We start from the raw sequence: 50,937 nt of genomic DNA, 5'->3' as shown, positions 1-50,937 counted from the left end.
CGCGGGAGCCGCAGTGAATCAGGACGACGACCTGGTTCTCGTCGAGGCCGAACGCGTCGGCCGTGTCGTCGTCGTAGATGTCGGTGACGCGCTGGACTTCGAGGAAGTGGTTGCCCGAGCCCAGCGACCCCATCTGGTTGGCGCCGCGGTCCTTGGCCTTCTTCGAGACGGCCGAGAGGTCGGCGTCCGGGCGCCGGCCCTCGTCCTCGCAGTGCCGGAGGTCGTCGCGGACGGCGTACCCCTCCTCGACGCACCAGTCGACGCCGCGTTCGAGCGCGGCTTCGAGGTCCGTGTGGGAGACATCGTGGACGCCGCCGCCGCCGAGTCCGCAGGGAACGGCGTCGAACAGCGCGTCCACGAGCTCCTCCTCGCGGCCGCGGATGTCCTCGTACGTGAGGTTCGTCTTCACCATCCGGACGCCGCAGTTCGAGACGACAAATCCGTTCGCGACGAACGCATGTGCGTCGTGTGTCACGCCAATGTCGTAGACTGTTTTCTCGCCCTGCTCGGTGATGTCGGCAATCTCGACGGGGACGGTGAAGTCGTTCCGAACCGGCGTCGACTCGCAGAACTCCTCGAATCCAGGGAAGTCCGCCGGTGGCCGCGGTCGACCGTCGCGTTGGTCGTAGAGGCTGCGCTCGATGAATCGCTCGTTGACTTCATCGAACGCCGCTTTCACCTCGCTCGTGCTCGTACCGCCGTCCGCCATCGCTCGTGCTTCGGATGCGATTCGTGCGCGGCGCTGCACGGCGGTCTCTTTGCGTTTCAGGTACGTCGCTGCGAGGGCGGCCCGGCGTCGTTTTTCTCGGTTGTACCGATATCCGACGGTGGTAAAGAACCGAATTAGATTCCGTTCGGCGGTCTTGATACCGAACCGGAATCGAACCGTTTCACCCGCCGTGCTCTCGCCGCGTTCGACGACTTCCAGGTTGTTCGTCTTGATGCCGAGGTCGTTCAGATGTCGCATCAGGTCTCGCATGAACTGCTCGCCCGCTTGCTCGTGTTTCACGAGCCGATTGTGCGACACTGCCGGGGCGTAGAGGTTCGTTCGCGCGACGCTGTCCGGGGCGCTCATCTCCGCGCCGAAGAACGCCGAGAGGTACAGCGCCTTCTGCCAGTCCGCGAGACGGTCGAGGTAGTCGGGTACAGTGAACGACGAGTCGGTCTTCCGTCCGTCGGGAGCGCCGAGACGGATCAGCAACTGCTTGAACGCGTTCGACGTGGATCGAGTGCTGTACTCGGTTCGTTCGAAGGAGTTCCCTCGAACCTCGTGCTCGCGTTCGCGTTCGTAGATTTTCGACGGCTTGAATCCGACCGCTTCGATGTCGTCACGAATCGTCTCCAGGTCTTCGGGATCGCCGTAGAACCACGACCGCTCTCTGTTGAACGCTCCGTCGCCGGTGTGGAAGCCGACGAGCTTCAAGAGATGGTTGAACGCTTTGTCGGTGGATTTCAACGGGAGGATATCACGCTCTTTCAGTACACTGACGAGCTGCGGGTCTTCGTCCTCGAAGTCAGATTCGTCGAGCACGACGAACTCGGGCGGTCGTTTGTCGGAGAGCCCCTCGAACGGTGAGACGAACACCTGGTCTCCGGGCTCGAGGTCGCGGAGCGGTCTCATCCCGTCAGGAGTCCGGAATTCGTGGTCTGCCGTCGATTCGAGACGGTCTCCGACCGCCGTCCGAATCTCGTGAACGGTCCGACTCCGCGTCTCTGTCGCGAGACGAACCTCGGAGTCGTATTCGTCGTCCGTTGCTGGAACGACTGCTTCGCTGCCCTCGAAGTCGTCGAGGAACTCGCGGATGGGCTTCGTTCGCCCGAAGGGCAGACGTACTTCGCTGTCCCCCGCGATGCAGTTGATGTCGAATCCCACGGCCCCGGGTGAGATGTAGCCGTCCTCGGCGTCGAAGGCGGCGACGCCGCCGACCGGGAAGCCGTAGCCCTGGTGGCCGTCGGGCATGCAGAGCGCGGGCGCGACCACGCCCGGCATGCAGGCGACGTTCCGGAGTTGCTCGAGGGTCTTGTCGTTCTGGATGTCTTCGAGCAGCGTCTCGTTGGCGAAGATGCGCGCGGGCACCCGCATCTCGTCGTCGCGTTCGAGTTCCCAGACGTCGTCCTCGACTTCTCGGAGCGTGACGCCGTCGGCGTCGAACGTGTTCATACTCGGCGATGGGCGCGGAGCCCGGGAATACGTTTCGTCTGGGCGCTACTCCGTCGACGCGGCCAGCGGCGAGTACTCGCGGACTGCGGCGAGCCGTTCGTCCAGCGAGAGCGGGCCGGCGCCCGTGACGAACAGCGCCGACGACAGCCCGAAGAGCGTGATGTGCGCGAGCACGGGGTCGTCGGGCAGGCCGAACAGCGTCGTCGTCAACACGACGAACGCGACGGCGGCGGTCGCACGAGTGAACAGGCCGACGAACAGGAGCACGCCGACCGCGAGTTCGGTGAGGCCGGCACCCATCACCCACAGCCCGGGGTCGACCGGGACGACCGACGTGAGGCTGTACTTCTCGACGACGGCCAGCGCCATCCCGGGGTTCGCGAGCTTCTCCCAGAACCCAAGCAGCGCGAAGTTGAATCCGACGCCGAGTCGGAGCGCGGTCGGTGCGTACTGCTCGTAGGGGCCGACGACGTCGTTGAACTTCGCGACCAACGGGTGCAGCGGGTCGAAGCGGCCGTAGATGCTCCCCCTCGCCCCCGCGACCTGCTGAAGGAGGTGGTCGGCGCTCGGCTTCCCCGAACCCAGCAGGAGGATGCCGAGGAACCCGCCGACGTACTCGCTGGCGAGCACGAGTTCGGGACGGACCGCCAGCCCCGCCAAGTACGCCAGCAGGCCGACGAGCGCGACTGCGCGGGTCGCCAGCCCGAACAGGAGGCAGAATCCGAGCAGGACTTGGAAGATGCGCGTCGGCGCGACGACGGACGGCGAGAAGAAGTAGCCCGCGAACCCCGCGCCGACCAGCGGCAGGCCGACCGCGAGGCGGAGCATCCACGGCAGGAACACGTGGTAGTCTTCGAGCGTACCCCTGAGCGCGCGAACGTCCGCGGCCGCCGGCTGGAACTTGAGGTACGCGACGACGCCGGCGAGGACGCCGAACGCACCGCCGAACAGGAGCACGGCGTTCAGTGGGTTCGACAGCACCTCAACGACGAACTCCATCGCGCGGACCGTCGGCGCGCCGTCGACGACGTAGTCGACGTGACCAAGCCCTGTGCCCGTGAACATACCCCGTCAACGGACCGCGAACGCAAAAAAGTCGGGCAGGCGCGGTGTCAGACGTCGAAGACGACGTACGCGTGCCACCCGCTGCCGGACCCGCCCTCCGACGACCCGTCGTGCCGCTCGGAGAGGTCCATCTCGGAGTACGTGACGGCTTTCAGGTCGCGGGCGTGGACCTCGTTCAACGGGACGGCGCGCGCGCTCGCCTCGACGACCCACTCGCCGGCTTCCTCGCGGACCGTCGCGTCGTGGTCGACGGGGAGGATGTTCCGGACGTCGCGCTCGTAGATGAGGCGGTCGAGGTAGTCGAACAGCAGCGCCTCCCGGCTCTCGGCGCGCTCCTCGAACGTGAACCGGCTCCCCGACGCTGGCGTCGCCTCGGTCATCGCGGCGGCCATGCCGTCTGCGACCGCCGCGAACACGCCACCGAGACTGTCGGCAGTCGCTTCCACAGCGATGTCGGCGGTGTGTTCTCTGAGGTCGTAGCTCATTGTCCGTCCTCGGGCGGTTTGTTCGGCGAGATTTCCTCGCCGGTCAGGCGTTCGAGGCGCTCCTGAGAGAGCCCGTCAGTAGCGCCGTTGTCGGAGGACACCGCGACGCCCATCGTCACCACCGCGCGCATCCCCTCCTCGACGCTCATGTCGACGTCCATCACGCGGTCCGCGGGGACGTGCGTGAGGTGGCCGCCCATCACGGGGTTCGGCGCCAGCGGCAAGAACAGCGTCAGCATCTCCTCGTGGCCGGCGGCGTCCTCGACGACGGTCGGCGTCTCCGTCGTCAGGAAGCCGAGCGTGTACGCGTCCTGGTGGGGAAACTCCACGAGTTTCACGGACTGGAAGTTGTCCGCGTCGCTGTCGACCATCACGTCGCTCATCTGCCGGAAACTCTTGTAGACGGCGCCCACGCCCGGGATGCGTTCGAGCACCGCGTCGAAGTACGCGAGCACGCGCTCCCCGGAGCGGAACGACGCTGCGAAGCCGACGAGCAGCGTGATTGCGACGACCACGAGCACGCCGACGATGTCGACGATAGCCTCGGAGGCGTTCGGCGCGACGTTGGTGCTCGCGAGCACCTGCGCGAGCGGGTCGAGGAGGTCCTCGACCACGCCGACGGCGATAGACAGCACGTACAGCGTCACGAGCAACGGGACGACCACCGTGACGCCCGTGACTGCGGCTTCACGGACGCGGTCGTACGCGGACTCGCTGGCTCGCTGCATCGTCTCGCCGTCGGGACGGCTTCCCCCTAGCATCGTTTGCAGGCACGCCGAGGACGCGTGAAAGCGTTACGGCGTCGGGCGACGGTGGAATTATATTCACTGGCCTGCTACCCCCTCTCAGTGAGCGTCACAGTCGACGAGCGCGTGGTCCCACCGGGGAGCGACGAGTACCTCGACGAAGCGTGGGACCTCAAGGAGCGAATCCGCGACGACGAGGACCTCCTCAAGCAGCGACGCGGGTTCTTCGCGAACGCGTACCGACGCTCGACGGTCTACTGCTTCCTCGACGGCGACGACGTGGTCGGCTTCGCGGCGGCGCGCTCGGACGGCTACATTCTGTTTCTGGCTGTCGACCCCGACTACCGCGGCGAGGGCTACGGCGAGCGCCTCGTCGCGCGCGTCACCGAGGACGCCGGAAAGGCGTCGTGTCACGCCCGACAGAGCAACGAGAGCGCCGTGTCCTTCTACGAACACCTCGGCTTCAGCGTCGAACGCGACATCGACAACTACTACGAGGACGGCGAGGGCGCCTACTACCTCCGGCTCGGCGACCGCGCCCGGATTCGGGACCGGATTTCCGAACTGCTGCGTGGACGGTAGTTCTCGCGTCTGGCTGTGTAGTCCGCTTTTCGCGTAGCTACGGCTTCGACAGCGATGTCGAAGTCTCCTCGAAAGCCCCGGTGCTGTCGCGGTCGCTCGCGAACATATCCGCTCGCTACGCTCGCAGATAGTGGTCCGCGAGACGACCAGGCAAGCGCGACAGCACCGCCCCTTTCAGTCCACCCGTTGCCGGTTGGTCAGCCGGTAATTGGGCGGATTGAAAGGGGCGAGGCTCGCGTGGCGGCTTCGCCGCCACGGTATGAGGCGGTCGGCAAAGCCGACCGCCAAGTAGACGAAGGCGCGCGACGCAAGCACCGCAGGCCGAAGGCCGAGGAGCACAGCGAGCGCGAGGCCGACCAACGGGAGGCCTCGAACTGCTCGAACGGGGAACGTAGTGACCCGTGAGAGCGCACCGAGTCTACAGTCTCGGGGCTTTCGGGGCGTCGAAAACAACGTCCGCTCTACGTCCTGCATCATCACACAGACGAGAGAGACGACACGCATTTACCCGCGGTCGGCGTACGCGTTTCCCGCTATGGAGGAACGGACCCGCGCGTATCTCCGGGGGCGCTTCGGCGACTTCTACCGCCGCTCGGAGGTACAGCTCCCGCCGCGCGCCGACGACCGCGAGTGGGGGTACATCCCGTGGACCTCGGGACCGGACACGACGATGGTCCGGCACAAGTCCACGCTCGACTTGGGGAACACGTCGGCGTTCCTCGAACGACAGCGACCCCGCCACGTCTACTTCTCGGCGGGGTTCTACGAGACGCCGGGCGCGTCGACGATGGAGCAGAAGAACTGGCTGGGCTCGGACTTGGTGTTCGACCTGGACGCCGACCACCTCCCGAGCGTGACGCTCGGCGAGGACACGTACGCGCAGATGCTCGCGAAGTGCAAGGACGCCCTCTACCGCCTGCTGGACTTCCTCGAACGCGACTTCGGGTTCGAGGACCTGACGGTGACGTTCTCCGGGGGTCGCGGCTACCACGTGCACGTCCGCGACGAGGGCGTCCACGACCTCGAACGCGAGCAGCGCCGGGAAATCGTCGACTACGTGCGCGGGAACGAACTCGAACTCGACTCGCTCGTGCGCGAGGAGACCGTCGAAGGACTCGGGCTGAAGAATCCGACGAACAAGCGCGTGCTCCCCGCCGACGGCGGCTGGGGGCGTCGGGTCACCGAGCGCCTCGGCGAGTTCGCCGACGACCTACTGGAGCGCGGCGAGGACGACGCCGTCGAGTACCTCTCGGAGATGGAGGGAATCGGCGAGAAGTCCGCGCGCGCCATCTACAACGCCGTCGCGAACAACACGGAGGCGGTCAAACGCGGGAACGTCGACGTGCATCCGGCATTCCTGAAGGTCGCGCGGAAGTACGTCGCGGAGACCGTCGAGGCCGAGAACGCGCCCATCGACGAACCCGTGACGACGGACACGAACCGCCTGATTCGACTGCCCGGGACGCTGCACGGCGGCAGCGGCTTCGAAGTCCAGCGACTCACCCGCGAGCAACTCGACGACTTCGACCCGCTGGTGGACGCCGTCCCGGAGACGTTCGTCGGCCACGACATCACCGTCGACGTCAAGGAGGAGCGCACGCTGGAGCTGCGCGGGGAAACGCTTACGGTGCGACCGGGCGTCGTCTCGGTCCCAGAGTACGCGGGCGTCTTCCTGATGGCCCGCGGCACCGCGGAGAAAGCCAAGCAATGAACCTCGAAGACTTACGGGCGGCCCAGACCCGCGAGCGCGCCACGGACGGCCTCCAGGAGCTTCGGGACTCGTTCTACGGCGATGTCGCTTCGTACATCGCGGACCTCAAGGACCGCCGAGAAGCCGCCGCGAACGCGGCTGACGACCCGTTCGGTGACCCCGAGGTGCAGGAGCTGACGGACAAAATCGAGACCGCCGAGCAGGTCGCGGAAGCCATCTACGAGCGCCGCATGGGCAAGCTCGTCAAGCAGGCGAGCCTCGCGGCCGCCGGGATGCCCGACGACGCCGACGGCCTCACCGAGGAGGAGCGCGCGCTCTACGGCGACCTCGTCGACCGCATCGAGTCCAACAAGAACCACGTCCTCGACGTCATCTCCGGGGACGCCGAACCGTCGAGCGCCGACCCGGACGACGCGGAGTCCGGCCCGCTCGGCGACGCGACCGACCGGACGCCGACGGATCCGACGCCCGAGCCCGACAGCGAACCCGCCGCGGACTCCTCGGCCGCGGCCGCGATGGGCGGCGGGCTGGACGACGCGGACGCGGAGCCGGCCCCCGAGCCGGACGCCGACGAGGCAGATTCCGAGACCGACCGCGTGCCCGCCGACCCCGAACCCCCCGAAGCCGTCGCCGAGGACCTCGAACGCGTCGCCGGCGACGAACGAGCGAGCGAGGACGCCGAAGCCGACGGGGACGTCGCGCGGACGAAGGTGCGCGTCACCGACGACGTCGGCGAGATTTTCGGCGTGGACGAGCGCCCGTACACGCTCGAAGCCGAGGACATCGTGACGCTGCCCGAGGAGAACGCGAAGCCGCTCGTCGAGAAGGATGCCGCCGAGAAGCTGGACTGACTGCGGTTCGGCGCTCACTGTCCGGCCACTCGACCGGAGTGCCGAAGCACGCACTGACTCGCGGGAGCGGCGACGTCCCCCGCCGCCGGCGGCTACCGCGGTCGTCGAATCGTCACTCCGGCTGGTACTGCTCGTCCGTGACCTGCTCTAGCCACTCGACGGCTTCGCCGTCCTGTTGCTCTTGAATCGCGATGTGGGTCATCGCTTTCTCCGGCGTCGCGCCGTGCCAGTGCTTCTCACCGGGCGGGAACCAGACGACGTCGCCCGCACGCACGCTCTCTGTCGGCCCGCCCTCGCGTTGGACGAGGCCGCAGCCGGAGGTCACGACGAGAGTCTGCCCGAGGGGGTGTGTGTGCCACGCGGTGCGAGCGCTGGGCTCGAACGTGACGCTCGCTCCGACCGCCCGGGCCGGGTCGCGTGCGTCGAACAGGGGGTCGATTCGGACGTCGCCAGTGAAGTGTTCGTCGGGGCCGTCGGCGGAGGGCAGCGAACAGCCGCGTTGAATGTCCATCTGTAGTCACCTCCCGGGAGCTTAGGGCTGCACTTGGTCGGTCGGCCGGACGAGGACTTCGTTGATGTCCACGTGCTCGGGCTGGGAGACGACGAATGCGATCGTTCGCGCGACGTCGGCCGGTCGGAGCGGGCGCATCGAGTCTTCGAGCGCCTCGATTTGTGCTTTGATTTCTTCGTCGGCGATGGACTCCGGGAGCTCCGTGGCGACCGAACCCGGTTCGATGGTCGCCACGCGAATCCCTTCCTCCGCGACGTCCAACCGGAGCGAATCACCGAACATCTTCACGCCGGCCTTCGTCGCGTTGTAGTGGGCGCCGTTCTCCATCAGGAACCGCCCGACGACCGACGAGAGGTTGACGACGTGGCCGCGCTCCTGTTCGATCATCGTCGGAATCACGGCGTGCGTGAGCTTGACGAGGCCGCTGAGGTTGACGTCGATGGTCGTTTGCAGGGTCTCGCGGTCTACGTCCGCGATGTGACTGAGCGGCATCACGCCGGCGTTGTTCACCAGAATGTCGATGCGACCGTACTCATCGAGTGTGGCGTCGACGAGTGCGTCGATGTCGTCGTCGTTCGTAATGTCCGTCGGGACGACGAGCGCTTCCCCGTCGTCGGCGGTAATCTGCTCGCGGAGGTCCTGTAGTTCGTCCTCTCGGCGGGCGGCGACGACGACGCGCGCGCCGCGGGACGCGAGGGCTTTCGCGGTCGCTTCGCCGATTCCGGACGACGCACCGGTGACGATCGCGACCTGTTCGTCCAGTTCGGATCCGAAATCCACTGACATCACTACATCGAACGTCCACGACGGGGGAGACGATGACGCTATCTGTAAAGGGTATTTACGTCGGTGGGTCGTCGAGGGAGGCGGTGAGCACCTCGCGCTCGCCGCGGCGGAGAAGCGCGGACAGCGAGGGCTGTGAGATGTCCAGTTCTGCGGCGAGTTCCGCGGCAGTGACCTGCCGCGGGCTCTCGTAGTACCCGCGGGAGACGGCCAGCGACAGGGCTTCGCGCTGGCGTTCGGTCAATCCGTTCCGCAAGAAGTCTTCGTCCTCGGGAGCGTTCGGCGTGATGGACACGAGGTCGAGTGGAATTCCGTTGTCGGCCATCGTCGCGCGGAACTCCTCGAACGTCTGGTGGTCTTTGAACACCTTCGTCTCGCGCCAGCCGTCCGGCGTCACTGTCGTCGACTTCATCTTCGCCACGCCAGAGCGGCCGTCGTCGAGGGACGCGAACGGCGTGTCCGCGAGGTCGACGTCGACCTCGAAGACGGCTCGGTCGTCCGTCTCACCGAGTGCAGTGGCGGCTTCGATCTCGTCGAGAGACTCGAGATTCGACTCGGACACGCCACCGGTGGGGTCGACTTCGACGACGAAGGTTCGGACGTCGGGTTGGAGGCAGAGCGCGTGCCTGCAGGTGATTTCGTCCGGTGGGAGGTCCGTCGTGACGCTGACGAGCGGGAGCGACGACGACCGGAGAACGAACTCCGCTGTGACGGTCATACTGGACAGCTACGAGCTGCGACGAATTAACAGTCCGGGTCGGCCACAGCGGACCGACGCGTGACCACCGCGCGCCTCCCGCGCGACGGGAGCGGGGAGCGCTTTTTAGCGCAGCAAGAAGGTACTATTGGAACGCCCCGGGGGCGGAGGGTTCTTCCTCGTCGGGGGTGGCTGCTTTCTCGAATTTCTGTTCGAGTTCTTCGTACTGTTCGCGGACGTCTTCGTCGACGCTCGGCGTGATGTCTTCGAGGGCTTCCTCGAAGTGGTCGGCGGTGATGCGGACGTTGCCGACGGATTCGGCGGCGTCCTCGGGGTTGACGGAGTTGATGAACTCGCGGGTGGCGTTCATCGTGGCTTCGCGGACGAGCGCTTCGATGTCGGCGCCGACGAAGTCCTGGGTCTTCGCGGCGAGGTGGTCGAGGTCGACGTCGTCGGCCAGCGGCTTGTTGCGCGTGTGGACGTCGAGGATGGCGCGGCGCGCTTCCTCGTCGGGCACGGGCACGTGGATGTGGCGGTCGAGGCGACCCGGGCGCAGCAGCGCGCTGTCGATGAGGTCGGGCCGGTTCGTGGTCGCGACGACCACGACGTCTTCGAGCTCCTCGATGCCGTCCAGTTCCGTGAGCAGTTGGCTGACGACGCGTTCGCCGACGCCGGAGTCGCCCATGTTGGAGCCGCGTTCGCCGGCGATGGAGTCGATTTCGTCGAAGAACACCACCGTCGGGGCGTTCGCGCGCGCCTTCTCGAAGACCTCGCGGACGCCCTTCTCGGACTCCCCGACGTACTTGTTGAGGAGTTCGGGGCCCTTCACGGAGATGAAGTTCGAGTTGGCCTCGTTTGCGACGGCTTTCGCCATGAGCGTCTTCCCGGTTCCGGGCGGGCCGTACAGCAGCACGCCCTTCGCGGACTGGAGGTCCATGGACTCGAAGACGTCCGGGTAGTCGAGGGGCCACTGGATGGTCTCGCGGAGGCGTTCTTTGGTGCCTTCGAGGCCGCCGACTTGGTCCCACGTGATGTCCGGGACTTCCACGAAGACTTCGCGGAGCGCGGAGGGCTCGATGCCCTTCAGCGCGTTCTTGAAGTCCTTCTCGGTGACGCGGATGGACTCCAGTAGCTCGGCGTCGATCTCGTCGGATTCGAGGTCGATGTCCGGGCGGATGCGCCGGAGCGCGTTCATCGCGGCTTCCTTCGCGAGGCTCTCGATGTCGGCGCCGACGAAGCCGTGCGTGGACTCCGCGAACGCCTCGATGTCGACGCCGTCGGCCAGCGGCATGCCGCGGGTGTGGACTTGCAGAATCTCACGGCGGCCGTCCTGGTCGGGGACGCCGATTTCGATTTCGCGGTCGAAGCGACCGCCGCGGCGGAGCGCGGGGTCGATGGCGTCGACGCGGTTCGTCGCCGCGATGACGGTGACGTCACCGCGCTCTTCGAGGCCGTCCATAAGGCTCAACAGCTGCGCGACGACGCGGCGCTCGACGTCGCCCTGCGTTTCGCCGCGCTTGGGCGCGATGGAGTCGATTTCGTCGATGAAGACGATTGCGGGCGCGTTCTCCTCGGCCTCGTCGAAGACTTCGCGGAGCTTCTCCTCGCTCTCCCCGTAGTACTTCGACATGATTTCGGGGCCGGAGATGGTCTGGAAGTGCGCGTCGATTTCGTTGGCGACGGCCTTCGCGATGAGCGTCTTCCCGGTTCCGGGCGGGCCGTGCAGGAGCACGCCTTTCGGCGGCTCGATGCCGAGCTGCTGGAACAGTTCGGGGTGGCGCATCGGGAGTTCTATCATCTCCCGGACCTGTTCGAGTTCGCGGTCGAGGCCGCCGATGTCCTCGTAGGCGACGTTCGGCGTGCTGTCACCGCCTTCGCCGGCGGGCCCGCCCGAGGCGATTTCCTCGGCGGGCTGCTCGGACACCTGGATGTCGGTGTCGTTGCTCACGACGACCGTTCCCTCGGGGTCCGTGTCGGCGATTTTGACGGGAATCTGCTGGCCGGAGACCGTGCTCATCCCGCCGAAGCCGAAGGAGATGGGGATGGTCTGGCCGGTCGTGACGGGGCGGCCGCTCAGGCGGTCGCGCACCATCGGCGTGATGTCACCGCGAACGCGGAGGTTCTGTGGGAGCGCGACTGTGACGGCGGTCGCGGGTTTGATGTCCGCAGGTTCGACGGCGACGGCGTCGTCGATGCCGACGTCGGCCTGCTGGCGGAGCCGGCCGTCGATGCGGACGATGCCCTCGCCCTCGTCCTCGGGGTAGCCGGGCCAGACTCGCGCGACGGCACGGCCTTGGTCGCTGTTGAGGACGACGTAGTCGCCGTTCTCGAGGTCGAGTTCCTCCATCGCCGCGCGGTCGATGGCGGCCAATCCGCGGCCTGCGTCCTTCTGCTTGAGCGGCTTGACCGTGAGTTTCATTGTTGCACCTCGACAGTGACGACGCCGTTGTTGATAAGCGCTTTCGCGACCGCGCCCTCCGGAACGTCGAATTCGTGTTGGGCGGGTTCGTCGCCGTCCACGACGACGAGCACCGTGTCGTCGACGACGTCCACGGAGACGCCGTCGTCCTCGCCGGGGCCGAGGTCAGCGACGAGTACCGTCTCGTCGCCGTAGTCGAACCGCCGGGCCGGAGCGCCGAGTTGCTCGGTGATGGTGTTCGGATTCATTTGACTAACCTATAGTTATCCTTCCTAGCTTATAAGTGTTTCTACGGTTGGTGGGGGACGGTGGGCGAATTCTGCTTCAGGTGGAATTGCGGTTCACACCGCCGTAGGTGTTTTGGCGCTGGTCGACCTCGCCGCAACCATGCAGACGGTCACCCACGACGGCCGCGCGACCGCCTACCGCCTCGAGGACCGCGGGGGCGACGGCGCGCCGCTGCTCTGCGTCCACGGCAGCGGCGGCACACACGCGGTCTGGAAGTCACAGCTAGCCCGCCTCTCGCGCGAGCGCCCCGTCGCTGCCGTCGACCTCGGCGGCCACGGCGAGAGCGACGACGTTGACACCGACCCTGGCCCCGACACGCTCGAAGCCTACGTCGCGGACGTGCGAGCGGTCGCCGACGAGGTTGGCGCAGGCGTGCTCGCTGGGAACAGCCTCGGGGGTGCAGTCGCGCTCACCGCCGTCCTCGGGGATTTCGACGCCGACGCGCTCGTGCTCGCTGGCTCCGGCGCGAAGCTCTCCGTGCTGGACGAACTCCGCGACTGGCTGGCCGGCGAAGACGGCGGCTTCGACCGGGCCGTCGAGTTCCTCCACCGCGACGACATGCTCTTCGACGACCCCGACGAGCGCGAAGTCGAGGTGTCCAAGGCCGCGATGCGCGCGGCCGGCCGGGAAGTGGTCGAACGCGACTTCCTATCCTGTCACACATTCGACGTTCGCGACCGCCTCGACGAAATCGCTACGCCGGTGCTCGCGCTCACCGGAGAGAACGACCGGCTCACGCCGCCACAGTACCACGAGTACGTCGCAGAACACGTGCAAGACGGGGCGTGGACAACCGTCCCGGAGGCCGCCCACCTCTCGATGCTGGAAGCGGCCGAGGCGTTCGACGACGAACTCTCCGCGTTCCTCGACGACCGCGGCCTCTAGTACAACGAGTCCACGTCGTCTTCGACGTGACTGTGCTCGTCGGCCGGGAACTCCCCGCTCTCCACGGCGTCGACGTACGCCTCGACGGCGGACTCCATTTCGGCTCTGACGTCTCCGAACTGCTCGGCGAACGGCGGACTGCGCTCGGAGAGCCCGATTGCGTCGTCGGCGACGAGCACCTGTCCGTCGGTGTCCGGGCCGGCGCCGATGCCGATGGTCGGCACGTCGAGCGACTCCGTGATGTCGCCGGCGACGTTCGCCGGGACGTGTTCGAGTACGAGCGAGAATGCGCCCGCGTCCTCGTGCTCGCGCGCGAGGTCGAGCATTCGCTCGGCGGCGCTCTGGTCGGTGCCCTGCCGGAAGTACCCGCCCAGTTGGTTCACGTGCTGGGGGGTCAGCCCGAGGTGGGCCATCACGGGAATCCCGAGGTCCGTCAGGCGGTCGGTGAGTTCGACCGTGTGCGGGCCGCTCTCCAGTTTCACGGCGTCGGCGTTCGCCTCCTTGAGCATCCGGCCGCAGTGCTCGATGCTCTCGCTGTCGTCGACCCCGAAGCTCAGGAACGGCATGTCCGCGACGACGACGGCGTCCTCGGTGACTCGCGACACCGCGCCGGTCGCGCTCGCGACCTCGTCGACAGTCACGGGGAGCGTGGTGTCGTAGCCGAGTTTCGCGTTGCCCATGCTGTCGCCGACGAGAATCACGTCGACGCCCGCGTCGTCGACGACGCTGGCGGTCGGGGCGTCGTACGCGGTCAACATCGTTATCGGCTCGTCGCCCGCGTTCCGGCGGACGTCTCGGACGGTCGGCATACTTCGTGGTCGCGTCGGCGTCGTGATAAACGTACGCGAACCGGGCCGCACAACGGGGAAGTTATGCCGGGGGCCACCGTGCTCTCGCGTGTGCCGGAGCTACAGGAGGAGACCGACCCCGAGGGCGTCGACTACGGCTGGGTGATGCAGACGACGTTCGTGCTCACTATCGTCGTCGGCGCGCCCACCGTCGTCGCCCTCTCGCTGTTCTACACGCTGCCGTCGTGGGCGTCACGCGTCTCGTTCGCGGTGCGCGTCGGCGCGGTCGTCTGGCTGCTCACCGCGCTGGCGACGTACTGGTACGCGCGCCGGAACGCCGACGAGTAGCTACACCCAGCGGAACGCCGCGCCCGCGCGCTCGGCAGTCACTTCGTCCGAGGCCGAGTCGCCGACGAACAGCGCGTCTTCGGGCGCGACGCCGAGTTCGTCCAGCACCCACGTCAGCGCCCGTGGGTCGGGTTTTCGTGCGGGCACCGTGTCGCGGCCCGCGACCACGCGGAACGAATCGAGGAGGTCGTGGCGCCCGAGCGCGGTCCGGCAGGCGGCCTCGCAGTTCAGCGAGCAGACTGCCGTCGGCACGTCGAGGCCCGCGAGTTCGTCCGCGCTCGACAGCCGCTCCGCGCGGGTCGCGCCGTCGCGTTCGTGGCTCGCAATGAGTTCGTCGACGTCGGCCCCGACGCCCGCGTCTTCGGCGGCGTCCAGCATCTCCCACATGTCGTACGCGCTGGGGTCGACGCCAGCCTCGCGCAGTCGGTCGGCGACCTCGCGCTCGACGACCGCCCAGTCGACGGCGAGTCGGACGAGCGTCCCGTCGAGGTCGTAGACCACTGCCTCGTAGTCAGTCACGGCGAAACGTTGACCGCGCCGGGTGTTAGGAACTTCGGTGGTCGGGGCTCAGTCCAGCAGGTCGCGCGCGATGACTTCCTTCTGAATCTCGGAAGTACCCTCGTAGATGGTCGTGATCTTCGAGTCCCGGTAGAACCGCTCCACGTCGAAGTCCGTGGTGTAGCCGTAGCCGCCGTGAATCTGGACGGCCTCGTTGGTGACGTCGACGGCTGCCTCGCTCGCGAAGTACTTCGCTTTCGCCGCCGCGCCGCGGTGGTCCTCGCCGTCGTCGACCCGCCGAGCGGCGTCGCGAGCGAGCAGCCGCGCGGCCTGCGTCTGCGTCTCCATGTCCGCGAGCTTGTGCCGAATCGTCTGGATGTCCGAGAGCGGCTTGTCGAACTGCTCGCGCTCGTCGGCGTACGACAGCGCCGCGTCGAGGCCGGCCTGCGCGAGTCCGACTGCCTGCGACGCGATGCCGATGCGTCCGCCGGTCAGGATGTGCAGCGCCGCCGACATCCCTCGTCCCTCCTCGGTGAGTCGGTACTCCGCGGGAATCCGGCAGTCGTCGAACAGCAACGCGGTGGTGTCGCTGGCGCGCAGCCCGAGTTTGTCCTCTTTCTTCCCAACCTCGACGCCGTCGGTGTCCTTGGGCACGAGGAACTGGGTTATCTTGTCGTCGTCGCCGTCCACCTTCGCGAACACGATGGCGACGCCCGACCGCTGCCCGTTCGTAATCCACTGCTTCTTCCCGTTCAGCACGTACTCGTCGCCGTCGCGGACGGCTTCGGTAGTCATCTGCGCGGGGTTCGACCCGGCCTCGGGTTCCGAGAGCGCGAACGCGCCCACGGGCCGGCCGTCGGCCATCTCCGGCAGCCACTCGGACTTGAGGTCGTCGCCGCCGAACTCCGCGATGCACGACGTGGCCAGGCAGTGTACGGAGAGCGCGGTCGCGACCGACAGCGCGCCGTACGCGACCTCCTCGTTGACCACGCTGTACGTGAGGCTGTCCACGTCGAGGCCGCCGTACGCCTCCGGGACGGTCATCGCGGTCATCCCCATCTCGCCGAGGCCGTCCCAGACATCCTCGGGGAATTCCTGCTCGCGGTCGGCGTCGGCCGCAGTCGGGCGAATTTCCTCGGTCGCGAACTCCCGGACGGCGTCCCGAATCTGGCGCTGCTCGGCGGAGAGGTCCATACGCTACCAACGCGTCTCACCTGAAAAAAGATGACTGATTCCCGGCCGCGGCTCCGACCGGAGACGCTACTCGTCGCTGAGCTCCACGTCGAGGCGCTCCTCCAGCGCCGCGACGACCGACCCGCCGACGCTCGCCTGCGTCGCGCGACCCTGCTCGACGGCCAGCAAGTCCGACTCCTCGATGTCGAGTTCCTCCGCGAGTTCCTCGCGCTGGAGGCCGGCCTCCTGTCGCGCGCGAACGACGCGCTCGCCGTAGTCCGAGACGAGGTACGGGAGCTGGTCGCGGTCGTAGTCCGTCCCGTTCTCCTCCCAGTGACTGGAGTCGCCGGTCGCCTGGTCGAGCGCGCGCGCCGTGTTCTGCGCGGCCTGCTTCTTGCGTTCCTGGTCCTCGTCGGGACTCCGGTCGGGGCTCTCGTCGTGGCTGCTCGCGCAGTCGGGGCAGACGGTGAGCTCCGCCCCCGCGACGTCTGCCGTGCGGAGGGAGTCGGACATCGACCCGCAGAGCTCGCAGGTCTGTCCGCCCCCGCCGCCGCTGGCGCCGCCGGTCGAATACTTCGGCATACCCTGCCGTATGGAGGTGCCACCATTTTAATACCCCGCTTGCCGGCCGGAAACGCGGAGAATCCCGCGGGGGACAGTATAAGTAGCCGGGGCGTTAGCGCTCCCGTATGCCAGCCGACTTCGCCGACAGCGTCTACCTCGCCTCCCTGCACAGCGAGGACCTCACCGACGCCTTCGGGGAGGGGTACGCGACCGCCGCGGAGCCGCCGGCGGTCTCGGACCTCCTCCGCAGCCTCGCCGACACGCGGGCGTGGGCGACCCGCGACACGGACGTCCTCGCCGACCTCGACCGCGGCGACTACGTCTTCTTCCACCGCGAGTTCGGCCTGCGCTGCGTCGGCCAAGTCTGGTCGACCACCGCGGACAGCAGCGAGGTCGCCCGGTACACGGACATCGAATCGCCCGCCGGCGAGTGGGGCCTCGTCACGCTCACGAACGTCCAGCCCGCCCTCGACCACGTGTCGCTGCTCTCGCTGGGGATGGACGACGCGCGCCGCGACGACTCGCTGTACCGGCTGCCAGAAGGGGTTGCGGCGGACCTCCGCGCGGCGTACACGACACCTGCGCGACTCGTCGAGGACGCCGTCGCGAACCCGCTCGCGTTCGACGTGCCGCCCGACGGGACGCCCGGAGACCGCCGGCCCGACCCCGAGCGCTTCGAGTCGGGTGCGCCCCCGCTCACCGGCACCGACACCGTCCTCGACGCGCACCTCGACGCGCTCGACAGCGTCCACGCGGTCGCGTGGCGGGTGCTCGGCCTCGCGGCGTTCCTGCTGGCCGCGACGCTCGCCGTCGTCGCAATCTTCCGCCCGCCGGACGGCTCCCGACTCGTCCTCACGGGACCGGTGAGCGCGGGCGTCGCTGCGGTCGCTGTCGGCACCGCGATTGCAGCGGGCGTCGCCGTCCACGCGGCCGTCGCGCCACGGCCCGGACTCGCCGCGTTCACGCGCGAACAGGCCGCTGCCGTCCGGCGCGCGGGCACGACAGAGTCGTCCGGTGACGCCGCCACCCACGTCGCGGGGAAAGTCGAAGCGTTCTGCACGCACCTCGCCACCCGCACGCGCCGTCTCGGATTCGCCGTCGCGGCCGCCACCGTCGCCGTGCTCGTCGGCTGCGTCTACGTCGCGTACGGGCTCGGCGCGCAGGTGTCGCCGTCGGTCGAACCGCTCTCGGCCGTCGCGCTCGCCGGCTTCCCGGTGCTCGTCGTCGCCGCGACCCTCGTCGTTGTCCGCCACCACGTCCGCGCCGCGCTCCCCGACGCCGCCCAGTCGGGCGCGATCCCCACTCCTTCCGTCGGCCGTCGGTTAGACGCCCTGAAACGCCGTATCTCGGGGATGACGAGCCGATTCCGCTGACCGCCGGGCGGCCCCGGAGTTGTTCTCAGACGTTTGGAAACAGGGGGGTTCATTTACCCGGAGCGAGCATACGCTCAGGTAGCGATGACCGCCAGTGAGGAGTTCACCTTCGTCTGCCCGAGTTGCGGGGAGTCCATGGAGGTCAACCCCGCGATGCGGGACGCCCTCGTGGAGAACGGGTGCGTCGTCTGCGGGGCCTCGGTGACCACCGCGGCGTTCTCTCCCGTCGACGCTCCCGAGTAGCCTCCTCGACGCCACCCCCTCACTGGCTGGCGTACGCGCCCGCACGCGTTTTCGCGGTCTACGCACTCCAGATAGGCAACTATAAAGATACTGCCGAACAACCCCGACATGTCTACGATGGCCCTGGAGAAGCAGACCGAGATGACGCGGTCGGACACGGACGCGCTCCTCGGCCGCCACGAAACCGGCGTACTCTCACTCGCCCGCGACGACGACCCGTACGCCATCCCCATCTCGTACGGCTACGACACCGACGACCGCACGTTCTACCTCCGTCTGGTCTCCACGCCGGACAGCGAGAAACGCGAGTTCCTCTCCTCGAACCCCGACGCCCGCCTCGTCGTCTACGAGGAGGACGAACCCACGTACCAGAGCGTCGTCGTCACCGGCACGCTCACCGAGATTCCGCGCGACGAGATGACCGTTGAGCACGTCGAACAGTACGGCGACGCCAAGCGCCCGCTGTTCGAAATCTGGGGCGAGTCCAAGCCCGACCTCGACATCAAACTGTACGAACTGCGCGCCGACACCATCAGCGGGCGCCACATCGAGCTCTCCGAGCGCCACGACTGACCGCTCGCTGCTTCTCTCCCGGGCCACTCCACTTCTCGCGGCAGACCCGCACGCTCAAGTGTGGAGCCGGCCAACCCCCTCTCAATGTCTGGCGGGATTCGGGTCACCGTCGAGTTCCCCGCGCCCGCGGTCTGCCCCGTCGCCGACCTCTCCGAGCGCGCGAACACCACCATCAGCGACGTCTCCACGAGCGTCGCGACCGCCGAATCCGCGGCCTGCGTCACGGAGTTCCTCGTGGACGCCGACGCCGTCCCTGACGACTACGACGACCCGGTGTTCGAGTACGCCGACCGCCACCTCTACCGGGTCACCCACGACGCCGACGCGGACTGCCCCTGCGTCTGTCTGGGCGAGTTCGAGACGCCCGTCGACCGCTTTTTCGCGCACGCCGGCGACCTCGAAGTCGTCTTCCACGCCGAGAGCTTCGACCAACTCCAAACCATCGTCGGGGAGTTCCGCGACCGCTACCACGATGTCGACATCCAGCGCCTCGTGCGGGCGCCGACCGGCGGCGCCCCCCGCGACTCGGTGTTCGTCGACCGCGGGAAACTCACCGAGCGCCAACTCGAAGTGCTCCAGACCGCCTACGACATGGGCTACTTCGCGCAGCCCCGCGACGCCAACGCCACCGACGTCGCCGCCGAACTCGACATCACGCCGTCCACGCTCACCGAACACCTCACAGCCGCCCAGCGCAAACTCTTCGCTGACGTGCTCGAAGAAGGCTCTTGAGTTCCGTCGGCGGGTCGCGAGCCGGCCGTTCCGCGGGTCGTACTTAAACCCCCCTCGATAGAGGGGCTGCCAACTCCTCCCCCCGGAGTGCATTCTACGAAATATGAGTCAGAGTCAGCTCCCCGCCGGCATCCGCACCGACCGCGACGACGCACCCACCACGCACACCGACACCGAGGACGTCCAGCACGTCCTCGACGCGCTCGACGACACTGACTGCCGGACGATTCTGGAAGCCACCCGCGAGGACACCATGACGGTCGGCGAAATCTCGGAGGCGTGTGACCTCCCGCAGTCGACGGCCTACCGCAAGGTCGACATCCTCGCGGACGCGGGCCTCCTCGATGAGTCGCTGCGCGTGCGCCGCTCCGGCAAGCACGTCAGCGAGTACGACTGCGGCATCGAGGACGTCACTCTCTCCGTCGACGGTGACGGCGTCTCTCTGACCGTCGACCACGCCGACACCGAACCGTCCGCGACGTTCGCCGACTCCCTCTCCACGCAGACCAATGTCGCAGACGACTGACGGGCACTTCGCGTCCCTGTTCGTCGACGTCACCGGCACGGACACGATTACCGAACCCCAGCGCGACGACGACTCCCGGCGCGTCGAAGCAGCCGACGAACGCGACGTCGCCGACTACGTTGCCGACGCCACCCGCGAGCACGGCCTCGACGACGCCATCGACGACCTCGAAACCGACAACTGACTCTCCTCGTGCGAACGCGTCGCTGCGTGTCGCTGTCACCGATTTCCGCTGAATAGAACCGTCGCTGTTCGAAGTTGGGTCAGCAGGAGTGTTGCGTGGGTGATGTCCCAGAGGGAAATCACCGTGCATCGCGTCGGCCTCGACGGGTGAACCGTCTCGGCTTCGGCGGCGGGTCACGCCGCCCGAGCGATGCGTGGGACCGGATTTGAACCGGCGAACCTCTACAGGACAGCGCCCTCAACGCTGCGCCTTTGACCTAGCTTGGCTACCCACGCTCGCTACGTGCGTTTGCAACCCATCGTACCCACCGCCCGATTAAAACCCCTACGATTTGGCCGTCGCCTGCGAGTCGCCGACACGGAAACCGCTATGGGGCGCGCGTCCGAACCGCCGGCCATGACAGACGGGTTCGCGCGGCGCCACGTTCGCTCGCTGACCGCGGTGCTCTCGGTGGCGTCGCTGGCACTCGTAATCGCCGTCGTTCGCGGGTTCGTCCCCGCGTCCGCGGTGCCGCACGCGCCCGACGCAGTCCTCCACGCGCTCCCGACGCTGAACGCCGTCCTGAGCGCGGCCGCCATCGTCACCATCACCGTCGGGTGGCGCGCGATTCGCAACGGGAACGTCGAACGACACAAGGCCGCGATGCTGACGTCGACGCTGCTGTTCGCGGCCTTCCTCGCGTGCTACCTCTACCGCATCGTCGTCGAGGGAACCACGGGTTTCGCCGGGCCGGAGACCGTCTACACGTTCGTCTACCTCCCGATTCTCGTGGTTCACATGGCGCTGGCGATGGTCTCGATTCCGCTCGTCTACTACGCGCTGTTGCTCGCGGCCACCCGCGAGATTCACGAGATTCCCGAGACGAACCACGCCAAGGTCGGCCGCGTCGCGGCGTCGCTGTGGCTGGTGTCGTTCGCGCTCGGCATCGTCGTCTACCTCCTGCTGTACGTTCTCTACTGACGGCTGCTGGACGTCCGTGCCCGACGATGCAGGCTTCAGTCGTCGGCGGGCGCTTCGACCGGCCGGTCGATGTCGCGGTCGGCGGCTTCACCCGCGATGTCGTAGGGGTACTCGCCGGTCACACAGCCCGTACAGAGGTCCGCCTGCGACCGACCGATTGCGGTCGTGACGGCGTCCAAGGAGAGGTACGAGAGGCTGTCCGCGCCGATCTGCTCGGCGATTTCGTCGGCTGTCTTGTCGGCGGCGATGAGCTCGTCGCGGTCCGCCATGTCGATGCCCATGTAGCAGGGCGCGCTAATCGGCGGTGCGCCGATGCGTACGTGGACTTCTTCGGCGCCCGCCTCCCGGAGCAAGTCGACCAGTTGGCTGCTCGTGGTGCCGCGCACGATGGAGTCGTCGATGACGGTGACCGTGCGGCCCTCGACGGTGGACTTGATGGGGTTGAGTTTGAGGCGGACGGCCTGCTCGCGGGCCTCCTGCGTGGGCATGATGAACGTGCGCCCGACGTACCGGTTCTTCATCAGGCCCTCCGCGAACTCCACGGTGGCGCCGTCGGCCTGCCCGGCCTCGGCGTAGCCGGACGCGAACGCCCGGCCGGAGTCCGGGACGGGCATCACGACGTCCGTGTCGACGCCGTTCTCCGCCCAGAGCTGGCGGCCGAGTTCGCGTCGCACCTCGTAGACGAGTTCGTCGTCGATGACGGAGTCCGGGCGCGCGAAGTAGACGTACTCGAAAAAGCAGTTGGCGGTGTTGTCGGCTTCGACCAGTTGGTGGGAGTCGAAACCCTCGCCGTCCTCGTGGAGGACGACTAGCTCGCCGGGGCGGACGTCGCGAACGAGGTCGCCGCCGAGCGTGTCGATGGCCGCGGATTCGCTGGCGAGCACGTAGCCGTCGTCCAGTTCCCCGATGACGAGCGGGCGGTTGCCCAGCGGGTCGCGCACGCCGAGGACGGTGTCGTCGTGCATGATGGTCAGCGAGTACGACCCGTGCACGCGGTTCATCGTCGTCTCGACGGCGGCGACGAGGTCCTCGTCGAGGAGGTTGCGCGCGAGGTCGTGCGCGATGACCTCCGTGTCGCCGTCGCTGGTGAACGCGTGCCCGCTGCTGGCGAGGTCGTCGCGAATCTCGTCGGCGTTGACGAGGTTGCCGTTGTGGCTGAGCCCGAGCGCGCCGCCCTTGAACGAGACGGAGAACGGCTGTGCGCAGGACTTGTCGACGCTGCCCGCGGTCGGGTAGCGCACGTGACCGATGCCGGCGCTCCCGACGAGTTCCTCGATGTCGGACTCGTCGAAGGCGTCGCCGACGAGCCCCATCTCGACGTGTTGGTGTTGCTGGAAGCCGTCGTGGGTGACGATACCGGCGGATTCCTGACCGCGGTGTTGGAGCGCGTACAGCGCGTAGTACGTCGGGAAGGCGGCGTCGCGCTCCGCGAGGGAGACGCCGACGACGCCGCACTTCTCTGTGGGATGGTCGAACTCGGGGCCGTCCTCGCGCCCGGGTGACATGGAGCCTCCTACCCCGGCAGGCAGGGTAAAACTTCCGCAACCGTGTCGAACTCGCCGTGACACGCCCGGATTGTATGCACGAACGTGCTAATTTGGTGTGTGGGTGGTGTTACGAACCAACCGCCGAATCCGACTGCACTAGCAGCTACTTGGTGACGTACAAAACCGGTATAGAACACGAGAGCGAAACGGCCGCGTCGCTACGGAGTCGGGAGAAACGCAGGAGAAACCGCGTCGTTAGTTGTCGCCGGTCTTGCCCTGCCAGTTGTAGCCTCGGCGCTTCGCGGACTTGCCGAAGCCACAGCTCGAACAGACCTTCTTCTTCGTGTGGTAAGACTTCTCGCCGCAGCGACGGCACTTCGTGTGCGTCGTCGTGTTCTTCTTCCCTTGGCTCGGGGTCCCAGCTCCCGTCATGGTTTGATAGTGACGACGTTGTCGCCACGGATAATCGTTGTGTCTTCGCCCTCCAGCACGATGTTCATGTGCTGGTCGTAGCCCGTGAGGACGCCTGTGAACTCTTCGCCGTCCTTGAGTCTGACTGTGACGGTCTCCTCCAGGGACTCCTCGAGTACGTCGAGTGGTCGGCCGCTCATACACCAACCGGGGCGTGTCGCGTCTATAAGCGTACCGGACCGCGACGACCAGCGCCAGCGACGCTCCTCGTCGCTCACACGTCGACGGCGAACGACTCCCGGTCGGCCTCGCGGACCGCGAACGCCGCCAGCAGGTCCGCGGCGTCCTCCACGTCCTCGGTGTCGACAACCTCTGCGGGCGTGTGCATGTACCGATTCGGGATGCCGATAGCGGCCGTCGGGATGCCGCTGCGCGCCCGGAAGAACGTGTCTGCGTCCGTCCCCGTGGTTGTGGACATCGCCTCGACCTGCACGTCGACGCCTTCGGCGTCCCCCGCTTCTCGGACTGCCTGTGTCACCTCGGGGTGGCTGGACCCGCCGCGAGTCACGGTCGGCCCGCCGCCCAGTTCGACCTCGCTGGCGTGGTCGCTGGGATACGACGGATTGTCGGCGGCGTGCGTGACGTCGACGACGAGCGCGACGTCCGGGTCGAGGTCGAACGCCACCATGCTCGCGCCCCGCGTCCCGAGTTCCTCTTGGACCGTGTTGACCGCGTACACCGTGCAGTCCGCGCCGCGCTCGGCGGCCCGGCGGAGCGCCTCCGCGGCGACCCACGACCCCGTGCGGTTGTCGAGGCCGCGGCCCGCGATGCGCGTCCCAGCGAGGTCGTGGACGCCCGCCGCCAGCGTCGCCGGGTCGCCGACCGCCACGAGTTCGCGGGCGTGTTCGCCGTCCTCGGCGCCGACGTCGACGTGCTGCTCGGTGACGTCCGCGGGCTCGTCGTCGCCGGCGTCCCGGAGGTGAATCGCAGTCTGCCCGACGACGCCGTTGACCGTGCCATCGCCCGTGTGGACTGCGACCTGCGTGCCCTGCGTGACCGAGCGGTCGACGCCGCCCAGCGGCCGCACGCGCAGGAAGCCGTCGTCCGTGATGGCGGTCACGACGAACCCGAGTTCGTCGGCGTGGCCGGCGAACGCGACTTCGGTGTCGCCGCCGTCGTAGACGGCCACTGCGTTCCCGTAGGCGTCCGTGCGAACGTCGTCGGCGAACTCCGCGACGTAGTCGACCCACACGCGCTGGCCCGCCGTCTCGAACCCGGAGGGACTGGGCGCGTCGAGCAGGCGGCGCAGGAAGGCGTCTCGCGTCTCGTCCATACGCCCTCTGTCGAAGCCGCGGACAAGAATCCTCCGGGAGCGACGTGCGGACCCCACAACGGATATATGGCTTCTCGGCGAACTGTCTCGTATGAGTCTCATCGAAGTACACTTCCACGAATCGGAGTTCGACTTCGCCCCGTCGCTGATTACGGACGCCAGCGAGGCGTCGGCGCTCGAAACCGAGGCAGACGACGAAGCCGCGGACGAGGACGTCGAGAGCGCCGGCTGGGAGGACGACGCCGAACCAGAGCAGGGTAGCTCCGCAGGACTGGGCGCGGTCGTCGCGCTCGTCGTACTCGTCGCGCTCGGCGCGGTTGTCGGCTGGAAGCGCCGCGGCAGCGACGACGAAGACGTCGAACTCGACGAGTAGTCTGCGCCCGGCAGAAGGGCTTTGCCCGTTCGTCGCCGACTTCCCCTATGACGCTTCTCGACAGTGCGCGCGCCGTCGCGGGCGCGAGCGGTGACGGCGCCGTCGACTGGAACGCCGTCGCCGACGCCGCGAAAGCCGCCACCGACCCCGGCGACCTCGACCTCTCCGAAGCGGACGCCGAGGCGTACGCCGCCGACGTCCGAGACGCCCGGCGAGAACTCCGCTCGGTCTCCGGACTCGACTTCGACATCCCCGAGACCGTCGAGATTCAGAACCGCCACCACTGGGTCGACGCCAACGTCCGGACGTTCCGACGCGCGTTCGAACCGCTGAACGAGCGCGCGACCTACCTCCCCGGCGTCGCGCGGTCGCTGAACACCGCGACCACAGCGGGCGCGCTCGCGTTCGTCTCCCGGCACGTCCTCGGCCAGTACGACCCGCTCCTGCTGGCCGACACGTCCGACCACGCGCTGTACTTCGTTCACCCGAACGTCGTCAGCGCCGCGGACAGCCTCGACGTCGCGTTCCCGCGGTTCCGCCGCTGGATCGCGTTCCACGAGGTCACCCACGCCGCCGAGTTCGGTGCCGCGCCGTGGCTCGCCGACCACCTCGAAGACCGCCTCGAAGCCGGCGTCGATGCACTCTCTGAGGGTGAGATTCGGCGCGAGGCGTTCGAGGAGTTACACGTCGCGATGACCGCCGTCGAGGGGTACGCGGAACTGCTGATGGACGAGGCGTTCGACGGCGAGTACGCCGACTTGCGCGCGAAACTCGACGCGCGCCGGCAGGGCGGCAGCCCGGTGACGAACCTCGTCAAGCGCGCGCTCGGCCTCCAACTCAAGCGCGAGCAGTACGAGCGCGGCCGCGAGTTCTTCGACGCGGTCGCCGCCGAGCGCGGCCTCGTCGGCGCCAGCCGCGTCTGGGACGCGCCCGAGTACCTCCCGACAGACGCAGAACTGGACGCGCCCCGGCAGTGGCTCGCGCGCGTCCCGGCGGCGTCCGACGGAACTGCCGAGTAGGTTTTCCGTCTCCGCGTCCAACTGTCTGGTATGAGCCGACTCAAGCGAGTGTTCAGTCGTGCGAAGTACGCAGCTATCGGCGCCGCCGTCGGCGGCGCACTCGGCGGTATCGTCAGCCGCAACGCCGCCAGCACGGCCGCAGGCGTCGGCGCGCTCGTCGGCGCGGTCGTCGGCGAGAAGCGAGTCGACGTCGGGACGATGGTCGACGACGTCAAAAACCGCAAACCCGACGCGGAAGTCGTCTCGAAGTCCAGCGACGACTAACGCGCTCCTCCTCCGCCCGCAGATATACGTTCCGGCAGCCCCGTTGTCCGACTAGGTGATGCCATGCCAGCTACCTGTGGCGTCTGCGGGGACGACGTGGGCCTCGACCACGCTGTCCACGCCACCATCAACACCAAAACCGACGACGGCGTCGTCGACTACTACGTCTGTCAGCCGTGCTACGAGGGCGAACTCGCGCCGCTGTTCGAGGCCTAGCGGAAGCCGCGGCCGACGTCGTCCTCCTCGACGATGTCGTCGAGTTCCGCGTCGAGTAGCTCCTCGGCGTCCGCGAACTCGTCGCTGAGGTCGTCCATCGCGTCCGGTCGCCCGTACGGGTCGTACTCCATCGGCCCGAACGCCGGACTCTCTAAGGCGTCCATCACGTCGTCGAAGAAGTCGTCGGGCGTCGTCGGCGCGTCCGCGTGCGCCCGCACTACCTGTTCGAGTTTGCTCGCGCGGTCCTCGGCCTCGTCCTCGTCTTCGACGGCCTGCCGGACGGCGAAGCGGCCGCTGTCGTCGTCCGGGAGGTACTGCGACAGCCCGTCGTCGACCTTCCGCGCGACCCGCGCCCCCACGCCGCGAACCTCGAAGGGGTTCTTCGCGTACGTCTTCAAGTGGTAGACGCCCTGTGACGGGTGGCCCAAATAGAAGTCCTCGCCGACGCCGGACTCGCGGTCGCCGGCGAGCGCGCGCCACCCCTGCGGGTCCGCGTTCGACTCCACGACGTCCGAAACGATGTCCTCCCAGTCCCGTACTCGCATTACCAGTGACTAACGCACAGGTCGACTTGAGTGCGTCGGCGCCGGCCGTGCTGCTCGCATCGACGTGTGGTCGTTCGTTCACGCTGCTCACGGCTCACTTCGTTCGCCGTTCGCAGAAACGTGGGTTCGCTTCGCTCACCCACGCACGTAACGTGCGTTTTATAACCGCGACGGGAGTAATCGTGCGTACGACTATGCCGAGCTCCAACGGACCCCTCAACAGCACGCGCGAGAAGCTCTCGAACGACCCCCGCGACCGCGGCACGTCCCCGCCCCAGCGCGCCATCGCCGAGTTCGACGAAGGACAGAAAGTCCACCTCAAAACCGACCCGAGCACGGCGAAGGGCCGCTTCCACGCTCGATTCGACGGGCTCACCGGCGAAGTCGTCGGGAAGCAGGGCGAGGCGTTCAAGGTCCAGATCAACGACAACGGCAAGGAGAAGGTCGTCATCGCGAAGGCAGCCCACCTCCGCGCACAGCAGGACTAGCATGACCATCTTCAAGGAAACGCTCGACGAGGAGTTCCTCACCGTCTCCGAGGCGAAGGAGCTGCTGACGGACGTCGAAGCCGAGCGCGCCGCCGACGAGGACCGCGAACTCCGCTTCGAGCTGGCGCGCGCGGTCGAGCACGTCAATCGGTTCGCCGTCCTCGAACCCGAGGAGTCCGGCGAACTCGTCGACGACCTGCTCGCGCTCGAACACGTCAGCGACGAAGCCGTCGCGTACAAGATTACCGACCTCCTCCCGCGAACCCGCACGGAACTGCGCGCGGTGTTCGCACAGGAGCGGTACGCGCTCTCCGGCGACGAACTCGACGACATTCTCGACGTCGTCGCGAAGTACGCCTAACTCGTCCCGAGTGGCCGACCGTTTAAGTGTCGGCTGGGCGTAGCGGTTCGTATGAGTGATTCGTCTTCGACGGACGAAGAGCGTGCCGTCGTCCTCGACTTCCTCGCGCACGGCCGCTCGAACGGCGGTCGCGGCTACGGGGACGGCCCGCTCGCGTACGCCGTCTCTACTGACCGGTTCGTCCTCTACGAACTGAGTCTCGAACCGGACGCGGATATCTCCATTCTGGACCGAGTGCGCATCCGCCCGGACTTCGAGGACGGCATCGAGCGCGGCCACGTCGTCGACTACGACGACCTCTCGGACGGCGCGCGCTCGGAACTGGACTACGTCGTCGAGGACGTCGTGGAAGCCAACGAGCAGCGCTTCGTGGACTTCTACAACGACGCCCAGCCCATCTCCCTGCGCCTCCACCAGTTGAACCTCCTGCCGGGCATCGGCGACAAACTCCGCGACAACATCCTCGACGAGCGCAAGCGCAACGGCCCCTTCGAGAGCTTCGCGGACATCGAGGAGCGCGTCGACGGCCTCCACAACCCCGAGGAGATCATCGTCGAGCGCATCCTCGACGAGATGACCGAAGACGACCTGAAGTACCAGAACTTCGTGGGCGAGTGAGCGGCCCCACAGAAGGTAGGCTTTAGGGAACGCCGGCGGATACACCCGGCAATGACTGATTCGCGGGACCCGGACGCGTTGATTCGTCGCGCCGGCCGCCCCGACCCCGAGCGCGACCAGCACTTCCTCGTCGACGACCGCGTCCTCGACCGGATTCCGACGTACGCCGAGTCGTTCGACCGCTCGCACGTCCTCGAAATCGGCGCGGGGACGGGCGCGCTCACTGACCGACTGCTCGAACACGCAGACCACGTGACAACCGTCGAGCGCGACCGCGGGTACGCCCAGTTCCTCCGCGAGGAGTTCAGCGACGAAATCGACGCCGGCCGTCTCACCGTCGTGCAGGGTGACGCCCTCGACGTGGACCTCCCCGACTACACTTGCTGTATCTCGAATCTCCCGTACGGCGTCTCCAGCGGGGTCACGTTCCGGCTGCTGCCCGAGCACGAGCCAGCGGTGTTGATGTACCAACTGGAGTTCGCCGAGCGGATGGCCGCCGAACCCGGGACGAGCGACTACGGTCGGCTCTCGGTCGCCACCCAGCACTACGCCGACGTCGAACTCGTCGAGACGGTTCCCCCGGAAGCGTTCGAGCCACAGCCCCGCGTCGAGAGCGCGGTCGTCCGGTTGACGCCCCGCGAACCCGACTACGAGGTCGCCGACGAGCAGTTCTTCTTCGACTTCGTGAAGGCGCTGTTCACGCAGCGCCGCAAGACCGTGCGCAACGCCATCCGGAACACCGGCCACATCTCGGGGCTGGACGACCCGGACGCGGTCGTCGACGCTGTCGAGGAGGCCGTGCTCTCGAAGCGGCCCGGTGACCTCGCGCCGGGGACGTTCGCGGCGCTGGCGAACGTCGCGCTCGGCATTCAGGAGGGGAACACACCGTGAGCGCGCCGGAGTTCGTGGACGTCGCGGTGAACGACCTCTCGACGGTCGAGCGCGTGGTCGTGACGGCGCTGTCGATGGGCGCGCTCGTCGCCGCGATTCTGTTCTCCCGCCAGCAGTCCGCGCGCCGCGACTCGCGACTCTCTACTGTCGTCGCAGCCCTCGGTGCGCTCCTCGTGGTCGTCGCGACGACCGTCGTCGTTGTCGTCGCGTGGGACGCCGAGACCGTGGCGTGGGCGGCTGTCGCGAGCTTCCAAGTGCAGGCGACGATGCTCGTCCGCGCGTTCCTCTCCGTGATGTTCCTCGTCGGCGTCTACGTCGGCACCGGCGTCCTCCACCGCGCTGTCAGCCGATTCGTCAAGCGCACGGAGGGCATCAGCGACCACCAAGCCGAAATCACGTACCGCATCATCCAGATTTCGGTGTACGTCATCGCGTTAGTCATCGTCCTCAACCTCTGGGGCATCGAGCTCGGCGGCCTGCTCATCGGGGCGGGGTTCGCCGGCATCGTGCTCGGGATGGCCGCCCGGCAGACGCTTGGCGCGGTCATCGCGGGGCTCGTGTTGATGTTCTCGCGGCCGTTCGAAATCGGGGACTGGGTGAAAATCGGCGACAAGGACGGCATCGTCACGGACATCACTATCGTGAACACGCGCTTGCAGACGTTCGACGGCGAGTACGTGATGTTGCCCAACGACCTCGTGGGATCCGACGAGGTCGTGAACCGCTCGCGGAAGGGCCGGCTTCGCATCCACGTGGAGGTCGGCGTCGACTACACGGCCGACGTCGACGAGGCGATGGACCTCGCGAAGGAGGCGATGGGCGACGTCGAGGACATCCTGACCGTGCCACGGCCGCAGGTCGTGTTGAAGGAGTTCGGCGACTCGGCGGTCGTGCTGGACTTGCGGTTCTGGATCGACAAGCCGAGCGCGCGCCGGAAGTGGCGCGCCCAGACCGCGGTCATCTCCGCGGTGAAGTCGGCCTTCGACGAGGCGGGAATGAAGATCCCGTTCCCGCAGCGGGAGGTCTCCGGGCGCGCGGAGACCGGCGGGTTCCACGTGCGCGACCAGCCGCCGGCCGACACCAGAAGCGACGAGGAGCCGCCGTCGGCGGTCCGTCGCGTGGAGGACGACGATGAGTGACGGGCTCGCCGACCGACGCGGCACGGAGACGACGGTCTACCAGCCTGCCGAGGACTCGCTGCTGCTCGCGAAGGCCGCGGTAGCGGAGATTGGCCCGCGAGCGCGCGTGCTGGATGTCGGCACCGGCTCGGGGTACGTGGCGGCGACAGTCGCCGACGAGGCCGGCGCGGAGGTCGTCGGGTCGGACTTGAACCCCTTCGCGTGCGCGCAGGCTCGGGATCGCGGCGTGCCCGTGGTTCGGGCGGACCTCGTCGCGCCGTTCCGCGAGGACGCCTTCGACGTGGTGTTGTTCAATCCGCCGTACCTGCCGCGGGACGAGGACGCCGCCCGGGACGACTGGATGGAGGTCGCGCTGTCGGGCGGGGAGACCGGTCGAGAAGTCGTGGAGTCGTTCCTCGACAGCGTGGGCCGCGTACTCGCGCCCGACGGGTTCGTGTTGGTGCTGGTGAGCACGCTGACGGGCGTCGAGGAGGTCGTGGAGTACGCCGGCGAGTGCGGGTTCTCCGCGGCGGCCGTCCGCGAGGAGTCGCACTCCTTCGAGACGCTGACCGTCCTCAAACTCTGGAATAACTGAAGGACATATCCCTCGACAGCAAATATTAAACAGGGGCATTGCGTAGCGACGGGTATGAACCGAATCGCGACAACACCCGGCCTGTTCCCCCTCCCCGACGACGCCAAAGAGACGTTGTCGGACCTCAAGGGCCACCAGAAGCACGACCTCGTCAGCGGCGACGAGGCCCCCGAAATCGAAGCCGCCTACGACGACGTCCGCGAGGAACTCGTCGCCCTCCAGCGCGACGCCGGCCTCAACCGCGTCGTCGAAGGACAAGCGCGGTGGGACGACATGCTCGCCCACCCCCTGACCGTCCACGAGAACGTCGAGACGGGCGGCATCGTCCGCTATTACGACAACAACAACTTCTACCGCGACCCCATCGTCCAGGGCGAACTCACGTTCTCCGGTGACCTCGCTGCGGACCTCGAAGCCGCAAGCGAGCTCACTGACGACCTGCAGGCCGTCGTCCCCGGCCCGTACTCGCTGTCGGAACTCGCGACCGACGACTACTACGGCGACGACGAGCAGTTCCTCGCCGCCGTCGCCGACTTCCTCGCCGGCGAGGTCGAGGCGTTCCCCGACGTCGAGACCGTCTTCGTCCTCGAACCGTCGCTGGTCACGGACCCGCCCGAAGAGGGCGAGGACGAGCGCGCCAGCGACGCCATCGACACCGTCGCACAGGCGGCCGACGCCGACGTCGTCGCGCACACGTACTGGGGCGCCCTCGAAGAGAAAGTCCACGCCCACCTCCTCGACGCCGGCGTCGACGCCATCGGCTACGACTTCGTCACGAGCCACGAGGACAACCTCTACAACGTCACCGAGTACGGCACCAAAGACTCCGTCGCGCTGGGCGTCGTCGACGGGCAGAACACGCTCGTCGAATCCCCGGAGACCATCCGCGAGCGCGTCGACTGGTTCCGCGACTCGGTGCCGGACGCCATCGAATTCGACGACGCGTACGTGACCGCCAACACCGGCCTGTTCTACCTGCCGGTGAACCGCTTCGAGCAGAAACTACAGGCGCTCGCCGACGCCACCCGCGAGGTGACAGCATGAGCTCGAACCGCGAGCAGTTCCGCCCCGACGGCCACGACAACGACCACTTCCTCCTGACGACCGTCGTCGGCTCCTACCCGAAGCCGAAGTGGCTCGACCGCGCGAACGACCTGTTCGAAGACCCCGACGCGGACTTCGGCGACGACGAGCTCGCCGAAGCCGAGGACGACGCCGCCCGCCTCATCACCGAGGAGCACGAGCGCGCCGGCCTCGACGTCGTCGTGGACGGCGAGATGCGACGCAACGAGATGGTGGAGTTCTTCGCCGACCGCATCGAGGGCTACGAGTTCAACGGCCCCGTCAAAGTGTGGGGCCACAACTACTTCGACAAGCCCAGCGTCGTCAGCGACGTCGCCTACGACGAGTCGTGGCTCGTCGACGAGTACGAGTTCACCGCCAGCGTCGCGGACAGCCCCGTGAAAGTCCCGATTACGGGGCCATACACGCTCGCGTCCTGGAGTTTCAACGAGGCCTACGACGGCGACGACGACCTCGCGTACGACCTCGCTGACCTCGTCAACGAGGAGATCGAGAAGCTCGTCGACGCCGGCGCGCGCTACATCCAGATCGACGAACCCGCGCTCGCGACGACCCCGGACGACCACGCCATCGTCGGCGAGTGCCTCGAACGCATCGCCGCCGGCATCCCCGACGACGTCCGCATCGGTCTCCACGTCTGCTACGGCGACTACTCCCGCATCTACCCCGAGATACTGGAGTTCCCGGTCGACGAGTTCGACCTCGAACTCGCGAACGGCGACTACGAGCAACTCGACGTGTTCACCGACCCCGAGTTCTCGAAGGACCTCGCGCTCGGCGTCGTCGACGCCCACGTCGCCGAAGTGGAGTCCGTCGAGCAGATCGAGGCCAACATCCGGAAGGGACTGGAAGTCGTCCCGCCGGAGCGGCTCACGGTCAGCCCCGATTGCGGCGTGAAACTCCTCCCGAGGGAGGTCGCCTACGAGAAGATGGCGAACCTCGTGGAAGCCGCGCGCAACGTCGAAGCCGACCTCGACAATGGCGCTATCGACGTCCCGGCCGCGCCCGCCGACGACTGACGGCGCTCACACGTTCTCGCGGCGGAGGTCGCCGACGTGGTTGCGACAGACGACGCCCGGCGTCACGACCACGCGTTCGGCCTGCGACTCGGACGCCACGACCGCGCTCGTGTCTTCTACGAGGTCGTAGTCGCCCGAATTCGCGCAGTAGACGCACGCGTCGTCGGCTGCGCTCGTGAGGTGTTCGGCGACGCACTGCTCGCAGACGCCCAGCGGTTGTGCGCTCTCGTCCACGAGCCGGTACGTCGTGCCAGTTCTGTTACAGACGACGCAGTCCATGCACCACCGTGGGGCTTCCGACGGGAGAACCTACCGGGTGTCGCGTTCGGCGACGAGCCCTTCTGTCGAACCGCGAGCGAACGCCGTCGCTACGAACGTTGCGTCCGGAAAAAGCAGCAGTAGAGACGGCCGGAGTTAGTGGTCGCCGGCGTCTTCGTAGACCCACGTCGCCGTGTCGAGTTCGTAGTCGACGAGTTCGTCCTCGTCGAAGAACAACTCGATTTCGCGCTCGTTCGCGCCTTCGTCTTCGTGGTCGCTACCGTGGATGATGTTCTGCCCGAGGTCGTTACCGTAGTCGCCGCGAATCGTGCCGGGTGCGGCGTCCTGCGGGTCGGTCGCGCCCATCATGCGGCGGACCTGGCGGGTGGCGTCGGCGCCCTCCCAGACCATCGCGAAGACGGGACCGGACGTGATGAACTCGACGAGCCCGTCGAAGAACGGCTTGCCCTCGTGCTCGCCGTAGTGCTCGTGGGCGAGTTCCTCGCTGATCTGCATGAACTTCCCGCCGACCATCTTCAAGCCCTTGTCCTCGAGCCGCGAGACGACATCGCCGATGAGACCGCGCTGGACGCCGTCGGGCTTGACCATCACGAACGTGCGCTCGTCGTGGTGGCTCATCTACTCTTCGACCTCGGACTCTTCGTCGGTCCACTCGACGTCGCGCGGTTCGCGGCCGAGGTCCGCGTTCTTCTCGCACTTCGCAGAGCAGAAGTGGACGGTGCTGCCGTCGTTGTGGACGAACATCGTCCCCGTGCCGGGTTCGATGTCGTCGCCACAGTAGTCACAGGTGCGTGTCTGGACCATTACTGACCACCAATGGAGTCCGCCTCGCGGGCCGTCTCCTTGAGCTGGAGGACGTCGCCCACGCGGACGGGACCGAGGACGTTTCGCGTGATGATTCGTCCCTGGTTGGAGCCCTCTTGAATGCGGCACTTCACCTGCATCGCCTCGCCGTGCATCCCGGTCTTGCCGACGACCTCGATGACTTCGGCGGGCGTGGAGCCCTCTTCTTCAGTTTCCTCAGCACTCATGGGTGGTTACTGGAGGTCCTCGATTTTGGTCGAGATGTCCTCGACGTCGCCCTCGGCGTCGCCGGCGTCGACGACGGCCGCGGCGGCGCTGCCGACTTCGAGGCCGGCGGCGTTGCCGAGTTCGTCCTGCGTCTCCACGAAGACGACCTGAATGCCCTTCTCTTCGGCGATTTCGGGGAGGTGCATGACGATCTCCTCGGGGGAGACGTCCTCGGCGACGAAGACGAGGTCCGCGTTGCCGCGTTCGACGGCCTTCGTCGTCTCGTTGGTTCCCTTCTTGACTGTACCCGTGTCACGAGCCACTTCGAGCGCTTCGAGGGCTCGTTCCTGGAGGTCTGCTGGAACGTCGTAGTCTACGTACACTGGCATGTATTGTTCACCTAGTTCCACGGACGGGCTTGCGCTCCCCTGCCGGTGCGGAATCCCTGACGGCTAGGAGCATCATCGACCCCCGTGGACTGTATCCTATATCTGGGTGCCCCTCAGTTAAAAGCGCTTTCAATGCGTGTCGCCGTGCGACGCCGCCGCAGGGCCGTCGCCGGGTGCGTGGGACGAAACGCCCTTCCCGCGGCTCGCCGAAACACGACCGATGGTCGTCGAGGCCGCACGGGCGCTCCGCGAGGAAGCCCGCGCCGCGAACGAACGCCGCGTGCTCGTCCTCACGGGCGACCGCGAGGCGTGCGTGTCGGCGGCCGACCGCGTTCTCGACGCGCTCGCGATTCCGCTGACCGGGACGACGCTCGTCTCCACGCGGGACGCACTCGCCTGCGAGCGGGTCGGCCCGCGGAACGCCGACGAACTCCTCGGGACGACCCGCGACGCCGTCGTCTTCGACGCGCACGCCGACTGCCGACCGAACGCGCTCGGGCGCATCGTCGGTGCCGTCGACGGCGGTGGCCTCCTGCTCGTGCTCACGCCGCCGCTCGACGACTGGCCGAATCGACGGGACGCGTTCGACGAGGGGCTGGCCGTCCCGCCGTTCGGCGTGGCGGACGTCGCGGGCCGATTCCGCCGTCGGCTCGTCGAGACGCTCCGAGCGCATCCCGGCATCGGTATCTACGACGTGGACGCCGACACTCTCGAACGGGACGGTCTGATGGACCCAGCGCCCCGCCTCGCCGAACCACTACCCGAACCGCCCGCGGACAGCGCGTTCCCCCGCGAGGCCTACGAGGCGTGTCTCACGGGCGACCAGATGGACGTGCTCGCTGCCTTCGAGTCGCTGCGCGACCCGCCCGCTGCGGTCGTCGCGGAGGCCGACCGCGGCCGCGGGAAGTCCAGCGCTGCCGGCCTCGCCGCGGCGTGTCTCGCCCGCGAGGGACTGGACGTGCTCGTCACCGCGCCGGGCCGCCGGAGCGCCAGCGAACTGTTCGCCCGCGCCCGGGAACTGCTCGCTGACCTCGACGCGCTCGTTGCCGACGACGGCGCCATCGAGACGCCGGCCGGCGGCCGCATCCGGTTCGCGAAACCGCCGGTGGCCGCAGACCTCCCCGGCGACCCCGACGCCGTATTCGCCGACGAAGCCGCCGCAATCCCCGTGCGCCTGCTCGAATCCCTGCTGGACTGCGAGCGCCTCGCGTTCACAACCACTGTCCACGGCTACGAGGGCGCGGGCCGCGGGTTCGACGTGCGCTTCCGGGACCGACTCGCCGACGCCGCCCACGACGTCGCGGACGTGACGCTCGCGGACCCGATTCGGTACGCGGCCGGCGACCCCGTCGAAGTCTGGGCGTTCCGCGCGCTCCTGTTGGACTCCCGCCCCGCCGTCGACCTGCTCGTCGAGGACGCGACTACGGAGAGCGTTACGTACGAGGCGCTCACTCCGGACGACCTCCTCGCGGACGAGAACTTGCTCAGGGAGACGTTCGGCCTGCTCGTGTACGCGCACTACCGCACGGAACCCAACGACCTCGCACGCCTGCTGGACGCACCGAACCTCGCCGTGCGCGCGCTCGTCCACGACGGCCACGTCGTTTCCGTCGCGCTGCTCGCCCGGGAGGGCGGCCTCGACGCGGAGCTCCGCGCGGACATGTACGAGGGCGCCCGCGTGAAGGGGAACATGATTCCCGACGTACTCACCAGCCAACTCCGCGACGAGGACGCCGCGGTTCCGGTGGGCTACCGCGTGATGCGCATCGCCACCCACCACGCCGCCCGCTCCCGAGGACTGGGGTCGCGGCTGCTCGGCGAACTGCGCGCGGAGTACGAGGCCGACGCCGACTGGCTTGGCGTCGGCTACGGCGCCACCCCCGAACTGCTGTCGTTCTGGCGCGCGAACGGCTACTCGACGGTCCACGTCTCGACGACCCGCAACGACACCAGCGGCGAGTACTCGGCGATTATGCTCGACCCGCTCTCTCACCTCGGCGAGCGCCTCCACGGCCGCCACGCCGACTGGTTCGCCGACCGCGCCGCGGGCGTGCTCGCTGACTCGCTACGAGACCTCGACCCGGACGTCGCGCGCGCCGCGCTCCGCGCCTGCGACGCCGCCCCGGAACTGGCCCTCGCGGACTCGTCGTGGCGCGTCGTCGCTGGCGCCGCCCACGGCCCCGGAATGTACAGCGTCGACCCCGAACCGTTCCGACGCCTCGCCGTCCACCACCTCGTCGCCGGCGACGCCGACCTCCTGTCGGCCCGTGAGGAGCGCCTCCTCGTCGCGAAACTCCTCCAAGTTCGACCGTGGGACGCCGTCGCCGCCGACCTCGACTTCCACTCCACGAGTCAGGCGATGCGCGCGCTCGGCGACGCGCTCCGCCCGCTGGTCGACGCGTACGGGACGGCCGCGGCCCGCGAGGAACTCGCACGCTTCACCGACGAAGACTAACGACGCCCTCGCGTATTCCCGCTATGGACCCGCTCGTCGCGGTCGCGTTCGTGCTCCTCGCCGCCGGCGTCGTGGGGAGCGTCCTCCCGCTGCTCCCGAGCGGCCTGCTCTCGCTGGCCGGTGTCCTCGTCTACTGGTGGACGACCGGTGAGCCCGGCTTCCTCTTGCTCGCCGTGCTCGTCGGTCTCGCGGTCGTCGCTACGCTCGTCGACTGGCTCGCCGGCTTCGTCGGTGCTCGCGCCGGCGGCACCAGCACACGGACGGCGGCGATGGCGGGCGTCGTCGGCTTCGTGCTCATGCTTCCGGGTGGTCCGCTCGGGCTCCTGGTCGGCGTCGCCGCTACCGTCTTCGCTGTCGAACTCCGCGCGAGTAACGACGTGCCCGGGAGCGCGCGGCGCGCCGGCTACGCGACTGTCGGGGTGCTCGCGTCCGCAGGAATGCAGGTCGTGCTCACGACGACCGTGTTCGCGGTCGTCGCGTGGCTCCGGTTCGCCTAGGGGTGCGCGTAGTACGCGACCGACTCGTCGGCGTCGTGGCGGTCACAGCGCGCGAACCCGACGCGAACGAACTGCACGACGTCGTCCGGGTCGACGGCCGCGAATCCGGGTTCGGCGTAGCCCGTGACGTCGCCGTCCATCGTCCGCAGGCGGACGCGGACGTTGTCGTCGGCGGGCACCCAGTGGACGACGTCGACACCCTCCTCGCGGACGACGTCGATGTCGGCGTCGAGGTACTCGAAGCGCTCGCCGTCGTAGCGAACCGGACCGTACCCCTTCAGCCAGACGCGCTCACCGACCGCCGGCAGGTCGTCCTCCTCGATTAGCACGGCGTCACCGACCGGAATGTCGCGCTCGCCGCGGTCCTCGTGCTCGGGGTGGACCGGCGGGTGCGCGCTGTCCGGGCCGCCCTCGACGGGGACTTCGGTGGCGGAGAAGGACTGCTCGGCGTCGGAGCCGCGCGGATCGAAGCCGTCCCGAACGAGGAACTGCCGGGGTGCGTCGTCGTCGACGAGGTCGCGGTTGTTCGAGTAGATGGCGGACATCGAGAGGTCGACGTTGCTCGTCGACGTTCCCAACTCGACCATCGCGTCCACGATGGCTTCCCCGCGGATGCCGCGGCGCTGGACGCTCGGGAGCGTCGGCGCGCGCGGGTCGTCCCAGCCGTCGAGTTCGCCCGCGTCGATGAGTTCCCCGATGGTCGACGTGGACATCTTCACGTCGTAGGCGTCGACCTGCACGTGGCCCCAGTGGATGACCTCGGGGTACTCCCAGTCGAAGTAGTCGTAGACGAACTGCTGACGCTTCGCGGAGTCCTGCAGGTCGATGCCGCGGACGATGTGCGTGACGCCTGTGAGGTGGTCGTCGACGCCGGACTGGAAGTCCAGCATCGGCCAGCAGCGGTACTGTTCGGCCTCCTCGCGCGGGTGCGGGGTGTCGATGATGCGGAACGCCACCCAGTCCCGGAGCGCGGGGTTCTTGTGCTCGATATCGGTCTTCACGCGCAGCACCATCTCGCCGGAGTCGTACTCGCCGTCGACCATCGCCGCGAACTCCTCTCGGACCGTCTCGACGTCCTTCTCGCGGTGCGGGCACGCCTCGGCGCTGTTCTTCAACTCCGAGAACTCCTCGCCGGGACAGCTACACGTGTACGCGCCGCCCTTCTCGATGAGGTCGCGGGCGTGCTCGTAGTACGTCTCCAGTCGGTCGCTCGCGCGGTAGACCTCCGCGGGTTCGAAGCCGAGGTACTCGATTTCGTCGAGAATCTCGTCGTACGCCCACACCAGCGGGCGCTTGGTCTCGGGGTCGGTGTCGTCGAAGCGCACGATGAACTCGCCGTCGTACTCCTCGGCGTAGGTGCCGATGACCGCGGGCATCCGCGCATGGCCGATGTGCCACGGGCCGTTCGGGTTCGGCGCGCAGCGCATCCGAATGTCGTCGTAGTCGTCGGCGTTCGGGAGGTCCGGAAGCACTTGGTCGTCTTCCTCGTCCTCGGCGTCGAGTTCCTCGACGCGCTCGGGCGCGAGTTCGGTGAGGCGCTCGCGTTTCTCGTCGCGGTCCATCGCGTTCACGTCGTCGATGACGGGCGCGATGGTGCCGGGAATCTCGTCGCCGTGCTCGCGGAACCCGGGGTTCTCGCCCATCAGCGGCCCCATGATGGCCCCGACTTGGGCGTCGCTGTCGTGTTTGAGCGCGTTGAACAAGGCCGCCGTCTCGGCTTCGCGGCGGACGCGCTCGCGGAGTTCGTCGTCCATTACGTGGTCGTTCGCCCGAGGCGGGCAAATCCGTTGGGATTCGCGCCGACTACCCGGCGCGCTCCGGGTCCTCGGCGAGGTGGTAGGCGTCGTAGATGCCGTACAGCCAGATGCCGAGCAGCAGCGGGATGCCGATGAGGTGAGTCCAGTGGTGCCGCGTCGGTATTCGGGGCATTGACAGCACTCGTGGCAGTCGTCGCTGCGGCCTCGCCTGCATTTCGGCAACGCTGATTGCCGTGGCCTAGTGTAGGGTACAACCTTTATACCAGTCCTATCAGTTGGAATGTGTATGTCGAGAAACAACCCCAGTAAGAGGGACCTATCATATGGACGGCAGTCTCTCCGAAAGGCAACGAAGTTCGTAGAGGGCGACTACACTGGCATTAACCCACGCCAGTTCTATCGGTCCCTCAAACGCAGCCTGGAGGAAATCCAGCAGGACGGTGACTTCAAGTACGAAACCGTTGGCAACCAAGAAACCGATCTCAGTATCGAGAGCGAGGATGTCGGTGAGAAAACCGGCCGCGTCAAAGGCCGTCTCGCTGCGTCCTCGGAACCACACCCCGTCGGCCAAGGCGAACTCGAATACAAACCGTACGGTCCCCACGGCGCAGGCGCGCTCGTCGTCGGCGCTATCTTCGCGTTCTTCGGGCTGAGCGGCGAACTCCTTCCGATTCTACTCGGGTTGATTCTCCTCATAGGTGGTGGTTACCTCTACTTCAAGAAGGAAACCGCATCCTTCGCTGTCGAGCGCGAGGACGTGATTCGCGCGCTGATGACTGGCGAAGTGAGCGAGCGCACTATTGAGGACGACGACGAGACGCGGACGGACATTTTCGCGAACATGAGCGTCATCTATGCGGGGGATTCTCTCCTTCAGGTGCCGGTGTCGCGGTTTGATGACATGCCGTGGACGCTCCGCCGCACGCTGACGACGCAGGTAAAGAAGTGGTACAACCAGCTCGTCGACGAGCACGACCGCGTGGACATTGACGAGGGGTTCGTCTCGAATCTGAGCGCGTGGGCGAACCGGAGTGCGGACAGTGACCGTGCGACCGTGCAGGCGCTACAGGGAACGCTGAACGACACGTTCGAACTGCGCGTTCGGTACACTGACCTCCTAGAGGAGCAGCTGCCCCGGGGCACTCGGGACGAACTCGGCGAGCACCAAGAGCGGCTACTGGACGAACTCGAAGAACTCTCCGAGGAGATGGACGTCTACGTAGAGCGCGAAGGCCTCAAACGCGTCGAATAGGCCTCTCCCGGCCGTTTCTGGATTAATATTTACGGTGGCGTCGCCCGCCGCATAACAGTTGCTGCGCGGTCCCGATGCGTTTATGTTGGATTAGGCTAGCCTAAAAATCGTGCACCAGTGCGACCGAACCCGGCGACCGAGACGAGACGCCACGACCGAACGACGAGTCGGGGTCAGCGGGGGGACGCGTGACTGAACCCGACGCGAACGCCGACGACACAGAGTGGGACGTGGCGGTCGTCGGCGGCGGCCCCGCGGGCTGTTCGACGGGCGTCTTCACCGCTCGCGAAGGACTGGACACGGTGGTTTTCGACCGCGGGCGCTCGTCGCTCCGGCAGTGCGCGCACCTACAGAACTACCTCGGCTTCCCTGCGGGTATCGACATCGAGACGTTCTACGCGCTCGCCCACGACCACGCCGAAGCAGTCGGCTGCGAGGTCGTCGAGGACTTCGTCGAGTCGGTCGAACGCGCGGACGGCGGCGGATTCGTCGTCGAACCCCAGTCCGGTGACCCAATCCGCGCGAGTCGCGTCGTCGCGGCGACCCGCTACGACGCAGACTACCTCCGGCCGCTGGACGCCGACGACGAGATGTACGAGACCCACGACCACGGCGGCGAGGAACACGAACACTTCGACCGGACGTACGCCGACAGCGACGGCAGAACGCCGATAGACGGCCTCTACATCGCGTCACCGGTCGAAGAGTGGTCGACGCAGGCCATCGCCGCGGCGGGCTTCGGCGCGCTCGTCGGCCGCCACGTCGTCGGGGACGCCCGCCGCGAACGCGGGTATCCCGAGGGATTGGCCGAGCGCGTCGACTGGCTCCGACAGGAGCGCGCTCGCGACGAGGAGTGGGCCGACCCGGACCGCTGGCGCGAGTACTTCGACGAGCACGTCCCGGCCGACCACGACCTCAGCGACGACGAACTGGACGCGCTACGCGAGTCGGAAGTAGACGACCGCCTCGGCAGGTACGTCGACGACGAGGAAATCGAACGCCGCCGGCAGGAAGCCCACGACCGAATCCTGGAACACCTCGACGACGACCGCATCCGCGCGTACCTCGACCGGACGGACGAAGACGGTCCGTAGCGACAGCTGTGCGGCGCGGAGAGCATCCGCGCGGCTTCGCCGCGCGGTTTTCCGTCAACGCTGCGCGTTGACGACGTCACGCTCGCTGACGCTCGCGTGACCACCGCTCGCCTGCGGCGAGCGGGCTTTTTTAGCGTAGATTTTTTGCGCGAGAGGTTCCCGCAGCGAGCGGCCGGTGGCCGCGAGCGAGGAAACCCGAGCGCAAAAAAAGGTACGTTAGTAGCCCCGTTCGACGAGGTAGTCCGCGACCTGTTCGAGTCGACGGTGGGCCTCGTTGTCCGGCAGCACGTCGAGGTGGGCTTTGGCTTCGGCGACGAGTTCGTCCGCGCACTCGCGGGCGTACTCGATGCTACCGACCTCGCGGAGTCGCTGGACGGCGTCCTCGATGTCGTCGTCGGTGACGTTCTCGGGGTCGTCGGCGTCCAGCAGATTATCGACGTCGACGCCGTGCTCGCTGGCGTGCAGCGTCACGACCGTCTTCTTGCCTTCCACGAGGTCCGACCCGCGCTGCTTGCCGAGTTTCTCGGACGGCACCGTGAGGTCGAGGACGTCGTCGTGAATCTGGAACGCTTGCCCGGCTTTGACCCCGTAGTCGTACAGCGCCTCGACGGTGTCGTCGTCGGCGCCCAGCAGGACCGCGGGAATCGACGCCGCCGCGGCGTACAACACCGCGGTCTTCAACTCCACCATCTCCATGTACTCGTCGGAGAGGACGTCCGTCCGCGTCTCGAAGTCCACGTCGAGGGCTTGGCCCTCACAGATGTGGGTGCACGTCTCCGCGAGCGTCTGCATCGCGCCCATGCCGCGCTCGGGCGGCGCGCCCGTCCGCAGCATGATTTCGAACGCCTTCGAGTAGAGCGTGTCGCCCGCGAGAATCGCGGTCTCGGTGTCGTACTCGCGGTGGACCGCCGGCACGCCGCGCCGGAGGTCGTCGTCGTCCATGATGTCGTCGTGGATGAGCGTGAACGACTGGATGACCTCGATGGACACCGCCGACGACATCACGTCCACCTCGCCGCCCGTCAGGTCCGGGAACGCCCGGTAGTCCGTACTCCCGGGTTCGACGTCCGCCAGCGCCTCCGCGGTCAACAACAGGACTGCTGGACGCAGGCGCTTCCCGCCGGCCTCCAAGAGGTAGCGGGCCGCCTCGTAGAGGCGCTCCGGGCGCTGCGCCGGGAGGTCCTCGTCGATGGCGGCGTTGACCTTCTCGCGGCGCTCGCGGACCGCGCTGAGCACCGCTTGTTCGCGGGCGTTCTTGGACATCTACTCGACGAGCTGGATGGTGTTGCCGTTCGAGGTCACGTGGAGGTCGCGACCGACCTTGTACCCCTGGCTCTCCGCGAGACTGACGTACGGCGCGAAGCCCTTCATGTTCTGGTGGGCGGGGATGATGTGCTCGGGCTGGAGCGTTTTCATCATCTCGTAGTGGCCCTCCTCGCGGAGGTGGCCGGAGACGTGGATGTCGTCGTAGATGCGAGCGCCCTGCATCCGCAGCAGCTGCTCGCTCTGGTAGCGCTGGCCCTCGTTGGTCGGCTCCGGAATCACGCGCGCCGAGAAGATGATCTTGTCACCGTTCTCGATGTCGTAGGGCGTCTCGCCGCGACCCATCCGAGTGAGCATCGCGCGCGGCTCGCCCTGGTGGCCCGTGACGATGGGCAGGAAGTTCTCCTTGCCCTCGTCCATCACGCGCTTGAACGCGCGGTCGACGCTCTTGCGGTGGCCGAACATCCCGAGGTCGTCCGGGAAGTTCACGCGGCCCATGCGCTCGGCGGTACCCGAGTACTGCTCCATCGAGCGACCGAGCAGAATCGGCTCCCGGCCGATGTCCTTCGCGAACTCCACGAGCGAGGAGACCCGGGAGACGTGGCTGGAGAACGTCGTCGCGACGATGCCGCCGTCGTAGTCCTCCATGCTCTGCATCGCGTCCTTGAGGTGGCGCCGCGCCACGCTCTCGGACGGCGTGCGGCCCTTCCGGCCGGCGTTCGTACAGTCCTCGATGTAACAGAGGACGCCCTCGCCCTCGCGGCCGATCTCTCGGAAGCGCTCCATGTCGATGGGGTCTTCGAGAACCGGGTCGTGGTCGATGCGCTTGTCGAGGCCGTAGACGACCGACCCCTCCGGCGTGTGGAGGACCGGGTTGATGGCGTCGATGATGGAGTGTGTGACGTGGACGAACTCGAGTTCGCACTCGTCGCCGATGGACATCGTCTCGCCGGACTCCATCTCCACGAGTTCGTTGTCGACGCCGAACTTCTGCTCGCCCTCGATCTGGCCTTTCACGAGTTCCAGCGTGAACGGCGACGCGACGATGGGCGCGTCGTATCGGTGCGCGAGCTTCGAGATGGCACCGATGTGGTCGAGGTGGCCGTGCGTCGGCACGATTGCCTGCACGTCGCCCTCGAGGTCGGACATGACGCGGTCGTCCGGGATGGCGCCCATGTCGATGAGGTCGAGGCTGTGCATCTTCTCGGTCTCGACGTTGTCGTGAATCAGGACCTGCGAGAGGTTGAGGCCCATGTCGAAAATGACAATGTCGTCACCGGCTCGGACGGCAGTCATCTGCCGACCGACTTCTTCGTATCCGCCGATTGTTGCGATTTCGATTTCCATGGTTTTGAAGCACTGAAACCCCGGTAAGGGGAGTCGTGTCTCGAAACAGCCGCGCGCTGGCGACGGCGGCCGCGGCGTCTTACAGCCGTCGGCCGCCGTCGCGTCAACGCCCGCGACGCTGCTCTTGGCTGCCCTACGTCCCGCGGTGTTAAAAACAGCGGGGATTGCCGCGGCGTCGGCCCGTCGGCCACAACCGCCTTCACGAAGGCGGTTCTCGTGGCGTCTATGGCGAACGCGACGTTCCACGTCTACGAGGACGAAGCGGGTCAGTACCGGTGGCGCCTCGTTCACCGAAACGGCAACATCATCGCGGACAGCGGCGAGGGGTACGCCTCCGAGCAGAAGGCCAAACAGGGCCTGAAGAGCGTCAAGGAGAACGCGCCGGACGCCGACGTGGAAGTCGGCGAACCCGACGCCTAGCGCCCCTCGATGCGCGTTCCGGCGTCCTCGCCCGCGAGAAACGCCGAGAGGGCGTCCGGGCCGAACACGAACGCGGGCGCGCCGAGCGCCAACAGCGCGCGGACTTTCGCGGCCATCCCGCCGGTGACGTCGGTGGCGTCGCTGCCCCCGAGCGCGGCGGCCACGTCGTCGTAGTCCGTAATCTCGGCGACTACGTCCCCGGACTCGTCGAGGACGCCGGGGACCGTCGAGCAGAGGCCCACCCGCTCGGCGTCCAACGCTCGCGCGACGTGCGTGACGAGTTCGTCGCCGCTGACGATAGTCGCTCCGTCTCCGACCTGCGTGAGCACGTCGCCGTGCAGCACCGGCACGAACCCCTCACCCAGCATCGCTTCCAACTGCGCGGTCTCGAAGCGGAGTTCGCCGTCCACAGTTCGGTGGCCGACAGAGAACGGATGTACGGGCACCGCCGGCACGCCCGCATCGGCGAGCGCACCGACAACTCTCCCGTTCAGTTCCTCCATCGCGCTCGCGACGTCGCGGGCCGCAGCAGCCTCCGCGGACCCCTCGCTGCTGGAGATACCGTGGTCGGCAGCGTGCGGGTGCCCGAAGCTCCCGCCGCCGTGGACCACCACGAGGTCGTCGACGGCCGCCTCTCCGAGCGCGCCCGCGAGCGCTGCCAGTCGGTCGTCGGCGACGGTTTCGGGCTGGTCTTTCTCGGTGACGACGCTCCCACCGAGTTTCACGACGACGGTCATTCGACGCGCACGCCCTCCGTCGCGAGCTCCGCCTGGAACGCCTGCTCGCACTCCGGCGCCAGCGACAGCGCGGTCTCCACGCCGTCCTCCCGGTCGAGCGCGACGATGCAGCCGCCGCCGCCCGCGCCGGTCAGTTTCGCGCCGAGCGCCCCGCCGTCCCGGGCCGCCCACACGAGGGTGTCCAGCGACCGCGAGGACACGTCGAGCGCCGCGAGCAGACCGTGATTGAAGTCCATCAGGCGGCCGAGCGCGTCGAGGTCGCCGTCCGCGAGCGCCTGCTCGCCCTCGCGCACGAGGTCGCCGATTGCGCCCACGGTGTTCGCGGCGAAGTCGTACTCGTCGCGGAGGTCTCGTACTCCCGCGACCAACTTCCCCGTGTCGTGGCTCGCGCCATCGTACCCCACGACGAACGGCAAGTCCGGCGCGTCGATGGCTCGACAGTCGTCGCCCTCCACGCGGACTGCGCCACCCACCGCCGAACAGAACGTGTCCGCCCGGGAGGCTTGCCCGTCCTGCACCTCGTGTTCGACGCGGTACGCGCGCTCCGCCACCGCCTCGGCGTCGAGCGGCGCACCGAGTTCGCGCGTGGCGGCGTCGATGCCCGCGACGGCGACGGCCGCGCTCGACCCGAGTCCCGCCCCGAGCGGAATCCCGCTCTCGATTTCCACGTCGAAGCCCGCATCCGGCCTGTCTGCGGCGTCTCGTGCCTGTTCGAGCGACGCTTCCACGTACCCCATCGCTGCCTCGATGAGCGGCGTCGGCACGTCCACGTCCGGCTTCGCGTCGGCGCTCGAGCCGTACTCGACCGTGAACCCGTCCAGCGAGAGGTCGTCGGCGGACACCCGCACGCGGTCGTCGTCGCGGGCCGTCACCGTCACCCGCGCCCGTCGCTCGATGGCACAGGGAACCGCGGGCTCACCGTAGACGACGGCGTGCTCGCCGAAGAGGTAGACCTTCCCCGGCGCGCTCGAAGTCGTTGTCATACTTCGCCGTGTGGTCCACGCCGTTACAGAAGTTCCGGAACGCCCCCGCCGCAGGCTTTTGCGTGCGCGCGCCGAACGGGGCGGTATGCGCCCCGTCATCGACCACGTGCCGTTCGCCGCCAGCGACCTCGACGCCCTCGTCGAGCGATTCGAAGCCGCCGGCTTCGACCCCACGTACGGCGGCGCCCACCCCGGCGCCGGCACGGAGATGGCGGCGGTCGTGCTCCCGGACGGCTCGTATCTCGAACTGGTCGCGCCCACGCGCGAAGACCCCGACCGCTGGCCGGCGTACTTCGAGGCCGCCGACCCCATCGCCGGCCCCTGTGACTGGTGCGTGGAGACGGGCAGCGTCCACGCCGAGTGTCAGCGCGTCATCGACCACGACGTCACCGTTCACGGCCCGATTCAGGGCCGCCGCGAACGTCCGGACGGCACGCTCGTCGAGTGGGACCACGCGTTCCTCGGCGGCGACGACAGCCTCCTCCCGTTCGTCGTCAGCGACCGCACGCCCCGCGAGTACCGCGTCCCCGACAGCGACCTCTACGGGTCGCCCGTGTCGGGCATCTCGTGGGTCGTCCTCGCCACCGACGACATCGCCAGCGCTATCGAACGCTTCCAGCGGCTCTATCGCCTCCCCGAACCGGAACGCGACTACGACGACACCTACGGCGACCTCGCGCAATTCCCCGGACAGGACGTGGTGCTGTGCGACCCCGACGGCGGCCGCGTCCGCGAACGCCTCGACGAACTCGGCCCCGGACCCGCCGCCGTGCTGTTGAGCGCGGACATCGACGACGCGCGCCACCGCCACCCCCTCGGCGGCGGCCGCGAGTGGTTCGGGCGGCGCGTGCGCTTCGTCGATGGGCTCGACGGCCACCTCGGCCTCGTCTCGCTGTAGCCGTCGCTGGTCGGTCTGATTACTGAAAAGTACGAACGCGGAAGCCTACAGTCCGTCCTCGAAGTCGTCGAGGCCGTACGTCGGCTCTGCGCCGCGGCGGTCGAGCGTCTCGTTGGCGAGCAGCCAGTAGACCACCGACAGCGCGCGCCGCCCCTTGTTGTTCGTCGGGACGACGAGGTCGACGTTGCTCGTCTGGTTGTTCGAGTCGCACATCGCGATCACGGGAATGCCGACCGTGATGGCTTCCTTGACGGCCTGCGCGTCGCCGATGGGGTCGGTGACGACGAGGACGTCCGGCTCGATGTAGCCGTCGTACTGCGGGTTCGTCAGCGTTCCCGGGATGAACCGTCCCGTCCGGGCGCGTGCGCCGACCGCTTCCGCGAACTTCTCCGCGGGGAAGCGACCGTACTGGCGCGACGACGTGACCAGAATCTGCTCCGGGTCGTAGTTCGCCAGGAAGTCGGCGGCCGTCCGGATGCGCTCGTCCGTCTTCGAGACGTCGAGCACGTAGAGGCCGTCCGTGCGGACGCGGTGGATGAACCGGTCCATGTCGTTTGTCTTCTGCTGGGTACCGATGTGGACACCGGCGCCGAGGTAGTCCTCGACGGGGATGAGCAGGTCGGCCTCCTCGTCGGACATGACGTCCTCGGTGACCGCCGCTCCCGGCTCCTCTTCGGTGGGCTGTTCGTCTGTCTGGGCGTCGCTCTCGGCGGCCTCGGCGGCAGACTCCGCTGCCTGCTCCGGGGCGTCCTCGAGGTCGGCCTCTGTGTCGGATTCGTTCTCGCTCATGCTTCGTCCGCGATGCGGATGAGTTCGTTCAGCTTGGCGGTTCGCTCGCCGCCGACCGTCCCCGTCTTGATGAACGGAGCGTCGGCCGCCACGGCGAGGTGTGCGATTGTCGTGTCCTCGGTCTCGCCGCTGCGGTGGGAGACCACGGCCTCGTAGCCGTTCCGGGTCGCCAACTCGATCGCGTCGAACGCGTCCGAGAGCGTCCCGATCTGGTTGGGCTTTACGAGGATGCTGTTGGCCGCGCCGACCTCGATGCCGTCGCGGAGTCGCTCCACGCTCGTCACGAAGAGGTCGTCCCCGCAGACGAGCGTGTCGTCGCCGACCTGCTCGGTCAGCGTCGCGAACGCCTCGAAGTCGTTCTCGTCGAGCGGGTCCTCGACGTACGCGAGGTCGTACTCCTCGACGAGTCCGGCGACGTACTCGATCTGCTCCTCGGTGGAGCGGACCTCGTCACCGTAGACGTACTCGCCACCGTCGTAGCGCTCGGCGGCCGCCATGTCGAGACCGAACTGGACGTCGAAGCCGAACTCTTCGGCGACGTCGCTGGTGGCCTCGTCGACGATTTCGAAGGCGGCGGCGTCGTCGATGGACGGCGCCCACGCACCCTCGTCGCCTTTCGCGGCGGCCTCGCCGCGCTCTTCGAGGAGTTCGCCCACGCGCTCGTGGACCGCGGCGTTCGCGAACACCGCCTGCCGGACGCTCGGCGCGCCGACGGGCGCTGCGAGGAACTCCTGAATCGCGGTCGCGTCGGCGGCGTGTTCGCCGCCGCCGACGACGTTCCCGAGCGGCACCGGGAAGTTCCGCCCGCGGAAGGCGCCGCCGAGATGCTGGTACAGCTGCACACCGAGCACGTCCGCGGCGGCCTTCGCGGCCGCCATGCTAGTGGCGACCGCGCTGTTCGCCCCGACGTCGGAGAAGTCCTCCGTGCCGTCGGCGGCGTGCAGTGCGGCGTCGACGCCGCGCTGGTCGCCGGCGAACTCCCGGCCCTCGAGGCGCGGTGCGACGTGTTCGCGCGCCGCCGCAATCGCCTCCTCGACGGGGAGTTCGACTGCCTCGTGCTCGCCCGTGCTGGCGCCCGACGGCGCCGCAGCACGGCCGAACCCGCCGTCCTCGGTCACGACCTCGGCTTCCACGGTCTTGTTGCCGCGGGAGTCCAGAATCGGCCGGAATCGGACGGACTCGATGCGCGTCATCTCAGTTGTCCCTCCGGACAGTGAACGGGAGCGCGTCCGCGTCGTACTCCTCGGCCGCGATGAGGATGGGCTCCGTCTGGTCGGTGTCGACCAGCACGGGCGCCCCGTACGACACCTGCAGCGCTCGCGCACCGATGATGCGGGCCTTCTCGTACCGATTGAAGTGTTGTGTGTCGCTCATTACTGGTAGGGCGAGACGACGTCCACGAGGTCCTGGTGGGAGACCATCATGCGTCGACAGCAGTGCCGGTCCACGCCGAGGTCGTCCAGCACGTCCGCTGGGTCCTCGTCGCCGTCGTGGGTCTCGGCGCGTGCCTTGAACTCTTCCCAGTACTCGCCGACGACGTTACCGCACGTGAAACACCGGACTGGTACCATCATGATTTGGTCACCTCAGCGGTAGGACTTCTGGTAGCGGGCGCGGGCACCGGGGCCGCCCCACTTCTTGGACTCGGACTGCCGGACGTCGTTGACCAGCAGACTGCGGTCGAACTCACGGTACGCGTCCCGGAGTTCGGCGTCGCCGTAATGCTCGACCAGCCCGCGCGCGATGGCGGTGCGGACGGCGTCAGCCTGACCCGCGAACCCGCCACCCGAGACGTCGATATCGACGTCGACGTCGTCTCGGAGGTCCTCGCCAGCGATGCGGAACGGCTCCAGCATCTTCAGGCGCGACATCTCCGGGTCGACGAGTTCGACGGGCTTGGAGTTGATTCGGACACGACCCTCTCCGTCGCTGACTGTCGCGCGAGCGACAGCCGTCTTCTTCTTACCGGACGTGTTGGTTACCATGTGACGTTAGCACCTAGTTCCTTGGAGACATCGCCGACGGTGACGAAGCGAATCGTCGAGAGTCGGTCAAGCGACGTTCCCTCGATGACTTCGCCGTCATCGTCGAACGGGTTACCGACGTACACGCGGACGTTCTCGAACGCCTCGCGGCCGTCCTGCTGCTTGTACGGCAGCATGCCACGGATGGCGCGCTTGAACACGCCGTCCGGGCGTTTCGGATAGTACGGACCGCTGTCGGAGCCCAGCTCCGCTCGCTTGTTGTACGTCTCGAAGATGTCCTCCTCGGTGCCGGTGATGACTGCCTCCTCGGCGTTGACGACAGCGATGGACTCGCCGTCGAGGGCGCGTTCGGCGACGTTGCTCGCCACGCGACCCATGATGCAGTCTCGCGCGTCGACAACCACGTCGGCGTCGAATTCTGCGAGACTCATCGCATCACCCGCACGTCGGATCCTTCGGGGTTCTGTTCGACTGCCTGTTCCAGATGGACGGCCTCGCCGTCGGCGTGCTCGATTTTCGTCTTCGCGCTGCCGGAGAAATCCACGGCAGCAACGGTGACGGACTTTCGAAGCGCGCCGGACCCCAGCACTTTGCCGGGGACGACGACGGTCTCGTCCTCGTTCGCGTAACGTTCGATGCGACTCAGGTTCACCTCGGCGTGCGTGCGGCGCGGCTTCTCCAGCCGACCCGCGACGTCGTGCCAGACGTCCGTGCCCGAATCTCGGGCGACGGACTTCAGTTCGGCGATGAGACTGCTGAGTCTCGGACTTGTCTTACTCATGCTCGTACTCCTGGAAAGTTGTGAGAAGTCGAG

Annotated in this window: 66 protein-coding genes and 1 tRNA gene (1 of these 67 only partly in view); 30 read left to right on the top strand and 37 right to left on the bottom strand. The window is 67.7% G+C overall.

The features are described from left to right. The 4 genes in view from AVZ66_RS08850 to AVZ66_RS08835 are tightly spaced (at most 47 nt apart) and all read right to left on the bottom strand, a layout consistent with a single transcriptional unit that may run on beyond the window. Positions 1–2,161, bottom strand: partial view of an RtcB family protein gene (locus AVZ66_RS08850; RefSeq protein WP_058983717.1) — the 5' portion only. It extends 818 nt beyond the left edge of the window; only the first 2,161 of its 2,979 coding nucleotides appear in the window; it begins with the start codon at positions 2,159–2,161; its stop codon lies beyond the left edge, outside the window. A 45-nt stretch (positions 2,162–2,206) separates the two neighbouring features. Next, positions 2,207–3,226, bottom strand: a complete 1,020-nt coding sequence (locus AVZ66_RS08845) for a DoxX family protein (RefSeq protein ID WP_058983716.1) — start codon at positions 3,224–3,226, stop codon at positions 2,207–2,209. A 47-nt stretch (positions 3,227–3,273) separates the two neighbouring features. After that, a complete protein-coding gene (locus tag AVZ66_RS08840; protein WP_058983715.1) occupies positions 3,274–3,711 on the bottom strand; it encodes an archease in 438 nt (145 codons plus the stop codon). Continuing rightward, entirely contained in the window at positions 3,708–4,472 is a 765-nt protein-coding gene (locus AVZ66_RS08835; protein WP_058983714.1) for a DUF502 domain-containing protein, read from the bottom strand. The genes AVZ66_RS08840 and AVZ66_RS08835 overlap by 4 nt, the downstream gene beginning before the upstream one ends. An 87-nt stretch (positions 4,473–4,559) precedes the next feature. On the opposite strand from AVZ66_RS08835, the gene AVZ66_RS08830 reads away from it, so the two are divergent. From AVZ66_RS08830 to AVZ66_RS08815, 3 genes are all read left to right on the top strand, one after another. Next, positions 4,560–5,039, top strand: coding sequence for an N-acetyltransferase (locus tag AVZ66_RS08830; RefSeq protein WP_058983713.1), 480 nt, complete (start codon positions 4,560–4,562; stop codon positions 5,037–5,039). Positions 5,040–5,574: 535 nt separating this feature from the next. After that, positions 5,575–6,750, top strand: coding sequence for a DNA primase small subunit PriS (gene priS, locus AVZ66_RS08820; RefSeq protein WP_058983711.1), 1,176 nt, complete (start codon positions 5,575–5,577; stop codon positions 6,748–6,750). Further along, positions 6,747–7,601, top strand: a complete 855-nt coding sequence (locus AVZ66_RS08815) for a hypothetical protein (protein WP_058983710.1) — start codon at positions 6,747–6,749, stop codon at positions 7,599–7,601. The genes priS and AVZ66_RS08815 overlap by 4 nt, the downstream gene beginning before the upstream one ends. Positions 7,602–7,713: 112 nt before the next feature. Here AVZ66_RS08815 and AVZ66_RS08810 read toward each other — a convergent pair whose 3' ends face one another. From AVZ66_RS08810 to AVZ66_RS08790, 5 genes are all read right to left on the bottom strand, one after another. Continuing rightward, positions 7,714–8,112 carry a cupin domain-containing protein gene (locus AVZ66_RS08810; RefSeq protein WP_058983709.1) on the bottom strand — a complete coding sequence of 133 codons (399 nt, stop codon included), beginning with the start codon at positions 8,110–8,112 and terminating at the stop codon, positions 7,714–7,716. 21 nt (positions 8,113–8,133) lie between these two features. Beyond that, entirely contained in the window at positions 8,134–8,898 is a 765-nt protein-coding gene (locus tag AVZ66_RS08805; protein ID WP_058983708.1) for an SDR family oxidoreductase, read from the bottom strand. A 55-nt stretch (positions 8,899–8,953) separates the two neighbouring features. Continuing rightward, positions 8,954–9,613, bottom strand: coding sequence for a helix-turn-helix domain-containing protein (locus AVZ66_RS08800; protein ID WP_058983707.1), 660 nt, complete (start codon positions 9,611–9,613; stop codon positions 8,954–8,956). 124 nt (positions 9,614–9,737) lie between these two features. Beyond that, complete coding sequence (locus AVZ66_RS08795) at positions 9,738–12,011, bottom strand: CDC48 family AAA ATPase (protein ID WP_058983706.1); 2,274 nt, start codon at positions 12,009–12,011, stop codon at positions 9,738–9,740. Further along, entirely contained in the window at positions 12,008–12,259 is a 252-nt protein-coding gene (locus AVZ66_RS08790) for a hypothetical protein (protein WP_058983705.1), read from the bottom strand. The genes AVZ66_RS08795 and AVZ66_RS08790 overlap by 4 nt, the downstream gene beginning before the upstream one ends. Positions 12,260–12,398: 139 nt before the next feature. Between AVZ66_RS08790 and AVZ66_RS08785 the strand changes: the two genes are divergently transcribed. Beyond that, positions 12,399–13,184, top strand: coding sequence for an alpha/beta fold hydrolase (locus AVZ66_RS08785; protein WP_058983704.1), 786 nt, complete (start codon positions 12,399–12,401; stop codon positions 13,182–13,184). Here AVZ66_RS08785 and panB read toward each other — a convergent pair. After that, on the bottom strand, positions 13,181–13,993 hold the full coding sequence (gene panB / locus AVZ66_RS08780) for a 3-methyl-2-oxobutanoate hydroxymethyltransferase (RefSeq protein ID WP_058983703.1): 813 nt from the start codon (positions 13,991–13,993) through the stop codon (positions 13,181–13,183). The genes AVZ66_RS08785 and panB overlap by 4 nt on opposite strands. 90 nt (positions 13,994–14,083) lie before the next feature. Here panB and AVZ66_RS08775 point away from each other — a divergent pair, with 90 nt between their 5' ends. Next, on the top strand, positions 14,084–14,320 hold the full coding sequence (locus tag AVZ66_RS08775) for a DUF5822 domain-containing protein (RefSeq protein ID WP_058983702.1): 237 nt from the start codon (positions 14,084–14,086) through the stop codon (positions 14,318–14,320). Here the strand turns inward: AVZ66_RS08775 and AVZ66_RS08770 are convergent, their stop codons facing one another. From AVZ66_RS08770 to AVZ66_RS08760, 3 genes are all read right to left on the bottom strand, one after another. Further along, a complete protein-coding gene (locus AVZ66_RS08770) occupies positions 14,321–14,839 on the bottom strand; it encodes an HAD family hydrolase (protein ID WP_058983701.1) in 519 nt (172 codons plus the stop codon). Between the two features lie 48 nt (positions 14,840–14,887). Then, positions 14,888–16,012 (bottom strand): acyl-CoA dehydrogenase family protein, encoded by a 1,125-nt coding sequence (locus tag AVZ66_RS08765; RefSeq protein ID WP_058983700.1) that lies wholly within the window; start codon positions 16,010–16,012, stop codon positions 14,888–14,890. Between the two features lie 66 nt (positions 16,013–16,078). Beyond that, positions 16,079–16,573, bottom strand: coding sequence for a multiprotein-bridging factor 1 family protein (locus tag AVZ66_RS08760; protein ID WP_058983699.1), 495 nt, complete (start codon positions 16,571–16,573; stop codon positions 16,079–16,081). Between the two features lie 107 nt (positions 16,574–16,680). Between AVZ66_RS08760 and AVZ66_RS08755 the strand changes: the two genes are divergently transcribed. The 6 genes from AVZ66_RS08755 to AVZ66_RS08735 all read left to right on the top strand — a co-directional run bounded on the left by AVZ66_RS08755 (position 16,681) and on the right by AVZ66_RS08735 (position 20,186). After that, positions 16,681–17,928, top strand: a complete 1,248-nt coding sequence (locus tag AVZ66_RS08755) for a hypothetical protein (protein ID WP_058983698.1) — start codon at positions 16,681–16,683, stop codon at positions 17,926–17,928. An 84-nt stretch (positions 17,929–18,012) separates the two neighbouring features. Next, positions 18,013–18,171, top strand: a complete 159-nt coding sequence (locus AVZ66_RS16615) for a hypothetical protein (RefSeq protein ID WP_197407745.1) — start codon at positions 18,013–18,015, stop codon at positions 18,169–18,171. Positions 18,172–18,288: 117 nt separating this feature from the next. Continuing rightward, positions 18,289–18,744, top strand: coding sequence for a pyridoxamine 5'-phosphate oxidase family protein (locus AVZ66_RS08750; RefSeq protein ID WP_058983697.1), 456 nt, complete (start codon positions 18,289–18,291; stop codon positions 18,742–18,744). An 84-nt stretch (positions 18,745–18,828) separates the two neighbouring features. Then, the gene (locus AVZ66_RS08745; protein WP_058984691.1) at positions 18,829–19,476 is read left to right on the top strand and encodes a helix-turn-helix domain-containing protein; all 648 of its coding nucleotides are present in this window, start codon (positions 18,829–18,831) and stop codon (positions 19,474–19,476) included. Positions 19,477–19,579: 103 nt separating this feature from the next. Then, the gene (locus tag AVZ66_RS08740) at positions 19,580–20,002 is read left to right on the top strand and encodes a helix-turn-helix domain-containing protein (protein ID WP_082678818.1); all 423 of its coding nucleotides are present in this window, start codon (positions 19,580–19,582) and stop codon (positions 20,000–20,002) included. Further along, complete coding sequence (locus tag AVZ66_RS08735) at positions 19,986–20,186, top strand: hypothetical protein (protein WP_058983696.1); 201 nt, start codon at positions 19,986–19,988, stop codon at positions 20,184–20,186. The genes AVZ66_RS08740 and AVZ66_RS08735 overlap by 17 nt, the downstream gene beginning before the upstream one ends. A 190-nt stretch (positions 20,187–20,376) precedes the next feature. On the opposite strand, the gene AVZ66_RS08730 is transcribed toward AVZ66_RS08735, so the two are convergent. Continuing rightward, a tRNA-Leu gene (locus AVZ66_RS08730) sits at positions 20,377–20,461 on the bottom strand. Positions 20,462–20,582: 121 nt separating this feature from the next. Between AVZ66_RS08730 and AVZ66_RS08725 the strand changes: the two genes are divergently transcribed. Beyond that, a complete protein-coding gene (locus AVZ66_RS08725; protein WP_058984689.1) occupies positions 20,583–21,146 on the top strand; it encodes a DUF420 domain-containing protein in 564 nt (187 codons plus the stop codon). 35 nt (positions 21,147–21,181) lie between these two features. Here AVZ66_RS08725 and purF read toward each other — a convergent pair whose 3' ends face one another. The 4 genes from purF to AVZ66_RS08705 form a co-directional block, all read right to left on the bottom strand. Continuing rightward, positions 21,182–22,651, bottom strand: a complete 1,470-nt coding sequence (gene purF / locus AVZ66_RS08720; RefSeq protein WP_058983695.1) for an amidophosphoribosyltransferase — start codon at positions 22,649–22,651, stop codon at positions 21,182–21,184. A gap of 237 nt (positions 22,652–22,888) precedes the next feature. Next, positions 22,889–23,065 (bottom strand): 50S ribosomal protein L37e, encoded by a 177-nt coding sequence (locus AVZ66_RS08715; protein WP_058983694.1) that lies wholly within the window; start codon positions 23,063–23,065, stop codon positions 22,889–22,891. Then, entirely contained in the window at positions 23,062–23,244 is a 183-nt protein-coding gene (locus AVZ66_RS08710; protein WP_058983693.1) for an LSM domain-containing protein, read from the bottom strand. The genes AVZ66_RS08715 and AVZ66_RS08710 overlap by 4 nt, the downstream gene beginning before the upstream one ends. Before the next feature lie 74 nt (positions 23,245–23,318). After that, positions 23,319–24,377 (bottom strand): M20/M25/M40 family metallo-hydrolase, encoded by a 1,059-nt coding sequence (locus AVZ66_RS08705; RefSeq protein ID WP_058983692.1) that lies wholly within the window; start codon positions 24,375–24,377, stop codon positions 23,319–23,321. A gap of 91 nt (positions 24,378–24,468) precedes the next feature. Between AVZ66_RS08705 and AVZ66_RS08700 the strand changes: the two genes are divergently transcribed. From AVZ66_RS08700 to AVZ66_RS16610, 4 genes are all read left to right on the top strand, one after another. Then, on the top strand, positions 24,469–24,750 hold the full coding sequence (locus AVZ66_RS08700; RefSeq protein WP_058983691.1) for a hypothetical protein: 282 nt from the start codon (positions 24,469–24,471) through the stop codon (positions 24,748–24,750). Between the two features lie 47 nt (positions 24,751–24,797). Beyond that, the gene (locus tag AVZ66_RS08695) at positions 24,798–25,769 is read left to right on the top strand and encodes a zinc-dependent metalloprotease (RefSeq protein WP_058983690.1); all 972 of its coding nucleotides are present in this window, start codon (positions 24,798–24,800) and stop codon (positions 25,767–25,769) included. A 30-nt stretch (positions 25,770–25,799) separates the two neighbouring features. After that, positions 25,800–26,033 carry a glycine zipper 2TM domain-containing protein gene (locus AVZ66_RS08690; protein ID WP_058983689.1) on the top strand — a complete coding sequence of 78 codons (234 nt, stop codon included), beginning with the start codon at positions 25,800–25,802 and terminating at the stop codon, positions 26,031–26,033. Positions 26,034–26,096: 63 nt separating this feature from the next. Then, complete coding sequence (locus tag AVZ66_RS16610; RefSeq protein WP_197407744.1) at positions 26,097–26,249, top strand: hypothetical protein; 153 nt, start codon at positions 26,097–26,099, stop codon at positions 26,247–26,249. Here AVZ66_RS16610 and AVZ66_RS08685 read toward each other — a convergent pair. Then, on the bottom strand, positions 26,246–26,794 hold the full coding sequence (locus AVZ66_RS08685; RefSeq protein WP_058983688.1) for a hypothetical protein: 549 nt from the start codon (positions 26,792–26,794) through the stop codon (positions 26,246–26,248). The two genes, AVZ66_RS16610 and AVZ66_RS08685, sit on opposite strands and share 4 nt — an antisense overlap. A gap of 194 nt (positions 26,795–26,988) precedes the next feature. Here AVZ66_RS08685 and AVZ66_RS08680 point away from each other — a divergent pair, with 194 nt between their 5' ends. From AVZ66_RS08680 to AVZ66_RS08645, 8 genes are read left to right on the top strand one after another with little or no spacing between them, the layout of a single operon-like run. Beyond that, positions 26,989–27,282, top strand: coding sequence for a 50S ribosomal protein L21e (locus AVZ66_RS08680; protein ID WP_058983687.1), 294 nt, complete (start codon positions 26,989–26,991; stop codon positions 27,280–27,282). 1 nt (position 27,283) lies between these two features. Beyond that, the gene (locus AVZ66_RS08675; protein WP_058983686.1) at positions 27,284–27,643 is read left to right on the top strand and encodes an RNA polymerase Rpb4 family protein; all 360 of its coding nucleotides are present in this window, start codon (positions 27,284–27,286) and stop codon (positions 27,641–27,643) included. A gap of 51 nt (positions 27,644–27,694) precedes the next feature. After that, on the top strand, positions 27,695–28,261 hold the full coding sequence (locus tag AVZ66_RS08670) for a DUF655 domain-containing protein (protein ID WP_058983685.1): 567 nt from the start codon (positions 27,695–27,697) through the stop codon (positions 28,259–28,261). Between the two features lie 51 nt (positions 28,262–28,312). Next, positions 28,313–29,152, top strand: a complete 840-nt coding sequence (locus tag AVZ66_RS08665) for a 16S ribosomal RNA methyltransferase A (protein ID WP_058983684.1) — start codon at positions 28,313–28,315, stop codon at positions 29,150–29,152. Further along, positions 29,149–30,291 (top strand): mechanosensitive ion channel family protein, encoded by a 1,143-nt coding sequence (locus tag AVZ66_RS08660; protein WP_231727096.1) that lies wholly within the window; start codon positions 29,149–29,151, stop codon positions 30,289–30,291. Before AVZ66_RS08665 ends, AVZ66_RS08660 begins: the two co-directional genes overlap by 4 nt. Then, positions 30,284–30,865 carry a HemK2/MTQ2 family protein methyltransferase gene (locus tag AVZ66_RS08655; protein ID WP_058983683.1) on the top strand — a complete coding sequence of 194 codons (582 nt, stop codon included), beginning with the start codon at positions 30,284–30,286 and terminating at the stop codon, positions 30,863–30,865. The genes AVZ66_RS08660 and AVZ66_RS08655 overlap by 8 nt, the downstream gene beginning before the upstream one ends. Positions 30,866–30,919: 54 nt before the next feature. Next, positions 30,920–31,909, top strand: a complete 990-nt coding sequence (locus AVZ66_RS08650) for a 5-methyltetrahydropteroyltriglutamate--homocysteine methyltransferase (protein WP_058983682.1) — start codon at positions 30,920–30,922, stop codon at positions 31,907–31,909. After that, positions 31,906–32,967 carry a methionine synthase gene (locus AVZ66_RS08645; RefSeq protein ID WP_058983681.1) on the top strand — a complete coding sequence of 354 codons (1,062 nt, stop codon included), beginning with the start codon at positions 31,906–31,908 and terminating at the stop codon, positions 32,965–32,967. The genes AVZ66_RS08650 and AVZ66_RS08645 overlap by 4 nt, the downstream gene beginning before the upstream one ends. A gap of 6 nt (positions 32,968–32,973) precedes the next feature. Here the strand turns inward: AVZ66_RS08645 and AVZ66_RS08640 are convergent, their stop codons facing one another. The 5 genes from AVZ66_RS08640 to rpl7ae form a co-directional block, all read right to left on the bottom strand. Then, entirely contained in the window at positions 32,974–33,246 is a 273-nt protein-coding gene (locus tag AVZ66_RS08640; protein WP_058983680.1) for a hypothetical protein, read from the bottom strand. 135 nt (positions 33,247–33,381) lie between these two features. Beyond that, positions 33,382–33,864 (bottom strand): nucleoside-diphosphate kinase, encoded by a 483-nt coding sequence (gene ndk / locus AVZ66_RS08635; RefSeq protein ID WP_058983679.1) that lies wholly within the window; start codon positions 33,862–33,864, stop codon positions 33,382–33,384. Beyond that, the gene (locus tag AVZ66_RS08630; RefSeq protein ID WP_058983678.1) at positions 33,865–34,050 is read right to left on the bottom strand and encodes a 50S ribosomal protein L24e; all 186 of its coding nucleotides are present in this window, start codon (positions 34,048–34,050) and stop codon (positions 33,865–33,867) included. It lies immediately after the preceding gene. Then, complete coding sequence (locus AVZ66_RS08625) at positions 34,050–34,277, bottom strand: 30S ribosomal protein S28e (protein ID WP_058983677.1); 228 nt, start codon at positions 34,275–34,277, stop codon at positions 34,050–34,052. The genes AVZ66_RS08630 and AVZ66_RS08625 overlap by 1 nt, the downstream gene beginning before the upstream one ends. A gap of 6 nt (positions 34,278–34,283) precedes the next feature. Then, positions 34,284–34,646 (bottom strand): 50S ribosomal protein L7Ae, encoded by a 363-nt coding sequence (rpl7ae, locus tag AVZ66_RS08620; protein WP_058983676.1) that lies wholly within the window; start codon positions 34,644–34,646, stop codon positions 34,284–34,286. A gap of 220 nt (positions 34,647–34,866) precedes the next feature. On the opposite strand from rpl7ae, the gene tmcA reads away from it, so the two are divergent. Continuing rightward, a complete protein-coding gene (tmcA, locus tag AVZ66_RS08615) occupies positions 34,867–37,101 on the top strand; it encodes a tRNA(Met) cytidine acetyltransferase TmcA (RefSeq protein ID WP_058983675.1) in 2,235 nt (744 codons plus the stop codon). A gap of 23 nt (positions 37,102–37,124) precedes the next feature. After that, complete coding sequence (locus AVZ66_RS08610; protein ID WP_058983674.1) at positions 37,125–37,598, top strand: DUF456 domain-containing protein; 474 nt, start codon at positions 37,125–37,127, stop codon at positions 37,596–37,598. Here AVZ66_RS08610 and AVZ66_RS08605 read toward each other — a convergent pair. Beyond that, positions 37,595–39,352, bottom strand: coding sequence for a glutamate--tRNA ligase (locus AVZ66_RS08605; protein ID WP_058983673.1), 1,758 nt, complete (start codon positions 39,350–39,352; stop codon positions 37,595–37,597). The two genes, AVZ66_RS08610 and AVZ66_RS08605, sit on opposite strands and share 4 nt — an antisense overlap. 49 nt (positions 39,353–39,401) lie before the next feature. Further along, positions 39,402–39,527, bottom strand: a complete 126-nt coding sequence (locus AVZ66_RS17055; RefSeq protein ID WP_269432472.1) for a hypothetical protein — start codon at positions 39,525–39,527, stop codon at positions 39,402–39,404. Positions 39,528–39,641: 114 nt separating this feature from the next. On the opposite strand from AVZ66_RS17055, the gene AVZ66_RS08600 reads away from it, so the two are divergent. Next, a complete protein-coding gene (locus AVZ66_RS08600; RefSeq protein ID WP_058983672.1) occupies positions 39,642–40,607 on the top strand; it encodes a hypothetical protein in 966 nt (321 codons plus the stop codon). A 188-nt stretch (positions 40,608–40,795) separates the two neighbouring features. Then, positions 40,796–41,701, top strand: a complete 906-nt coding sequence (locus AVZ66_RS08595) for an NAD(P)/FAD-dependent oxidoreductase (protein ID WP_058983671.1) — start codon at positions 40,796–40,798, stop codon at positions 41,699–41,701. Between the two features lie 216 nt (positions 41,702–41,917). Here the strand turns inward: AVZ66_RS08595 and idsA3 are convergent, their stop codons facing one another. Then, complete coding sequence (idsA3, locus tag AVZ66_RS08590; RefSeq protein WP_058983670.1) at positions 41,918–42,964, bottom strand: geranylfarnesyl diphosphate synthase; 1,047 nt, start codon at positions 42,962–42,964, stop codon at positions 41,918–41,920. Then, entirely contained in the window at positions 42,965–44,311 is a 1,347-nt protein-coding gene (locus AVZ66_RS08585; protein ID WP_058983669.1) for a ribonuclease J, read from the bottom strand. A 225-nt stretch (positions 44,312–44,536) separates the two neighbouring features. On the opposite strand from AVZ66_RS08585, the gene AVZ66_RS08580 reads away from it, so the two are divergent. Then, positions 44,537–44,731 carry an HVO_2922 family protein gene (locus AVZ66_RS08580; protein WP_058983668.1) on the top strand — a complete coding sequence of 65 codons (195 nt, stop codon included), beginning with the start codon at positions 44,537–44,539 and terminating at the stop codon, positions 44,729–44,731. Here AVZ66_RS08580 and AVZ66_RS08575 read toward each other — a convergent pair. Together AVZ66_RS08575 and mvk are read right to left on the bottom strand one after the other, a co-directional pair. Then, positions 44,728–45,468: an isopentenyl phosphate kinase gene (locus AVZ66_RS08575; protein ID WP_058983667.1), complete on the bottom strand. Its 741-nt coding sequence runs from the start codon at positions 45,466–45,468 to the stop codon at positions 44,728–44,730. The genes AVZ66_RS08580 and AVZ66_RS08575 overlap by 4 nt on opposite strands. Then, positions 45,465–46,451 carry a mevalonate kinase gene (gene mvk / locus AVZ66_RS08570; RefSeq protein WP_058983666.1) on the bottom strand — a complete coding sequence of 329 codons (987 nt, stop codon included), beginning with the start codon at positions 46,449–46,451 and terminating at the stop codon, positions 45,465–45,467. The genes AVZ66_RS08575 and mvk overlap by 4 nt, the downstream gene beginning before the upstream one ends. Positions 46,452–46,536: 85 nt before the next feature. On the opposite strand from mvk, the gene AVZ66_RS08565 reads away from it, so the two are divergent. Then, positions 46,537–47,349 carry a VOC family protein gene (locus AVZ66_RS08565; protein WP_058983665.1) on the top strand — a complete coding sequence of 271 codons (813 nt, stop codon included), beginning with the start codon at positions 46,537–46,539 and terminating at the stop codon, positions 47,347–47,349. A 45-nt stretch (positions 47,350–47,394) separates the two neighbouring features. Here AVZ66_RS08565 and rpsB read toward each other — a convergent pair whose 3' ends face one another. The 7 genes from rpsB to AVZ66_RS08530 are packed head-to-tail and all read right to left on the bottom strand — an operon-like array spanning position 47,395 to position 50,904. Further along, the gene (rpsB, locus tag AVZ66_RS08560) at positions 47,395–48,138 is read right to left on the bottom strand and encodes a 30S ribosomal protein S2 (RefSeq protein WP_058983664.1); all 744 of its coding nucleotides are present in this window, start codon (positions 48,136–48,138) and stop codon (positions 47,395–47,397) included. Beyond that, positions 48,135–49,331, bottom strand: coding sequence for a phosphopyruvate hydratase (gene eno, locus AVZ66_RS08555; RefSeq protein ID WP_058983663.1), 1,197 nt, complete (start codon positions 49,329–49,331; stop codon positions 48,135–48,137). The genes rpsB and eno overlap by 4 nt, the downstream gene beginning before the upstream one ends. A 1-nt stretch (position 49,332) precedes the next feature. Next, complete coding sequence (locus AVZ66_RS08550) at positions 49,333–49,512, bottom strand: DNA-directed RNA polymerase subunit K (protein WP_058983662.1); 180 nt, start codon at positions 49,510–49,512, stop codon at positions 49,333–49,335. Continuing rightward, a complete protein-coding gene (locus AVZ66_RS08545; protein ID WP_058983661.1) occupies positions 49,512–49,712 on the bottom strand; it encodes a DNA-directed RNA polymerase subunit N in 201 nt (66 codons plus the stop codon). The genes AVZ66_RS08550 and AVZ66_RS08545 overlap by 1 nt, the downstream gene beginning before the upstream one ends. 12 nt (positions 49,713–49,724) lie before the next feature. Further along, entirely contained in the window at positions 49,725–50,123 is a 399-nt protein-coding gene (locus AVZ66_RS08540; RefSeq protein ID WP_058983660.1) for a 30S ribosomal protein S9, read from the bottom strand. Further along, entirely contained in the window at positions 50,117–50,554 is a 438-nt protein-coding gene (locus tag AVZ66_RS08535; protein ID WP_058983659.1) for a 50S ribosomal protein L13, read from the bottom strand. Before AVZ66_RS08535 ends, AVZ66_RS08540 begins: the two co-directional genes overlap by 7 nt. Then, positions 50,551–50,904, bottom strand: a complete 354-nt coding sequence (locus AVZ66_RS08530; RefSeq protein WP_058983658.1) for a 50S ribosomal protein L18e — start codon at positions 50,902–50,904, stop codon at positions 50,551–50,553. Before AVZ66_RS08530 ends, AVZ66_RS08535 begins: the two co-directional genes overlap by 4 nt. Between the last annotated feature and the right edge of the window lie 33 nt (positions 50,905–50,937).

Source organism: Halobacterium sp. CBA1132, assembly GCF_001485535.1.
GTDB lineage: Archaea > Halobacteriota > Halobacteria > Halobacteriales > Halobacteriaceae > Halobacterium.
This window is presented reverse-complemented; position numbering and strand designations above follow the sequence as displayed.

Excerpts from the sequence above, each read along its gene's own strand:
- AVZ66_RS08670 (WP_058983685.1), top strand. The coding sequence starts at position 27,695 with ATGAGTGATTCGTCTTCGACGGACGAAGAGCGTGCCGTCGTCCTCGAC.
- AVZ66_RS08695 (WP_058983690.1), top strand. The coding sequence starts at position 24,798 with ATGACGCTTCTCGACAGTGCGCGCGCCGTCGCGGGCGCGAGCGGTGAC.
- tmcA (WP_058983675.1), top strand. The coding sequence starts at position 34,867 with ATGGTCGTCGAGGCCGCACGGGCGCTCCGCGAGGAAGCCCGCGCCGCG.
- AVZ66_RS08540 (WP_058983660.1), bottom strand. The coding sequence starts at position 50,123 with ATGGTAACCAACACGTCCGGTAAGAAGAAGACGGCTGTCGCTCGCGCG.
- AVZ66_RS08690 (WP_058983689.1), top strand. The coding sequence starts at position 25,800 with ATGAGCCGACTCAAGCGAGTGTTCAGTCGTGCGAAGTACGCAGCTATC.
- AVZ66_RS08665 (WP_058983684.1), top strand. The coding sequence starts at position 28,313 with ATGACTGATTCGCGGGACCCGGACGCGTTGATTCGTCGCGCCGGCCGC.
- AVZ66_RS08600 (WP_058983672.1), top strand. The coding sequence starts at position 39,642 with ATGTCGAGAAACAACCCCAGTAAGAGGGACCTATCATATGGACGGCAG.
- AVZ66_RS08675 (WP_058983686.1), top strand. The coding sequence starts at position 27,284 with ATGACCATCTTCAAGGAAACGCTCGACGAGGAGTTCCTCACCGTCTCC.
- AVZ66_RS16615 (WP_197407745.1), top strand. The coding sequence starts at position 18,013 with ATGACCGCCAGTGAGGAGTTCACCTTCGTCTGCCCGAGTTGCGGGGAG.
- AVZ66_RS08810 (WP_058983709.1), bottom strand. The coding sequence starts at position 8,112 with ATGGACATTCAACGCGGCTGTTCGCTGCCCTCCGCCGACGGCCCCGAC.
- AVZ66_RS08750 (WP_058983697.1), top strand. The coding sequence starts at position 18,289 with ATGGCCCTGGAGAAGCAGACCGAGATGACGCGGTCGGACACGGACGCG.
- AVZ66_RS08815 (WP_058983710.1), top strand. The coding sequence starts at position 6,747 with ATGAACCTCGAAGACTTACGGGCGGCCCAGACCCGCGAGCGCGCCACG.
- AVZ66_RS08640 (WP_058983680.1), bottom strand. The coding sequence starts at position 33,246 with ATGGACTGCGTCGTCTGTAACAGAACTGGCACGACGTACCGGCTCGTG.
- AVZ66_RS08705 (WP_058983692.1), bottom strand. The coding sequence starts at position 24,377 with ATGGACGAGACGCGAGACGCCTTCCTGCGCCGCCTGCTCGACGCGCCC.
- purF (WP_058983695.1), bottom strand. The coding sequence starts at position 22,651 with ATGTCACCCGGGCGCGAGGACGGCCCCGAGTTCGACCATCCCACAGAG.
- AVZ66_RS08840 (WP_058983715.1), bottom strand. The coding sequence starts at position 3,711 with ATGAGCTACGACCTCAGAGAACACACCGCCGACATCGCTGTGGAAGCG.
- AVZ66_RS08650 (WP_058983682.1), top strand. The coding sequence starts at position 30,920 with ATGAACCGAATCGCGACAACACCCGGCCTGTTCCCCCTCCCCGACGAC.
- AVZ66_RS08845 (WP_058983716.1), bottom strand. The coding sequence starts at position 3,226 with ATGTTCACGGGCACAGGGCTTGGTCACGTCGACTACGTCGTCGACGGC.
- AVZ66_RS08585 (WP_058983669.1), bottom strand. The coding sequence starts at position 44,311 with ATGGAAATCGAAATCGCAACAATCGGCGGATACGAAGAAGTCGGTCGG.
- AVZ66_RS08565 (WP_058983665.1), top strand. The coding sequence starts at position 46,537 with ATGCGCCCCGTCATCGACCACGTGCCGTTCGCCGCCAGCGACCTCGAC.
- AVZ66_RS17055 (WP_269432472.1), bottom strand. The coding sequence starts at position 39,527 with ATGCCCCGAATACCGACGCGGCACCACTGGACTCACCTCATCGGCATC.
- rpl7ae (WP_058983676.1), bottom strand. The coding sequence starts at position 34,646 with ATGCCAGTGTACGTAGACTACGACGTTCCAGCAGACCTCCAGGAACGA.
- AVZ66_RS08745 (WP_058984691.1), top strand. The coding sequence starts at position 18,829 with ATGTCTGGCGGGATTCGGGTCACCGTCGAGTTCCCCGCGCCCGCGGTC.
- idsA3 (WP_058983670.1), bottom strand. The coding sequence starts at position 42,964 with ATGTCCAAGAACGCCCGCGAACAAGCGGTGCTCAGCGCGGTCCGCGAG.
- AVZ66_RS08680 (WP_058983687.1), top strand. The coding sequence starts at position 26,989 with ATGCCGAGCTCCAACGGACCCCTCAACAGCACGCGCGAGAAGCTCTCG.
- AVZ66_RS16610 (WP_197407744.1), top strand. The coding sequence starts at position 26,097 with ATGCCAGCTACCTGTGGCGTCTGCGGGGACGACGTGGGCCTCGACCAC.
- mvk (WP_058983666.1), bottom strand. The coding sequence starts at position 46,451 with ATGACAACGACTTCGAGCGCGCCGGGGAAGGTCTACCTCTTCGGCGAG.
- AVZ66_RS08795 (WP_058983706.1), bottom strand. The coding sequence starts at position 12,011 with ATGAAACTCACGGTCAAGCCGCTCAAGCAGAAGGACGCAGGCCGCGGA.
- AVZ66_RS08805 (WP_058983708.1), bottom strand. The coding sequence starts at position 8,898 with ATGTCAGTGGATTTCGGATCCGAACTGGACGAACAGGTCGCGATCGTC.
- AVZ66_RS08765 (WP_058983700.1), bottom strand. The coding sequence starts at position 16,012 with ATGGACCTCTCCGCCGAGCAGCGCCAGATTCGGGACGCCGTCCGGGAG.
- AVZ66_RS08835 (WP_058983714.1), bottom strand. The coding sequence starts at position 4,472 with ATGCTAGGGGGAAGCCGTCCCGACGGCGAGACGATGCAGCGAGCCAGC.
- AVZ66_RS08580 (WP_058983668.1), top strand. The coding sequence starts at position 44,537 with ATGGCGAACGCGACGTTCCACGTCTACGAGGACGAAGCGGGTCAGTAC.
- AVZ66_RS08535 (WP_058983659.1), bottom strand. The coding sequence starts at position 50,554 with ATGAGTCTCGCAGAATTCGACGCCGACGTGGTTGTCGACGCGCGAGAC.
- AVZ66_RS08760 (WP_058983699.1), bottom strand. The coding sequence starts at position 16,573 with ATGCCGAAGTATTCGACCGGCGGCGCCAGCGGCGGCGGGGGCGGACAG.
- AVZ66_RS08785 (WP_058983704.1), top strand. The coding sequence starts at position 12,399 with ATGCAGACGGTCACCCACGACGGCCGCGCGACCGCCTACCGCCTCGAG.
- AVZ66_RS08550 (WP_058983662.1), bottom strand. The coding sequence starts at position 49,512 with ATGAGCGACACACAACACTTCAATCGGTACGAGAAGGCCCGCATCATC.
- ndk (WP_058983679.1), bottom strand. The coding sequence starts at position 33,864 with ATGAGCCACCACGACGAGCGCACGTTCGTGATGGTCAAGCCCGACGGC.
- AVZ66_RS08685 (WP_058983688.1), bottom strand. The coding sequence starts at position 26,794 with ATGCGAGTACGGGACTGGGAGGACATCGTTTCGGACGTCGTGGAGTCG.
- AVZ66_RS08790 (WP_058983705.1), bottom strand. The coding sequence starts at position 12,259 with ATGAATCCGAACACCATCACCGAGCAACTCGGCGCTCCGGCCCGGCGG.
- AVZ66_RS08700 (WP_058983691.1), top strand. The coding sequence starts at position 24,469 with ATGAGTCTCATCGAAGTACACTTCCACGAATCGGAGTTCGACTTCGCC.
- AVZ66_RS08740 (WP_082678818.1), top strand. The coding sequence starts at position 19,580 with ATGAGTCAGAGTCAGCTCCCCGCCGGCATCCGCACCGACCGCGACGAC.
- AVZ66_RS08625 (WP_058983677.1), bottom strand. The coding sequence starts at position 34,277 with ATGAGTGCTGAGGAAACTGAAGAAGAGGGCTCCACGCCCGCCGAAGTC.
- eno (WP_058983663.1), bottom strand. The coding sequence starts at position 49,331 with ATGACGCGCATCGAGTCCGTCCGATTCCGGCCGATTCTGGACTCCCGC.
- AVZ66_RS08530 (WP_058983658.1), bottom strand. The coding sequence starts at position 50,904 with ATGAGTAAGACAAGTCCGAGACTCAGCAGTCTCATCGCCGAACTGAAG.
- AVZ66_RS08735 (WP_058983696.1), top strand. The coding sequence starts at position 19,986 with ATGTCGCAGACGACTGACGGGCACTTCGCGTCCCTGTTCGTCGACGTC.
- AVZ66_RS08575 (WP_058983667.1), bottom strand. The coding sequence starts at position 45,468 with ATGACCGTCGTCGTGAAACTCGGTGGGAGCGTCGTCACCGAGAAAGAC.
- AVZ66_RS08710 (WP_058983693.1), bottom strand. The coding sequence starts at position 23,244 with ATGAGCGGCCGACCACTCGACGTACTCGAGGAGTCCCTGGAGGAGACC.
- AVZ66_RS08610 (WP_058983674.1), top strand. The coding sequence starts at position 37,125 with ATGGACCCGCTCGTCGCGGTCGCGTTCGTGCTCCTCGCCGCCGGCGTC.
- AVZ66_RS08655 (WP_058983683.1), top strand. The coding sequence starts at position 30,284 with ATGAGTGACGGGCTCGCCGACCGACGCGGCACGGAGACGACGGTCTAC.
- AVZ66_RS08725 (WP_058984689.1), top strand. The coding sequence starts at position 20,583 with ATGACAGACGGGTTCGCGCGGCGCCACGTTCGCTCGCTGACCGCGGTG.
- AVZ66_RS08645 (WP_058983681.1), top strand. The coding sequence starts at position 31,906 with ATGAGCTCGAACCGCGAGCAGTTCCGCCCCGACGGCCACGACAACGAC.
- panB (WP_058983703.1), bottom strand. The coding sequence starts at position 13,993 with ATGCCGACCGTCCGAGACGTCCGCCGGAACGCGGGCGACGAGCCGATA.
- AVZ66_RS08545 (WP_058983661.1), bottom strand. The coding sequence starts at position 49,712 with ATGATGGTACCAGTCCGGTGTTTCACGTGCGGTAACGTCGTCGGCGAG.
- priS (WP_058983711.1), top strand. The coding sequence starts at position 5,575 with ATGGAGGAACGGACCCGCGCGTATCTCCGGGGGCGCTTCGGCGACTTC.
- rpsB (WP_058983664.1), bottom strand. The coding sequence starts at position 48,138 with ATGAGCGAGAACGAATCCGACACAGAGGCCGACCTCGAGGACGCCCCG.
- AVZ66_RS08605 (WP_058983673.1), bottom strand. The coding sequence starts at position 39,352 with ATGGACGACGAACTCCGCGAGCGCGTCCGCCGCGAAGCCGAGACGGCG.
- AVZ66_RS08630 (WP_058983678.1), bottom strand. The coding sequence starts at position 34,050 with ATGGTCCAGACACGCACCTGTGACTACTGTGGCGACGACATCGAACCC.
- AVZ66_RS08755 (WP_058983698.1), top strand. The coding sequence starts at position 16,681 with ATGCCAGCCGACTTCGCCGACAGCGTCTACCTCGCCTCCCTGCACAGC.
- AVZ66_RS08800 (WP_058983707.1), bottom strand. The coding sequence starts at position 9,613 with ATGACCGTCACAGCGGAGTTCGTTCTCCGGTCGTCGTCGCTCCCGCTC.
- AVZ66_RS08715 (WP_058983694.1), bottom strand. The coding sequence starts at position 23,065 with ATGACGGGAGCTGGGACCCCGAGCCAAGGGAAGAAGAACACGACGACG.